The organism is Streptomyces sp. NPDC050423, assembly GCF_040655445.1.
GTDB lineage: Bacteria > Actinomycetota > Actinomycetes > Streptomycetales > Streptomycetaceae > Streptomyces.
The window spans coordinates 26,487-78,065 of sequence record NZ_JBFAJY010000041.1; the positions used below are offsets into that span (position 1 = coordinate 26,487).

The 51,579-nt window shown below is 72.1% G+C and carries 42 protein-coding genes and 2 pseudogenes; 18 read left to right on the plus strand and 26 right to left on the minus strand.

The genetic code is table 11. The annotated features are described in order from the left end of the window. Positions 1–111: 111 nt before the first annotated feature. The gene (locus AB0I52_RS26425; RefSeq protein WP_363076603.1) at positions 112–840 is read right to left on the minus strand and encodes a 3'-5' exonuclease; all 729 of its coding nucleotides are present in this window, start codon (positions 838–840) and stop codon (positions 112–114) included. Between the two features lie 83 nt (positions 841–923). Further along, positions 924–2,156 (minus strand): SAV2148 family HEPN domain-containing protein, encoded by a 1,233-nt coding sequence (locus AB0I52_RS26430; RefSeq protein ID WP_363076605.1) that lies wholly within the window; start codon positions 2,154–2,156, stop codon positions 924–926. Positions 2,157–2,512: 356 nt separating this feature from the next. On the opposite strand from AB0I52_RS26430, the gene glgX reads away from it, so the two are divergent. Beyond that, positions 2,513–4,678 (plus strand): glycogen debranching protein GlgX, encoded by a 2,166-nt coding sequence (gene glgX, locus AB0I52_RS26435; RefSeq protein ID WP_363076607.1) that lies wholly within the window; start codon positions 2,513–2,515, stop codon positions 4,676–4,678. Between the two features lie 89 nt (positions 4,679–4,767). Further along, on the plus strand, positions 4,768–7,164 hold the full coding sequence (treY, locus tag AB0I52_RS26440) for a malto-oligosyltrehalose synthase (protein WP_363076609.1): 2,397 nt from the start codon (positions 4,768–4,770) through the stop codon (positions 7,162–7,164). On the opposite strand, the gene AB0I52_RS26445 is transcribed toward treY, so the two are convergent. Continuing rightward, on the minus strand, positions 7,124–8,155 hold the full coding sequence (locus AB0I52_RS26445; protein WP_363076611.1) for a cytochrome P450: 1,032 nt from the start codon (positions 8,153–8,155) through the stop codon (positions 7,124–7,126). The two genes, treY and AB0I52_RS26445, sit on opposite strands and share 41 nt — an antisense overlap. A gap of 109 nt (positions 8,156–8,264) precedes the next feature. Next, positions 8,265–9,176: a LysR family transcriptional regulator gene (locus AB0I52_RS26450; protein ID WP_363076613.1), complete on the minus strand. Its 912-nt coding sequence runs from the start codon at positions 9,174–9,176 to the stop codon at positions 8,265–8,267. 96 nt (positions 9,177–9,272) lie between these two features. Here AB0I52_RS26450 and lpdA point away from each other — a divergent pair, with 96 nt between their 5' ends. Further along, positions 9,273–10,694, plus strand: coding sequence for a dihydrolipoyl dehydrogenase (lpdA, locus tag AB0I52_RS26455; protein WP_363076615.1), 1,422 nt, complete (start codon positions 9,273–9,275; stop codon positions 10,692–10,694). A gap of 22 nt (positions 10,695–10,716) precedes the next feature. On the opposite strand, the gene AB0I52_RS26460 is transcribed toward lpdA, so the two are convergent. Beyond that, the gene (locus tag AB0I52_RS26460) at positions 10,717–11,283 is read right to left on the minus strand and encodes a DUF1707 and FHA domain-containing protein (RefSeq protein ID WP_363076617.1); all 567 of its coding nucleotides are present in this window, start codon (positions 11,281–11,283) and stop codon (positions 10,717–10,719) included. Positions 11,284–11,490: 207 nt separating this feature from the next. On the opposite strand from AB0I52_RS26460, the gene AB0I52_RS26465 reads away from it, so the two are divergent. Further along, complete coding sequence (locus AB0I52_RS26465) at positions 11,491–12,444, plus strand: GNAT family N-acetyltransferase (protein WP_363076619.1); 954 nt, start codon at positions 11,491–11,493, stop codon at positions 12,442–12,444. 55 nt (positions 12,445–12,499) lie between these two features. Here AB0I52_RS26465 and AB0I52_RS26470 read toward each other — a convergent pair whose 3' ends face one another. Continuing rightward, positions 12,500–13,876 (minus strand): GH1 family beta-glucosidase, encoded by a 1,377-nt coding sequence (locus tag AB0I52_RS26470; RefSeq protein WP_363076621.1) that lies wholly within the window; start codon positions 13,874–13,876, stop codon positions 12,500–12,502. A 168-nt stretch (positions 13,877–14,044) separates the two neighbouring features. Here AB0I52_RS26470 and treZ point away from each other — a divergent pair, with 168 nt between their 5' ends. Then, a complete protein-coding gene (treZ, locus tag AB0I52_RS26475) occupies positions 14,045–15,805 on the plus strand; it encodes a malto-oligosyltrehalose trehalohydrolase (protein WP_363076623.1) in 1,761 nt (586 codons plus the stop codon). Between the two features lie 4 nt (positions 15,806–15,809). On the opposite strand, the gene AB0I52_RS26480 is transcribed toward treZ, so the two are convergent. Together AB0I52_RS26480 and AB0I52_RS26485 are read right to left on the minus strand one after the other, a co-directional pair. After that, positions 15,810–16,940: an aminopeptidase P family protein gene (locus tag AB0I52_RS26480; RefSeq protein ID WP_363076625.1), complete on the minus strand. Its 1,131-nt coding sequence runs from the start codon at positions 16,938–16,940 to the stop codon at positions 15,810–15,812. A gap of 68 nt (positions 16,941–17,008) precedes the next feature. Next, positions 17,009–17,683, minus strand: coding sequence for a nucleoside/nucleotide kinase family protein (locus AB0I52_RS26485; protein ID WP_363076627.1), 675 nt, complete (start codon positions 17,681–17,683; stop codon positions 17,009–17,011). A gap of 101 nt (positions 17,684–17,784) precedes the next feature. Between AB0I52_RS26485 and AB0I52_RS26490 the strand changes: the two genes are divergently transcribed. Beyond that, positions 17,785–18,171, plus strand: a complete 387-nt coding sequence (locus tag AB0I52_RS26490) for a VOC family protein (protein WP_363076629.1) — start codon at positions 17,785–17,787, stop codon at positions 18,169–18,171. 25 nt (positions 18,172–18,196) lie between these two features. On the opposite strand, the gene AB0I52_RS26495 is transcribed toward AB0I52_RS26490, so the two are convergent. After that, positions 18,197–18,856 (minus strand): response regulator transcription factor, encoded by a 660-nt coding sequence (locus AB0I52_RS26495; protein WP_363076631.1) that lies wholly within the window; start codon positions 18,854–18,856, stop codon positions 18,197–18,199. Further along, on the minus strand, positions 18,844–20,073 hold the full coding sequence (locus AB0I52_RS26500; RefSeq protein WP_363076633.1) for a sensor domain-containing protein: 1,230 nt from the start codon (positions 20,071–20,073) through the stop codon (positions 18,844–18,846). Before AB0I52_RS26500 ends, AB0I52_RS26495 begins: the two co-directional genes overlap by 13 nt. A gap of 169 nt (positions 20,074–20,242) precedes the next feature. Between AB0I52_RS26500 and AB0I52_RS26505 the strand changes: the two genes are divergently transcribed. Together AB0I52_RS26505 and AB0I52_RS26510 are read left to right on the plus strand one after the other, a co-directional pair. Continuing rightward, a complete protein-coding gene (locus AB0I52_RS26505; protein ID WP_363076635.1) occupies positions 20,243–20,953 on the plus strand; it encodes an ABC transporter ATP-binding protein in 711 nt (236 codons plus the stop codon). A gap of 74 nt (positions 20,954–21,027) precedes the next feature. Then, on the plus strand, positions 21,028–23,580 hold the full coding sequence (locus AB0I52_RS26510; protein WP_363076685.1) for an FtsX-like permease family protein: 2,553 nt from the start codon (positions 21,028–21,030) through the stop codon (positions 23,578–23,580). Between the two features lie 94 nt (positions 23,581–23,674). Here AB0I52_RS26510 and AB0I52_RS26515 read toward each other — a convergent pair whose 3' ends face one another. From AB0I52_RS26515 to AB0I52_RS26545, 7 genes are all read right to left on the minus strand, one after another. Continuing rightward, positions 23,675–24,601 carry a LysR family transcriptional regulator gene (locus tag AB0I52_RS26515; protein WP_363076637.1) on the minus strand — a complete coding sequence of 309 codons (927 nt, stop codon included), beginning with the start codon at positions 24,599–24,601 and terminating at the stop codon, positions 23,675–23,677. A gap of 56 nt (positions 24,602–24,657) precedes the next feature. Then, a complete protein-coding gene (locus tag AB0I52_RS26520; protein ID WP_363076639.1) occupies positions 24,658–25,851 on the minus strand; it encodes a glycine C-acetyltransferase in 1,194 nt (397 codons plus the stop codon). Between the two features lie 53 nt (positions 25,852–25,904). Beyond that, a complete protein-coding gene (gene tdh / locus AB0I52_RS26525) occupies positions 25,905–26,933 on the minus strand; it encodes an L-threonine 3-dehydrogenase (protein ID WP_363076641.1) in 1,029 nt (342 codons plus the stop codon). A 327-nt stretch (positions 26,934–27,260) separates the two neighbouring features. Next, the gene (locus AB0I52_RS26530) at positions 27,261–28,097 is read right to left on the minus strand and encodes an alpha/beta hydrolase (RefSeq protein WP_363076643.1); all 837 of its coding nucleotides are present in this window, start codon (positions 28,095–28,097) and stop codon (positions 27,261–27,263) included. 124 nt (positions 28,098–28,221) lie between these two features. After that, complete coding sequence (locus tag AB0I52_RS26535) at positions 28,222–30,324, minus strand: bifunctional serine/threonine-protein kinase/ABC transporter substrate-binding protein (RefSeq protein WP_363076645.1); 2,103 nt, start codon at positions 30,322–30,324, stop codon at positions 28,222–28,224. A 5-nt stretch (positions 30,325–30,329) separates the two neighbouring features. After that, positions 30,330–32,486 (minus strand): bifunctional serine/threonine-protein kinase/ABC transporter substrate-binding protein, encoded by a 2,157-nt coding sequence (locus AB0I52_RS26540; RefSeq protein ID WP_363076687.1) that lies wholly within the window; start codon positions 32,484–32,486, stop codon positions 30,330–30,332. Between the two features lie 16 nt (positions 32,487–32,502). Continuing rightward, a complete protein-coding gene (locus AB0I52_RS26545; protein ID WP_363076689.1) occupies positions 32,503–33,294 on the minus strand; it encodes a hypothetical protein in 792 nt (263 codons plus the stop codon). Between the two features lie 382 nt (positions 33,295–33,676). On the opposite strand from AB0I52_RS26545, the gene AB0I52_RS26550 reads away from it, so the two are divergent. From AB0I52_RS26550 to AB0I52_RS26560, 3 genes are read left to right on the plus strand one after another with little or no spacing between them, the layout of a single operon-like run. Next, positions 33,677–34,300: a hypothetical protein gene (locus AB0I52_RS26550; protein WP_363076647.1), complete on the plus strand. Its 624-nt coding sequence runs from the start codon at positions 33,677–33,679 to the stop codon at positions 34,298–34,300. A 36-nt stretch (positions 34,301–34,336) separates the two neighbouring features. After that, complete coding sequence (locus tag AB0I52_RS26555; protein ID WP_363076649.1) at positions 34,337–34,789, plus strand: cupredoxin domain-containing protein; 453 nt, start codon at positions 34,337–34,339, stop codon at positions 34,787–34,789. A 45-nt stretch (positions 34,790–34,834) separates the two neighbouring features. Beyond that, positions 34,835–35,308 carry a hypothetical protein gene (locus AB0I52_RS26560; RefSeq protein ID WP_363076651.1) on the plus strand — a complete coding sequence of 158 codons (474 nt, stop codon included), beginning with the start codon at positions 34,835–34,837 and terminating at the stop codon, positions 35,306–35,308. Positions 35,309–35,335: 27 nt separating this feature from the next. On the opposite strand, the gene AB0I52_RS26565 is transcribed toward AB0I52_RS26560, so the two are convergent. From AB0I52_RS26565 to AB0I52_RS26575, 3 genes are all read right to left on the minus strand, one after another. Continuing rightward, entirely contained in the window at positions 35,336–36,145 is an 810-nt protein-coding gene (locus AB0I52_RS26565; RefSeq protein WP_363076653.1) for a hypothetical protein, read from the minus strand. A gap of 43 nt (positions 36,146–36,188) precedes the next feature. Then, positions 36,189–36,629, minus strand: a complete 441-nt coding sequence (locus AB0I52_RS26570; RefSeq protein WP_363076655.1) for a hypothetical protein — start codon at positions 36,627–36,629, stop codon at positions 36,189–36,191. Positions 36,630–36,991: 362 nt separating this feature from the next. Then, on the minus strand, positions 36,992–39,208 hold the full coding sequence (locus tag AB0I52_RS26575; RefSeq protein WP_363076657.1) for a hypothetical protein: 2,217 nt from the start codon (positions 39,206–39,208) through the stop codon (positions 36,992–36,994). Positions 39,209–39,435: 227 nt separating this feature from the next. Between AB0I52_RS26575 and AB0I52_RS26580 the strand changes: the two genes are divergently transcribed. Then, positions 39,436–40,239 carry a hypothetical protein gene (locus tag AB0I52_RS26580; RefSeq protein ID WP_363076659.1) on the plus strand — a complete coding sequence of 268 codons (804 nt, stop codon included), beginning with the start codon at positions 39,436–39,438 and terminating at the stop codon, positions 40,237–40,239. A 161-nt stretch (positions 40,240–40,400) separates the two neighbouring features. Here the strand turns inward: AB0I52_RS26580 and AB0I52_RS26585 are convergent, their stop codons facing one another. Beyond that, positions 40,401–40,538 carry a hypothetical protein gene (locus tag AB0I52_RS26585; protein WP_363076661.1) on the minus strand — a complete coding sequence of 46 codons (138 nt, stop codon included), beginning with the start codon at positions 40,536–40,538 and terminating at the stop codon, positions 40,401–40,403. Between the two features lie 76 nt (positions 40,539–40,614). After that, on the minus strand, positions 40,615–41,067 hold the full coding sequence (locus tag AB0I52_RS26590; protein ID WP_363076663.1) for a MarR family transcriptional regulator: 453 nt from the start codon (positions 41,065–41,067) through the stop codon (positions 40,615–40,617). A gap of 232 nt (positions 41,068–41,299) precedes the next feature. Here AB0I52_RS26590 and AB0I52_RS26595 point away from each other — a divergent pair, with 232 nt between their 5' ends. Continuing rightward, the gene (locus AB0I52_RS26595) at positions 41,300–41,920 is read left to right on the plus strand and encodes an L-threonylcarbamoyladenylate synthase (protein WP_363076665.1); all 621 of its coding nucleotides are present in this window, start codon (positions 41,300–41,302) and stop codon (positions 41,918–41,920) included. Between the two features lie 25 nt (positions 41,921–41,945). On the opposite strand, the gene AB0I52_RS26600 is transcribed toward AB0I52_RS26595, so the two are convergent. Then, complete coding sequence (locus AB0I52_RS26600; protein ID WP_363076667.1) at positions 41,946–42,407, minus strand: ATP-binding protein; 462 nt, start codon at positions 42,405–42,407, stop codon at positions 41,946–41,948. A 154-nt stretch (positions 42,408–42,561) separates the two neighbouring features. Between AB0I52_RS26600 and AB0I52_RS26605 the strand changes: the two genes are divergently transcribed. Together AB0I52_RS26605 and AB0I52_RS26610 are read left to right on the plus strand one after the other, a co-directional pair. Beyond that, complete coding sequence (locus AB0I52_RS26605) at positions 42,562–43,425, plus strand: helix-turn-helix transcriptional regulator (protein ID WP_363076669.1); 864 nt, start codon at positions 42,562–42,564, stop codon at positions 43,423–43,425. Then, positions 43,422–43,667, plus strand: a complete 246-nt coding sequence (locus tag AB0I52_RS26610) for a DUF397 domain-containing protein (protein ID WP_363076671.1) — start codon at positions 43,422–43,424, stop codon at positions 43,665–43,667. Before AB0I52_RS26605 ends, AB0I52_RS26610 begins: the two co-directional genes overlap by 4 nt. 98 nt (positions 43,668–43,765) lie before the next feature. Here the strand turns inward: AB0I52_RS26610 and AB0I52_RS26615 are convergent, their stop codons facing one another. Then, entirely contained in the window at positions 43,766–46,777 is a 3,012-nt protein-coding gene (locus tag AB0I52_RS26615; protein WP_363076673.1) for a S8 family serine peptidase, read from the minus strand. 284 nt (positions 46,778–47,061) lie between these two features. Between AB0I52_RS26615 and AB0I52_RS26620 the strand changes: the two genes are divergently transcribed. After that, positions 47,062–48,042, plus strand: a complete 981-nt coding sequence (locus tag AB0I52_RS26620; protein WP_363076675.1) for a transcriptional regulator — start codon at positions 47,062–47,064, stop codon at positions 48,040–48,042. A gap of 105 nt (positions 48,043–48,147) precedes the next feature. Here the strand turns inward: AB0I52_RS26620 and AB0I52_RS26625 are convergent, their stop codons facing one another. After that, entirely contained in the window at positions 48,148–48,639 is a 492-nt protein-coding gene (locus AB0I52_RS26625) for a hypothetical protein (protein ID WP_363076677.1), read from the minus strand. A gap of 186 nt (positions 48,640–48,825) precedes the next feature. Between AB0I52_RS26625 and AB0I52_RS26630 the strand changes: the two are divergent. After that, positions 48,826–49,055, plus strand: a pseudogene (locus AB0I52_RS26630) (MarR family winged helix-turn-helix transcriptional regulator); the annotation flags it as partial. A 116-nt stretch (positions 49,056–49,171) separates the two neighbouring features. After that, positions 49,172–49,366: pseudogene (locus AB0I52_RS26635) on the plus strand (serine protease); the annotation flags it as partial. Between the two features lie 91 nt (positions 49,367–49,457). On the opposite strand, the gene AB0I52_RS26640 reads toward AB0I52_RS26635, so the two are convergent. After that, on the minus strand, positions 49,458–51,422 hold the full coding sequence (locus AB0I52_RS26640; protein WP_363076679.1) for a protein kinase: 1,965 nt from the start codon (positions 51,420–51,422) through the stop codon (positions 49,458–49,460). Positions 51,423–51,579: the final 157 nt, after the last annotated feature.

Genomic DNA, 51,579 nt, shown 5'->3' on the forward strand with positions numbered 1-51,579 from the left:
CCGTCACGGCGCCCTGGTTCCGTGCGGTGAGCGCGGCACGGGTTTGTTTATTTATCCAAGCCCGTCCGGCGATCGAGGACACGGCACGGCCGAAGGCCGGGCAGCGCCCCCTCAGCCCGAGACCGGCGCCGGCTCCCGGACCGGCCACCGGCCGTCGATGACCGCGTCCGCCTCGCCCTTGCGGCGCAGGAACTTCTGGAAGTCGGCGGCCCACTCCGCGTACCAGGTGATCTGGCGCTCGTGGAGCTCCGCCGCCGACAGCGCGGCCACCGACCCGTGCCGCGCGGCTATCGCGTACGCCACCCGCACCGCTGCCAGCGCGTCCGCCCCCGCGTCGTGCGCCCCGCCGTGGACCACGCCGTACTCGACGCAGACCGCCTCCAGATTCCGCTTGCCCTTGCGGTAACGGTCCACCGCCCGGTCGATCGTGTACGGGTCGATCACCGGGCCGATCCCCGCGCCGCCGAGGCGCTCGCTCAGCGACGGCAGTCCGTGGCGGTGCAACTCGGCCGTCAGCAGCGTCAGGTCGAAGGCGGCGTTGTACGCGACGACCGGCACGTCCCGGCGCCAGTAGCCCGTCAGGGTGTCGGCGATCTCGTCGGCCACCTCGCGCGCCGGCCGGCCCTCGGCCGCCGCCCGCTCGCTGCTGATGCCGTGGATCGCCGAGGCCTGCGCGGGGATCCGGATCCCCGGATCGGCCAGCCAGGTGTGCCGGTCCGCAGGTTCGCCGTCACCGCCGTCGACCGCGACGACCGCGGCCGTCACGATCCGGGCCTCCAGCGGTTCCGTACCCGTCGTCTCCAGGTCGAAGCCGACCAGCGCATGCCGGTGCCAGCTCATCCCGTACCTCCTTCGTGGTGCTTCCCCCAGGTGACGACCACCCTCGCACGGGGCACTGACAGCGCCCTTTGGAGGACGGCCTCTCAGGAGACCGGCCGTGAGTCGGTCCACACGGACTCGAACTCCTCGCGGTACGTCTCGAACAGTCCGTGCTCGCTGTCCTGCCCGGCCCGGACCACCGCCCGCCCGCCGCCCCGGAGCACCAGCACGGGCGCCTCCATGCCGCGGGCCCGGCGCAGATAGGTCTGGACGACCCCCACCGCGTCGGACCCGTCGCCGTCCACCAGGTAGGCGGTGAAGCGCGGGGTCTCGTCGAAGACGTGGATCTCAAAGGCGCCCGGGTCGCGGAGCTTGGAGCGGACCCGGCGCATGTGGAGGATGTTCATCTCCACCGTCCGGCTCAGCTCGCCCTTCTTGAGGCCCAGCTCCCGCTCCCGGCGCTTGACCGCGCTGCTGGCCGGGTTGATGAAGAGCAGCCGGACCCGGCAGCCCGACTCGGCGAGCCGGATCAGCCGGCGGCCGGAGAAGTTCTGCACCAGCAGATTGAGCCCTATGCCGATCGCGTCCAGCCGGCGCGCTCCCCCGAAGAGGTCCTCGGCGGGCAGCTGGCGCTGGAGCCGCACCCGGTCGGGGTGGACGGAGACCACGTCCGCGTACCGGTCGCCCACCAGCTCCTCGACGGCGTCGACGGGGAGCCGGTCGGCGGACGGGACCGCGGCGCCGCTGCCGAGGATCTCCAGCAGCCGTGCCGAGGCACGCTCGGCCTGGGCGAGCACCGCCTCGTTGAGCGCGCGGTTGCGGGAGACCACGTTGCGGGCGACCTCCAGCTCGTCGAGGGCCAGCTCCACATCGCGGCGGTCGTCGAAGTAGGGCTCGAAACAGGGCCAGTGCTGGACCATCAGCTCACGCAGCTGAGGCAGCGTGAGGAAGCTCAGGACGTTGTCGTCGGCCGGGTCGAGCAGATAGCCCTTGCGGCGGGAGACCTCGCGCACGGCGACGGCGCGCTGCACCCACTCCTGCCCGGCGGGCCCCGCCGCGGCCACCACCCAGTCCTCGCCGTGGACCGGTTCGTAGATGGGCCGGAGCACCGCGGCGACCACGGCGCGCAGCCGCTGCTCCACGAGATTCAGCCAGATGTAGGCGCGCCCGGCCCGCTGGGCACGTGTGCGCACCTCGCTCCAGGCGTCCGCTCCCCAGTCCAGCTCCGCACCGATCTCCATGGGCCGGGCGAGCGAGACCGCCCCGGGCGGCACATCGGTGACGTCCCCCTCGTGACCAGTGTCACCTGGGGGCAGCTCGAAACCTCCCGAGCTCACCCGCGCACCGCCTTCCACTCCCCCACCAACGATCAAGGAAGGGTACTCCGGGAGCGGGAGCCGGTGCAGCCGGATGCGCAGGCTCCTTTCTCAACTCCCCTACTGGACAGGCCTGTTCCCTGAGACAAGATCTGCCGTAGTGAGCGGATTCATAGTGATTAAACACCCCACCCCACGCCGCATACCGGGCAGCCGGCCGGCTGGGGCCGCCGGATTCCGGTTCCGGGCGACATGGAGGGGCCCGATGTTGACCGGACCGGGCGACGTCTTAGGTAAGGGGCGCTCTTTCGGGGAAGATCTGCCCCAGGGAGCCCGCATTCCCCAGGCAACCGCATCAAAGTGGAAGAGTCGAATCTATGCAGGTCTGGCCGGGACAGGCGTACCCCCTGGGTGCCACGTACGACGGCGCCGGGACCAACTTCGCGGTCTTCTCGGAGGCCGCCCACCGAATCGAGTTGTGCCTGCTGCACGACGACGGCTCCGAGACGGCGGTGGAGCTGCGGGAGACCGACGCCTTCGTCCGCCACGCCTACCTGCCCGGGGTGATGCCCGGTCAGCGGTACGGATTCAGGGTCCACGGGCCGTACGAGCCGCAGCGCGGCGCCCGCTGCAACTCCGCGAAGCTGCTCCTCGACCCGTACGCACGGGCGGTCGCCGGGCGGATCCAGTGGGGCGAGGCGGTGTACGGCTATCCGTTCGGCCGGCCCGACACGCGCAACGACCTCGACTCGGCGCCGCACACCATGACGTCCGTCGTGGTCAATCCGTACTTCGACTGGGGCGACGACCGGCGGCCCCGTACGGACTACCACCGCACGGTGATCTACGAGGCCCATGTGAAGGGCCTGACGATGCTTCACCCGGGGCTGCCGAAGGAGCTGCGCGGCACCTACGCGGGACTGGCCCATCCGGAGGTCATCGCCCACCTGACGGAGCTCGGGGTGACGGCGATCGAACTGATGCCGGTCCACCAGTTCGTCCAGGACCACCGGCTGGCGGACGCGGGGCTCGCCAACTACTGGGGCTACAACACCATCGGGTTCTTCGCCCCGCACAACGCCTACGCCTCCTGGGGCGACCGGGGCGAGCAGGTGCTCGAATTCAAGCAGGCCGTACGGGCGCTGCACCAGGCGGGCATCGAGGTGATCCTCGACGTGGTCTACAACCACACGGCCGAGGGCAACCACCTGGGTCCCACGCTCTCCTTCCGGGGCCTGGACAACGCCTCGTACTACCGCCTCGCCGAGGACCAGCGCTACTACATGGACACCACGGGGACCGGGAACTCCCTGCTGATGCGCTCCCCGCACGTGCTCCAGCTGATCATGGACTCGCTGCGGTACTGGGTGACCGAGATGCATGTGGACGGGTTCCGGTTCGATCTGGCGGCCACCCTGGCCCGTCAGTTCCACGAGGTGGACCGGCTGTCGTCGTTCTTCGACCTGGTGCAGCAGGACCCGGTGGTCAGCCAGGTGAAGCTGATCGCGGAGCCGTGGGACGTGGGCGAGGGCGGCTACCAGGTGGGGAACTTCCCGCCGTTGTGGACCGAGTGGAACGGGAAGTACCGGGACACGGTCCGGGACCTGTGGCGCGGTGAGCCCCGGACCCTCGCCGAGTTCGCCGGGCGGCTGACCGGCTCGTCCGACCTGTACCAGGACGACGGCAGGCGGCCGCTCGCCTCGATCAACTTCGCCACCTGCCACGACGGATTCACCCTGCACGACCTGGTCTCGTACAACGACAAGCACAATGACGCCAACGGCGAGGGCAACCGGGACGGCGAGAGCCACAACCGGTCCTGGAACTGCGGCGTGGAGGGCGACACGGACCGGCCCGAGGTGCTGGAGCTGCGCGAGCGGCAGATGCGGAACTTCGTCGCCACCCTCATGCTGTCGCAGGGGGTGCCGATGCTCAGTCACGGCGACGAGTTCGGCCGCACCCAGCTGGGCAACAACAACGGGTACTGCCAGGACAGCGAGCTGTCCTGGGTGCACTGGCCCGACCCGGACGGGGCGGCGGCCGACGACGGCGAGGAGGCGGACCCGCAGGACGTCGACGGGCTCGGCAGCAGCCTGCTGGAGTTCACCCGGGCCATGGTGTGGCTGCGGCGGGACCATCCGGTCTTCCGGCGCCGCCGGTTCTTCCACGGGCGGCCGGTGGAGGGCACGCACGACGAGCTCTCGGACATCGCCTGGTTCACGCCGGAGGGCCAGGAAATGACCCAGCGGGACTGGCAGGCGGCGCACGCCAAGGCCCTGACGGTCTTTCTGAACGGGCACGCCATCTCGGAGCCCGGACCGCGCGGCGAGCGGATCTCCGACGACTCCTTCCTGCTGATGTTCAACGCGAGCGCCGAGACGCTGGAGTTCGCCGTGCCGGTCAATCACGGGCGGCAGTGGCATGTGGTCGTCGACACGGCCCGCCCGGCCGGCGTGCTGACCGGGGCGGGGCCGAAGGTGGCGGCGGGCGATCGGGTGACGCTGGTGGGCCGGAGCATGGCGGTGCTCCAGCGGCCCGCGTAGGGCAGGGAGCGCCGGGTACGGGGCCGCCGGTCGGGCCCTTGTGCGCGACGGGTGACACAGAGGGCCCGGATCTGGGTACGAACGTCCCCATGACGCCTTCCGCCACGTACCGGCTTCAGCTCCAGCCGGACTTCCCGTTCTCGGCCGCCGAGGACGCCGTGCCGTACCTCGCCACGCTCGGCGTCTCCCATCTGCATCTGTCCCCGGTCCTCGAAGCCGTGCCCGGCTCCCGGCACGGCTACGACGTCGTCGACCACGGCCGGGTGCGCGCCGAGCTGGGCGGCGAGGAAGGGCTGCGGCGGCTCGCCCGCACCGCCCGGGAGCACGGGCTCGGGCTGGTCCTGGACATCGTGCCCAACCACATGGCGGCCGACCCCCGGCACAATCACGCGCTGCGGGAGGTCCTGCGCGAGGGGCCGGGCTCCCCGTACGCCAAGTGGTTCGACATCGACTGGGAGGCGGGCGACGGGCGGATCCTGCTGCCCGTGCTCGGCGGCCGGCTCGGCGAGGAGCTCGACGGGCTCCGGGTCGACGGGGAGGTGCTGCGCCACGGCGAGCAGGAGTTCCCGCTCCGGGCCGGCACCGCGGGTCTCGACCTGCCCGAGCTGCTGGACGCCCAGCACTACCGGCTCGGCTGGTGGCGGCTGGCCAGGACCGAGCTGAACTACCGGCGGTTCTTCACGATCTCGGAGCTGATCGGGGTACGGGTGGAGGACCCTGAGGTGTTCGCCGCCACCCATGCCAAGATCCTCGAACTGGTCCGGGACGGGACCGTCGAGGGGCTGCGGATCGACCACCCGGACGGACTCGCCGACCCGGCCGCCTATCTGGAGCGGCTCTCCGGGGCGAGCGGCGGTGTGTGGACCGTGGTGGAGAAGATCCTCACCGGCCCCGAGCCGCTGCCGGCCGGCTGGGCGGTGGCCGGGACGACCGGGTACGACGCGCTGCACCGGATCGACGGTCTCTTCGTCGACCCGATGGGCGCCGCGGAACTGCTCGGCCACTACCGGGAGTCCGCCTCCCCGGCCGGCGACCGGGGAGGCTACTGGCAGGCGACCGTGCGCCGGGCCGCGTACCGCGTCGTCACCCATGAGCTGGCCGCCGAGACCGCCCTGCTGACCCGGCTGGCGTCGCGCGTCTGCGCCGAGGACCCCGCGCTGCGCGACCACGCCCCGTGGGCGCTGCACACCGCGGTGCGTGAACTGCTGGTCCGGGTGCCGGTCTACCGGCCGTACGTGACGGCCGGCGGACCCTGCACGGAGTCGGCCGCGGCGGCGCTCGACGCGACGGCGGTGAGCGACGCCAAGGCGGTGTTCGCCGTGCGGGAGGAGGCGTCGGCCGTCGATGTGGTGCGGGAGCTGGCTTTGGGGCGGCTCGGCCCGGGGGGCGACCGGGCGGCGTTCTGCGACCGGTTCGCGCAGACGGCGTCCGCGCTGCGGGCCAAGTCGGTCGAGGACACCGCGTACTACCGGTACGTGCCGCTGGTCTCGGCCAACGAGGTGGGCGGTGATCCGGGGCAGCCGGCGGTGGCTCCGGAGGACTTCCACGCCTTCTGCACCCGGCTCGCGCGGGACTGGCCCGCCACCGGCACGGCGCTGACCACGCACGACACCAAGCGCAGCGCCGACGTCCGGGCAACCGTCGCGGTGCTCTCGGAGTGTCCGGGGCCATGGGCGCGGCTGGTGGCGGAACTGGCCCGGACGTCCCCGGCGGCCGCCCCCGATCCGCAGCTGGCCTGGCAGGCGTGGCAGACCGCGTTCGGCTGTGTGGGCTTCCCGGCCGCGGAGCAGGCGGCGCGGCTGGAGCCCGCGCTGCTGAAGGCGGTGCGCGAGTCGGGTCTCTTCACCAGCTGGACCGAACCCGATCCGGGGTACGAGCGGGCGATGTCGGACTTCGTCGCCGCCGGTCCGGCCGCCGGCACCGGTCCGGTGCGGGCGCTGCTGGACCGGTTCGCGGGCACGCTCGCCCCGCAGGTGCGGGCCAATGTGCTCGGCGCGGCGCTGGTGCAGCTGACGATGCCGGGGGTGCCGGACCTCTACCAGGGCACCGAGCGCGAGTATCTGGCGCTGGTCGACCCGGACAACCGGCGGCCGTTCCACAAGCCCCGCGCCGACGCGCCGGCCTCGGAGAAGGAGGAGCTCACCATGGCGGCGCTGCGGCTTCGGCGCGAGCGGCCCGGGGTGTTCGGCGAGTCGGGGACGTACGCCCCGCTGGCGGCCTCCGGCCCGGCAGCCGGGCACTGTCTGGCGTTCTGCCGCTCGGGCGAGGTCGTCACCGCGGTGACCCGGCTGTCGCTCCGGCTGGCGGAGTCGGGCGGCTGGCGCGGGACGGAGCTGACACTGCCGGACGACGGGGTGTGGCGGGATCTGCTGACGCCGGGCCGGGAGTTCTCCGGCGGCACGGCCGCGGTGGCCGAGCTGTTCGCCGGGCGGCCGGTGGCGCTGCTCAGCCGGGCCGTACCAGCAGGGAGCGCGGGCCTCGGGTGAGCAGGCCGGTGGCGGCCGGCCTGAACCCGTCCGCCCAGCGGAGCCGGGGCATGGCGTCCAGCAGGGCGCGCAGGCCCTGTTCGGCCTCCAGCCGTCCGAGCACCACGGCCGGGCAGCCCGCCGGGCCGGTGGTGATCGTGCGGCCCTGGTCGCGGCGGAAGGGGTCGAACAGGTCCGGTGCGGCGAACCGTTCCGGATCGCGTCCCGCCGCGCCGATCAGGCAGGCGACGGGGGTCCGTGCCGGGAGGGTGCCACCGCTGAGGGTGACCTCGGTGAGGGTGCGCCGCAGCACGACCTGGACCGGCGGATCGCGGCGCATCGACTCCGTCCAGGCCCGGCCGACGAGTGCCGGTTCGACGCGCAGGGCGGCCAGCAGGTCGGGGTCGTCCAGCAGGTTGGCGAGCAACGAGGCGAGTGCGGTCTCGCGCAGCCCGGTGTGCCGGGTGCAGGGCCCTTCGTCGGCGGCCGCGCCGCCACCGGTGCGCGACGGGGACCGGAACGGCCCGGTACCGGCGGGCAGCCAGTGACAGAACTCCTCCACGAGATCGGCCTGCCGGCGCCCGGCGATGCGCCGGGCCAGCACGTACGCGGTCCGCTCGACGCGTTCGGCCAGGTGCGGGGGCGCGGTGCCGGTCACCACCGTGTACCGGTCGCGGGGCAGGCAGCGGGCGCTGCCGTGGCAGAGGCCGAGCGGTGCGGGGCCGCCGCGCGGTGCCCCGTCGTGCGGGAAGCCGGTGAAACCCGGGCCGGTGAGTGCGGTGACCACGTCGTCGTACCGGCTGATCAGCCAGGCTCCCAGCGGGGCGTCGTAGCTGAGCGGGTACTCCTCGCGCAGCACCCGGTAGAGGCGGTACGGGTCGCGGGCCGCGCCGGGGGCGAGGAGGCTCGGGCCGGCGGGGCGGTCCGTCCGGCGCGTCCGCGACGGCCTGGCGGCACGGTGGTCGGGCGAGGGCGTCGGGGCGGGTATGTCTCCGGGGGCGTCGGCCTGCATCCGTACCCCCGGGCGGTCGGTGCGCCGGTGTGCGGCGCGGTCCCCCTCAGGGGACCACCGGGACGGGCCCCCCGCAGTCGGCACGCGGCCGTCCGGGTGACGGGGGCGCTCACCGCCCGCCCGGTGAGCCGGTTCTCGGGTCCGGCGGCCAGGACGCGTCCAGCAGTCCGGTGAACGCGGCGGCGGCGCCGGTCAGCTCGACGCGGGAGAACACCGCGAGCGGGCGGGCCCACGGCGGGTCGACGGCGAGCACCGCGCAGTCCTCGCCGACCGCTCCCCGTACGACATGCGCGGGGGCGGTCGCGATACCGACCCCGGCGGCCGCCATCCGTACCGCGGTCGAGGTGTGCTCGGTCCGCACCGCCGTACGCGGTACGAAGCCGGCCTCGCCGCAGACCCAGTCCAGGAACGGCCGGCCGTGCACGACGGCCTCCATCGCACAGCGCACCCAGGCCCGGTCGGCGAGCTCCTGGAGGCGGACGCGAGAGCGTCCGGCGAGGCGGTCGTCGAACGGGACGACCAGGACGATCTCCTCCTCGCCGATCGGGACGACCGGGCCGGGCCAGTCGGCGGGCGGCGGGCCGACGGCGAGGTCGGCGGTGCCGCGCTCGATCTGTTCCTCCAGCGCCTCCGTGGTGGCGTACTCGTGGAGCACGAGGCCGACACCGGGGTGCGTGCCGCGCCAGCGGGCGAAGACCTCGGGAAGGATGCCGACGGCGATCGCGTGCACGGTGGCGATGTGGAGTTCGCCGCCCTCCGCGCCGGCCGCGGCCCTCGCCGCGCGCCGGGCCTGGGCGGCGCTGCGCACGGACCGCTCGGCGTGCGGCAGGAAGGCGCGGCCCATCGGGGTCAGGCGCACGCCGCGCGGCAGCCGTTCGAGCAGGGTGCCGCCGACGGTCCGCTCCAGGGCCTTGATCTGGTGGGACAGCGCCGGCTGGGTGACATGGAGCAGCTCGGCGGCCCGGGTGAAGGAGGACTCCTCGACGACCGTGAGCAAGTACTCCATCTGACGCAGACTCATCGCGCCGCTCCCCGCCCTCAGCCATGAACGTTGTGCATCGGACCCACACAAACATTGCCTTGGACTCATGGCAAGGGCCGGGCGGAGGGTGGGGCCATGACACAGACGGAGAAGGTGACCGGGACCGATGTGCTGGTGATCGGCGGGGGGACGGGCGGCTACTCGACCGCGCTGCGGGCCGCGGCGCTCGGTCTGCGCGTGGTTCTCGTGGAGCGCGACAAGGTGGGCGGCACCTGTCTGCACCGGGGCTGCGTCCCCAGCAAGGCGATGCTGCACGCCGCCGAGCTCATCGACGGAATCGCGGAGGCCCGTGAGCGGTGGGGGGTGAAGGCGACCCTGGAGTCGGTGGACTGGCCGGCGCTCGTCGCGACCCGTGACGACATCGTGGACCGCAACCACCGCGGCGTGGCCGGCCACCTCGCCCACGCGGCGGTGGAAGTGGTGCGCGGAAGCGCGGAGTTGACGGGCCCGCGCAGCGCCCGGATCGGCGGGTACGGGGAGGTCGCCGCCCGGCGCGGCATCGTGCTCGCCACCGGGTCGCGACCGCGTGTGCTGCCGGGTCTCGTTGCCGACGGGCGGCGGGTGGTGACCAGCGACGACGCGCTGTTCGCCCCCGGCCTGCCGGAGTCGGTGCTGGTGCTGGGCGGCGGGGCGATCGGCGTCGAGTACGCCTCGTTGCACCGGTCGATGGGGGCCCGGGTCACCCTGGTGGAGGCCGCCGACCGGCTCGTACCGCTGGAGGACGCCGATGTGTCCCGGCACCTGACCCGTGGCCTGAAGAAACGCGGGATCGACGTGCGGACGGGTGCGCGGCTCCTGGAGGCGGCCGTGCTCGACGACGGGGTGCGGGCCACCGTCCGCACCCCGCGCGGTGAGAGCCGCACGGTGGAGGCGGAGCGGCTGCTCGTCGCGGTGGGCCGGGTCCCGGTGACGGACGGTCTGGGGCTCGCCGCGGCCGGGCTGGGCACCGACGACCGCGGGCATGTGGCCCCCCGGGACTGGGCCCGGCTGGAGACCGCGGTGCCGGGCATCCACGTGGTGGGCGACCTGCTGCCGCCGCCGTCCCTCGGTCTGGCCCACGCGTCGTTCGCCGAGGGCCTGTTGGTGGCGGAGACGCTGGCCGGGCTGCGTCCGGCGCCGGTGGACTACGCGGCGGTGCCCCGGGTGACGTACTCCGCCCCGCAGACCGCCTCGGTGGGGCTCTCCGAGGAGCGGGCCCGCGATGCCGGGCACGACGTCGTGGTCAACACGATGCCGCTGACCGCGGTCGCCAAGGGCATGGTGCACGGGCAGGGCGGCATGGTGAAGGTGGTCGCGGAGCGGGGCGGCCGGGTCCTGGGCGTCCACCTCGTCGGGCCGCACGTCTCGGAGATGATCGCCGAGAGCCAGCTGATCGTCGGCTGGGACGCGGAGCCGTCCGACGTCGCCCAGCACGTGCACCCCCATCCGACGCTCTCGGAGGCGGTCGGCGAGGCCTTCCTGACCCTGGCGGGCCGCGGACTGCACCAGCAGGCGTGAGGGCGAGCGGTCCGCGGCCGCGCTACGCGGGCGGCCTGAGCGCGGGTGCGGAGAGCCGGAACATCATCGTGCCGAAGCTCACCTGGTCCCCCTCACGTACCGAGACCGTCCCCGTGACGCGCTGTCCGTTGACGCAGGTGCCGTTGGTCGAGCCCAGATCGCGCAGCAGCCACCGGCCGCCGTGGACGGTGAGTTCGGCGTGCGTCCGGGACACGGTCTCGTGGCTGAGGCGCAGCCCGTTGCCCGGATCGCGGCCGATGAGCAGGGGGTGCGGGCTCGGCGCCGGCAGCAGCAGCTTGGGCAGCCGCTCGGCCCACCAGGCCCTGCGCACCCGCTCGGGGAAGCCGGAGACCCCGCCGACGACCCGCATCAGCCGCCGCGACCAGCGGCCCCCGCTGTCCAGGTCGGCGGTGAGCGCCTCCAGCTCCTCGGAGCGGTTCGCGGTCAGGGCCACCTCCATGCGCCGCATGAAGGTGTCGTGGGAGAGCTTTCCCTGCGCCGCGCCTTCTCTGAGCACGCCGAGAACACGGTCGCGCTGGGCGTCGGACAGCCGCGCGGGATACGTGTGGAACTCGAAGGAGGACGTCACGGGGTCAATTGTCGGGCCGACCGCCCCAAGGTGTCCAGAACGGCCGCGTCTTCCTCGCTCCTGACCTGCGCGGGCCGGCCGGCCCGGCGGCCCCGCGCACACTCCTCACCCGGATATTCAGGGGCACCCGGGGCGGGACGTTGCTACCGTCTGCCGCCGTGCCGTCCCGGCGACCGCCGGGCGCCCCGCGCAGTCGCTGGAGACTCTGTGTCTGATGCACCACTCGAACTGACCGTCCTTCCGCTCGCCGGCCCGGAGGAGCTCGGCCTCTTCCGCCGGCTGTCGTACGTCCTGGACCACGAACTGGCGGACGACCTCGGCTCCGGCCGCCGCCGCCCGGAGTGGATGTGGGTGGCCCTGCGCGGCGAGCGGGTGGTGGCGCGGATCGCGTGGTGGAGCCCGGACGGCGAGGTGCCGCTCATTCTCGACTTCTTCGACCTCGACGACACCCTGCCCGAGCCCGAGCGCGGCGAAGTGGGCCTGCGGCTGCTGGAGACGGCGAGCGCGGCGGTCGTGCCCGCGGGCGGCCGACGCCCCGAGTACGGGCGGTACGTGCCGCCGGACTGGCGCGAGGACCCGGTGACCCGCGATGCCGTCGAGGCCCGGATCCGGGTCATGGAGCGCGCCGGTGCCCGGATGCTCGTCGAGCGGCTGCGCCTGGAGTGGCGCGCGGGCACCCCGGTGCCCGCCGGCAGCGGCCGGCTGCGCTTCCGCCCGGTGGCCGGGCGCGAGGACCTCCTCGCGCTGATGGCGCCCGTGATGGAGGGCACCCTCGACGCCCACGGCCAACAGGACCTGGCCTCCGGGCTGTCGGCGCGCCGGGCCGCGGAGAAGCATTACGACGAGGAACTGGCCGGCTACACCACTCCGCGGGAGTGGTGGCGGATCGCGGAACTCCCGGGCGGTGAACCGGTCGGCTTCGTGATCCCGGCCCGCAACAGCTACAACCCGATCATCGCGTACATCGGTGTGCTGCCCGCGCGGCGTGGTCACGGCTACATCGACGACCTCCTCACGGAGGGCACCCGGGTGCTCGCCGGGCAGGACGGGGTGGAGCGGATCCGGGCCGCGACGGACGTGGGCAACGTGCCGATGGCGAAGTCCTTCGAGCGTCTGGGGTACGTCACCTTCGAGCGCGCCTTCGACATGGTGTGGGACTGACGGAGCCGCCGCCGGGGGCGGGCCGCCGGGTCCTGGACCGGGTCCTCGCCTCCGCCTAGCCGGCGCTCTCGTCCGGACCGGCTCCCTGCCGCTTCTGTTCCCCGATCATGTCGCGGTACCAGGCGTACGAGTCCTTGGGCGTGCGCCGCAGCGTCTCGTAGTCGATGTGGACCAGGCCGAACCGCTTGCTGACCCCCTCGGTCCACTCGATGTTGTCGGTGAGCGACCAGGTGAAGTAGCCGCGCACGTCGACGCCCGCGTCGATGGCCGACCGCAGGGACTTCAGATGGGCGTCGAGGAAGGCGATCCGGCGGCTGTCCCTGGCGGGTTCGTCGATGGCGCAGCCGTTCTCGGTGATGTAGAGCGGCGGCAGCCGGTCGCCGTAGCGGGTGTTCAGCTGGACGAGGGTCTCGCGCAGTCCGTCCGGGACGACGGGCCAGCCGAAGTCGGTCGTCTCGTATCCCTCGATCTCCCGTATCCCGAAGGGCAGTTCGTCGGGCATGTCGAAGCCGGCGAAGGTGTCGAGGGCCTCGGCCCTGGGCGCGCCGACGAGTGTGGGGTTGTAGTAGTTGACCCCGTACCAGTCGAGCGGGGTGGAGATGGTCCGCAGGTCGTCCTCGACCGGGCCGGGCATCAGTGCGGCGAAGTTCTCGTCGGGGTAGCGGCCGGTGAGGAGCGGGTCGGAGAAAAGCCGGTTGGTCAGCGTGTCGTACAGGCCGGCGGCGAAGCGGTCCTCCTCGGACTCCCCCGCGGTCCAGACCGGGGAGTGCGAGACGGCGATGCCGATGTTGCCGGCCCCCGCGGCGCGCAGTGCGCGTACGGCCAGGCCGTGGCCGAGGAGCTGGTGGTGGGCGGCGGGCAGCGCGTCGAAGAGGAGGGCGCGGCCGGGGGCGTGCTGACCGAGTGCGTAGCCGAGCATGGTCACTTCGGCGGGTTCGTTGATGGTGATCCACATGGGTACGCGGTCGGCGAGGCGCTCGGCGACGATGCCCGCGTACTCGGCGAAGCGGTAGGCGGTGTCCCGGTTGAGCCAGCCACCGGCCTCGTCCAGGGGGAGCGGGGTGTCCCAGTGGTAGAGGGTGGGGGCGGGGGTGATCCCGCGGGCGCAGAGTTCGTCGACGAGGCGGTCGTAGAAGTCGAGCCCCTGGGGGTTGACAGGCCCGCTGCCGCCGGGAACGACGCGCGGCCAGCTCACCGAGAACCGGAAGGCGTCGGCGCCGAGACCCGCCAGCAGGGCGACGTCCTCGCGGTAGTGCCGGTGGAAGCCGGTGCCGCGCCCGGTGTCGGTGCCGTCCTTGATCCGTCCGGGCTGCGCGGCGAAGGCGTCCCAGCCGGAGGGGCCCTTGCCGTCGGTGTCGGCGGCCCCCTCGGTCTGGAACGCGGAGGCGGAGGCTCCCCAGAGGAAACCGGGTGGGAACGTCGGCACAGTCATCTCGGCCTCCACAGCCGTAAGTAAGAGGGAATGCGTATGGCAGAAGCCGGCAGGGCAGTGATCAGAACCAGACCTTAATCGCCAGTAACGGGCTGGATCCAGTGTCGTCGGTCGGTGATCGCGGCTTCTGCCGACCATGGGCCGGGACGAGGAGACGAGGAGACGCGCATGCTGTTCGAGGTATGGGCACCGGATGCGGGATCGGCCGCTCTGCGGCTGGCGGGAGAGCTGCGGTCCATGGAGCGCGATCCCGTACGGGCGGGCTGGTGGACGGCCGACGCACGGGCCGCGGACGGCGACCGCTACGGGTTCGTCCTCGACGGCGGGCCGGTGCTCCCCGACCCCCGCTCGCGCCGCCAGCCGGATGGGCCGGACGGCGAGAGCGCGGTCGTCGACCACTCCGGGTACCAGTGGCGCGACGGCTGGGCGGGGCGCGCGCTGCCGGGCGCCGTCCTGTACGAGCTGCACATCGGCACGTACACCGCGCAGGGGACCTTCGACGCGGCGGCGGCGCGGCTCGGGCATCTGGCCGAACTCGGCATCACCCATGTCTCGCTGATGCCGGTCTGCCCCTTCCCCGGTGTCCACGGCTGGGGGTACGAGGGGGTGTCGCTGTGGGCCGTGCACGAGCCGTACGGCGGCCCGGAGGGGCTGAAGCGCTTTGTCGACACGGCGCACGGGCTCGGTCTCGCCGTCGTCCTGGACGTGGTCCACAACCACCTGGGCCCCTCCGGCAACCACCTCCCCGCCTTCGGCCCGTACTTCACCGAGACGCACCACACGCCGTGGGGCGCGGCGGTCAACCTGGACGCCCCCGGCTCCGACGAGGTGCGGGCGTTCCTGCTGGGCAGCGCGCTCGCCTGGCTGCGCGACTACCGCCTGGACGGACTCCGGCTCGACGCGGTCCACGCCCTGGCCGACAGCCGGGCGCTGACGTTCCTGGAGGAACTGTCGGCGGCGACCGACGCGCTCTGCGCCGAACTGGGCCGCCCGCTCTCGCTGATCGCGGAGTCCGACCTCAGCGACCCCCGTACGACGACGCCCCGGGAGTCGGGCGGCACCGGTCTGCACGCGCAGTGGAACGACGACTTCCACCACTGTCTGCACACCGCGCTCACCGGCGAGTCCCAGGGCTACTACGCGGACTTCGCCGTCGCCCCGCTGGCCGCTCTCGCCAAGACGGTGACCCGTGCCTTCTTCCACGACGGTACGTACTCCGGCTTCCGCGGCCGTACGCACGGCCGCCCCGTCGACGTCACCCGCAGCGCCGCCCACCGCTTCGTCGGCTACGCCCAGACCCATGACCAGATCGGCAACCGGGCGCTCGGGGACCGGCTCGCCGCCTCCCTCTCCCCCGGTCTGCTGGCCTGCGCGGCGGCGCTCGTGCTGACGGGGCCGTTCACGCCGATGCTGTTCATGGGCGAGGAGTGGGGCGCCCGTACGCCCTGGCAGTTCTTCACCGACCACACCGACCCGGAGCTGGCCGAAGCGGTACGCAACGGCAGACGGCGGGAGTTCGGTGCGCACGGCTGGTCCGAGGAGGACATCCCGGACCCGCAGGACCCGGCCACCCGGGACCGCTCCTGCCTGGACTGGAGCGAACCCGGGCGGGAGCCGCACGCCCGGCTGCACGCCTGGTACCGCGAGCTGATCGCGCTGCGGCGCGCCATGCCCGACCTCTGCGACCCGGATCTGGCGACGGTGAAACCGGCGTACGACGACGGGGCCCGCTGGCTGGCCTTCCGCCGGGGCGATCTGCGGATCGCGGTCAACCTGGACGAGAAGCCCGCCACGATCCCGCTCGGGGGCGGCCGGCACCGCAGCGGCGGGGGCCGGGTGCTGGCCGCCTGGCTGCCGGTCGAGGTACCCGGCGCGGACGGGGCGCTGCACCTTCCGCCGGAGTCGTGCGTGGTGCTGGCCGACGGCTGAGGCGCTACTCGACGATCGCCAGTTCGCGCGCGGTGGCGTTCAGGCGCCGGCCGCCGTCCTCGGTGACGGTCACGATGTCCTCGATCCGCACACCGAACCGGCCCGGCAGATAGACGCCGGGCTCCACGGAGAAGCACATGCCGGGGACGAGCGGCTGCTCCTCGCCCTCGATCATGTACGGGGGCTCGTGGGTGGTGACGCCGATGCCGTGGCCCGTGCGGTGGATGAACCGGTCGCCGTAACCGAACTCGGTGATGACGGCGCGGGCGGCCCGGTCGATGTCCTGACACGCGGCACCGGGCCGGACCGCGTTGCAGCCGGCCTCCTGCGCCTCGCGCACGATGTCGTGGACCCGCTGCTCCTCGGCGCTGGGTTCGCCGACGTGGACCGTACGGGAGGTGTCGGAGCCGTAGCCGTGCTTGAGGCCGCCGAAGTCGAGCACGACCATGTCGCCCCGCTCGATGGTGCGGCCGCCCGCCTCGTGGTGCGGGTTGGCGCCGTTCGGCCCGGAGCCGACCACGGTGAAGTCGACCTGGGAGTGCCCGTACTCGGTGAGCAGCCGGGCCAAATCGGCGGCGACCTCGGTCTCCGCGCGGCCGGCGAACCGGACCTTGAGGATCTCCTCGTACGTGGCGTCGGCGGCGGCGCCCGCCGCGGCGATCCGCTCCAGCTCGGCGGCGTCCTTCACGGCGCGCAGCATCGGCAGCGCCTCGGTGAGGGAGGCGTACGAGGTCCCGGGCAGGTGCTGCTGGAAGCCGAGCAGATGCATCGCCCAGGCGTTGTCGCTGATCCCGAACCGCCCCTTCGCGTCGAGCAGCGGCGCGGTGACGGCGTACGGGTCCATGCCGTCCGTCCAGTCCCGCAGGGTCAGGGCGGGCGCGCCGACGGCGTGCTCGGCGTCCGGCGCCTCCAGCGTCGGTACGACCAGGACGGGGTCCTGCCCGGCGGCGAGGACGAGAACGGTGAGCCGCTCGGTGACCGCGATGGGCCGGTACCCCGTCAGATAGACCAGATCGGGTCCGGGCGCGACCAGCACTCCCGCGAGCCCGGCGGCGGCGGCGCTCTCGGCGGCGCGCGTCATCCGGGCCCGGTAGTCGTCGGCGGTGAACGGCACGGGCTGGTTCGGGCTGGACATGCGGGACCTCCTGGCGGCACGGAACGGCTCCCTGCATCCTGCCGGTACGGACCGCCGGACGCGAGCGGTCAGGGGCGGTGGCCGTGCGGTTCCTCCAGGGCTCCGGGACCGAGCGGCTGCCCGAGCCGTACGACGAGGTCGGCCCGGTCGCGGCCGCGGGCGACGAGCCGGGCGTTCGCCTCGTCGGAGCCGGCGGCCCAGCGCTCCGCGTACGGCCGGGGCTTCCCGAACCGGACGTGCCGGTCGACGAGCCTTCGGATCCGTACGTCCTGGTCGAGTTCCAGGTACCACGCCTCGTCGAGCAGCGGGCGCACCGCCGCCCAGCCGCCGTCCCCGTGCAGCAGGTAGTTCCCCTCGGTGATGACCAGCGGGACGTCCGGACCTACCGGGACCGACCCGGCGACCGGCTGCTCCAGGGCCCGGTCGAACGCGGGGGCGTACACGACGGTCCCCGGTTCCGGTGCCCGCAGCCGCCTGAGCAAGGCGGCGTACCCGGCGGCGTCGAAGGTGTCGGGCGCGCCCTTGCGGTCCGCCAGGCCGAGCCGTTCCAGTTCGGCCTGGGCGAGGTGGAAACCGTCCATGGGCACGAGCACGGCGAGCGGCCCGAGGGCGTCGGCCAGTTGCCCGGCGAGGGTGGACTTCCCGGCGCCCGGCGGACCGGCGATTCCGAGGACGCGGCGCCGCCCGGACAGGGCGAGCCGACGGGCGCGGGCCGTCAGCCCGGTGAGGTCACTGGTGTCCATGGCGGATATTGTCCCGCTACGGGCCGCGGCCTCCGGACCGTACCCCTCTCACCCCCTGCCCTCTCACCCGTGCCCGCCCGCCCCGAGCACCGAGGATCCCCATGCCGCACATCGCTCTGGTCACCCTGGTCGTCCGCGACTACGACGAGGCCCGCGACTTCTACACCGACGCCCTCGGCTTCGAGCTGGTCGAGGACACCGACCGGGGCGACGGTTCCCGCTGGGTGGTCGTCCGGCCGCGCGGTGCGCGGGGTACGGGGCTGCTGCTGGCCCGTGCCAAGGACGAGGAGCAGGGGGCGAGCGTGGGGGCGCAGACCGGTGGCCGGGTCGGCTTCTTCCTTCACACGGAGGACTTCGCGGCCGACCACGCACGCATGCTGGCGGCCGGGGTGCGGTTCCTGGAGGAGCCACGGCACGAGGTCTACGGTTCGGTCGCCGTCTTCGAAGACCTGTACGGCAACCGCTGGGACCTGCTCCAGCCCGCCTGACCCCGCTCCGGGCGCCGACGGCTGCTCAGCGTGTCCCGTTGCCCTCCAGGTACGCCAGCACGGCGAGGACCCGGCGGTGGACCGTGCCGTCGTCCGGTTCGAGGCCGAGCTTGGCGAAGATCGAGCCGATGTGCTTGCTCACCGCCCGTTCGGTGACGACGAGTTCGCCGGCGATGGTGCCGTTCGCCTTTCCCTGGGCCATCAGCTCCAGGACTTCCCGCTCGCGGGGGGTGAGGCTCAGCAGCGGCTTCGCGGACGCCTTGCGGGTCAGCAGCTGGCTCACCACCTCCGGATCGAGCGCGGTGCCGCCGTCCGCCACCCGGTCCAGCGCCTGGAGGAACTGGTCGACCCGGCCCACCCGGTCCTTGAGCAGGTAGCCGATGCCCTGCGCGCCCTGGGCGAGCAGCTCGGCGGCGTACGTCTCCTCGACGTACTGGGAGAGGACCAGGATCGGCAGCTCGGGGAGTTGTCTCCGGGCTGCGACGGCGGCGCGCAGCCCCTCGTCGCGGAACGTGGGCGGCAGCCGTACGTCGAGCACGGCGGCGTCCGGGCGGTGCTCCAGCAGGGCGGGCAGCACCTCGGGCCCGGCCGCGACGTCGGCCACCACCTCGTGGCCCGAGCTGGTGAGCAGCAGGATCAGTCCCTCCCGCAGGAGGGCGTTGTCCTCGGCGATCACGATCCGCACGGCAGCTCCACTTCGATGTCGGTCGGCCCTCCGATGGGGCTGCTGATGCGGGTGGTGCCGTCGAGGGCGGCGATCCGCCGCCTGATCCCGACCAGCCCGCTGCCGGCGCCCTCGTCGGCGCCGCCGCGCCCATCGTCGCCGATGGACACGAGGAGTACGCCGGGGGCCCGGCCGATCCGGACGCTCGCGGCCGTGGCGCCGCTGTGCTTGCTGATGTTGGTGAGCGCCTCCGCGACCACGAAGTACGCGGCGGCCTCGATCGCCGCGGGGAGCCGCCGCCCGTCCTCGACGCCGTCGAGTTCCACCGTGACGGGGACGCCCGCCCCGGCGGCCAGCGCCCGCACGGCACCGTCCAGCCCACGGTCCGTCAGCACCGGCGGGTGGATGCCGCGCACGACGTGCCGGAGTTCGGCGAGCGCCGCCTCCGCACCGTCCTGGGCCTCGTCCAGCCGAAGGCGGGCGGCGGCCGGGTCCCGGTCCAGGAGCTGTCGGGCCAGCCCGACCCGCATCGACAGGGCGACGATCCGGGCCTGGGCGCCGTCGTGCAGATCCCGTTCGATGCGCCGGAGTTCGGCGCCGTGCGCCTCGACCGCGCCGGCCCGGCTCTCCGTCAGCTGCTCGATGCGCTCGGTGAGCTCGGCGGACGGCGAGGCGGTGAGCAGGGACCTGGTCCAGCTCGCGGAGAGCTCGGCGAGCACGGGGTGCCAGCGCAGCACCCAGCCCCGGCGCACGGGCGGGGGTGTGCCGTACTCGTCCGCGCTCCGCCGGTCCAGCAGGTGCAGCACGGGGAGTGCGGCCCCGTCCACGAGCATCCCGACCGGCCACAGCACCATCGTGAGGTAGCCCAGGCCGTTGCCGATGAGGGCCTGGGCCGGCAGCCAGACGGCCTCGCGCCGGTTCGTGGGATCGGTGAGCACCCGCCTGACCCGCTCGGACAGCTCCCCCCGGTCCAGCGGCAGGTACGCCGTCGGGCGGAACGGGACGCCGAGGTACGCCGCCGCCCTGCGCCGCTCGGACTCCGCGAACCGGTGCAGCACCTTGGCCGCCTCGGGCAGGGCGGGCAGCCCGATGATCACGACGGCGAACAGCAGGACCGCCACCACCAGGAACGCGCTGACATAGGCCAGCAGCGCCACCGGGATGCCGATGAGGAGGTAGCGGGAGGCATGCCACGAACTCCGGACGGCGGCCATCAGCGGGGTGGGAGCGGTGCTCATGACGCACCACGTTACGGGGACCCGGCCGCCACCGGAGGGGTGTGTTCCCCCCGGACCGTGGTGGACCGGGCTACACCCCCGGCCCGGGAGCCCGCACCCTGGCCCCCGCGCACCCCCGCTCATAGCGTTTACGCAGGTCAGGAAGTACGGAAGAAGCGAGGGAACCAGGGTGGAAACCATCACGGCGGTGCGCGCGGCGGCGCTGGAGCTGGAGTCGGTGAGCCGACGCCACGGGCGGCGCGGCGGCGGCCCGGAAGCGGTCGCCCTGGACACGGTGAGCTGCACGGTCCCGGCGGGGAGCTTCACCGCCGTGGTCGGCCCGTCCGGGTCGGGCAAGAGTACGTTCCTGCAGTGCGCGGCCGGCCTGGACCGCCCGTCGTCGGGGACGGTACGGATCGCCGGCACCGACCTCGGCGGGCTCTCCGAGGCGGCGCTGACCCGGCTGCGCCGGGACCGCATCGGCTTCGTCTTCCAGTCGCACGCCCTGAACCTGATGCCTTCGCTCAGCATCGAGGAGAACGTCGTACTGCCGCTGGTGCTGGCCGGGGCCGACCCCGGGGCCGCGCGGGTCCTGGACCGCGGGCGGCGGCTGCTGGACCGGGTCGGGCTGTCCGGCCGGGGCGGCGGCGGACCGTCGACCCTGTCCGGCGGCGAGCAGCAACGGGTCGCGGTGGCACGGGCGTTGGTGACCGAACCCGATGTGGTCTTCGCCGACGAGCCGACCGCTTCCCTCGACCCGGAGTCGGCGGAACTGGTGCTCGGGCTGTTGCGGGACGCGGTACGGATCGACGGCCGCACGGTCGTGATGGTCACCCACGATCCGGTGGCGGCGAGCTGGGCCGACACGGTGCTGACCATGGACGGCGGCCGGCTGCGATGAGTGACACGACGACGCGCGGAGGGAAGCGCCGCACGGATGACGGCTCGCGTGACGGCACGGACGTACGGGCCGGGATGCGGCGGGCCTCGGCGTTTCTGGCCCGGCGTTCGCTGCGGACCCACCGGCGTTCCTGGACCGCGGTGTTCGCGGCGACGGCGGCAGCGGCGGCACTGCTCGGGGCGTTCGCCCTGGTGCTCGGCTCGCTGCTGCTGGCCCGGCCGCCGGTGGAGCGGTATGCCGGGGCCGCCGCGGTGGTGGTGGCCGATCAGCGGATCACGTACACGGCTAAGCCGTGGGGCAGCGAGCCGCAGACGGTCAGCGCCCAGCTGCCGGAACGGGTGCGGCTGGACCGTTCGGTGGTGGCGCGGGCGGCGGCGGCCGAGGGTGTGGCGCGGGCGGTCGCGGACGACTCGGTCCCGGTGGTGGCCGGTCACGGCACATCGGCCGTCGGACGCTCCTGGCCGGCCGCGGCGCTCACCCCCTACGAGCTGACCGCGGGACGCGCGCCGAGGTCCGCGTCCGAGGTGGTCGTGGACTCCGCGCTGGCGGCCGCGAGCGGTGGGCCCGGTGGCCGGGTGACGCTCCAGGTCGACGGGGCGGCCCGGCAGTACACCGTCAGCGGGGTGGCCGGCACCGGTCACCGCGGCGGCGCGCCCGCCGTGTTCTTCACCGAGTCGCGGCTGACCCGACTGGCCGGGCACCCCGGCACGGTGGACGCGATCGGCGTCATGGCCGAGCGGGGTGTCCCCGGCGACGCGCTGCGGGCGTCCCTGGCCGACGCGGTCGCCGGCCACGGCGGAGGTGAGCGGGGGGTGCGGGTGCTGACCGGCGCGGAGCGGGGCGAGGCCGAGCGGCTCGACGCTCTCGGCGCACGCGGGGATCTGCTGGCGATGCTGGCGTCGATCGCCGGGACGGTCGTCATGATCGCCCTGCTCGTGATCGCCACCACGCTCTCCCAGGCCGTCCACCAGCGGTCCGGTGAACTGGCGCTGCTGCGGGCGGTCGGGGCGACTCCCCGGCAGCTCCGGTCGGCGGTCGGCCGTGAGGCGGGCCGGGTGGCGGGCGCCGCCGCGGTGCTGGGTGCGGTCGGGGCCGTGCCGCTGGGGCTGCTGATGCGGTCGCTGCTGACCACGGATCCGCTGCCGCTGCCGGTCCCGGTGTGGCTGCCGCTCGCGGCGGGCGCGGCGGGCGCGCTGGTCATCACGCTGGCGGCCCGGCCGGTGGCGCTGCTCGCGGCCCGTTCCATCACGCGGCTGCGGCCCGCCGGCGCCCTGAGCGCGGCGCGGGCGCCGGAGCCGGACGAGCCGGGGCGGCTGCGAACGGTCGCCGGGGTGCTGCTGGTGGTCGCGGGGCTCGGTTCGGCCGGTGCGGCGACCACGCAGGGCGGCCAGGCGGCGGCGCTCGCCGCGTCGGGTGCGGCGACCTCGCTGATCATCGCGGTGGCGCTGCTCGGTCCGTGGATCGCGCGGATCTCGATGCGGGTCCTCGGCGCGCCGGCCCGGCGGGCGGGCGGGGTATCCGGATTCCTGGCCGCCCGGTCCGCCACCGCGCACAACCGGCGGCTGGGTGCGGCGCTCACGCCGATCGTGCTGGTCGTCGCGTTCGTCTGCGTGCAGCTGACGGCGGGCACGACGCTGGAGCGGGCCGCCGACCGCCAGGCCGCGGCGGCCCTGCGGGCGGACCTGGTGGTGACCGGTCCCGCCGCCGGCATCCCGCCGGACGCGGCCGGGGCCGTGCGCGGGGCTCACGGGGTGTCCGCCGCGACGGGCGTGCTGCGGTCGGCCGTCGTGCTGGCCCACCGCGAGGCCGGCGATCCGAAACTGGACCGCTACCCGGTGCTGGGCGTCACGGCGGACCAGCTGTCCGGCACGCTCGACCCCCGGGTGACGGCGGGCAGGGCGGCCGATCTCACCGGCCGGGACACGGTCGCGGTCGGCAAGGACCGGGCCGACGACCTCGGCGCGGGCGTCGGCGACACGGTACGGCTGCGCCTGGGGGACGGTGCGCAGGTACGGCTCCGGGTGGTGGCGGTCTACGAACGGTCCCTGGGGCTGGGCGAGTTCATGCTGCCCCGCGAGGCGCTGGCCGCGCATGTCTCGGCGCCGCGCGACCGGCAGATCCTGGTCCGCTCGACGGGCGGCGACGCCGCTTCGGCCGTACGGCGCGCGCTCGCCCCGTACGAGGGGGTGCGGGTCCGGGCCGCGACCGCGGACGACGTACGGATCAGCCCCTCGTCCTCGGACCAGGACGACGCCCTGATCGTCATCGGCGTCGGCGTGATCGGCGGCTTCGCGCTGCTGGCGGTGGTCAGCACGCTGGCCCTGATCACGGTCGGCCGCCGCCCCGAGTTCCGCCTGTTGCGGCTGGTCGGCGCGGGACGCGGCCAACTGCTGCGGATGCGGGTCCTGGAGACGGGCCTGGTGACGGTGGCGGGCCTGACCATCGGCACCGTGGTCGCGGCGGTCCCGCTGCTGGCGTTCGCGCTGACCGCCGCGGGCTCGCTGCCGTACCTTCCGCCGGTCCAGTACGCGGTGCTGGCGCTGGCCGTGACGGCGGCCGCGGCGGCGGGCACGCTGTTCCCGGGGACTCGGGACGGCGGGGACCGGCGCGGCGCCGGGACGGGCTGAGAGGCTGCCGGGCGCGGGACCGGCCCGGCCACCGGCCGCCGTCTGCCAAGGGGCGCGATGGCCGGCCGGGCCCGGCAGCCCCGCGGCCGGCGCCTCAGCCCGTCCCCCGCCCGAGGCCCACGCCTCCCGCCGCCCCCGCCAGCGCGTCCAGCACCGGCGCGATCAGCGGATGCGCCTCCGCTCCACGGCGTACCGCCGCGAACACCCGGCGGGTCGGGGCGCTGCCGTGCACCGGGCGGACCACCACGCCCGTCAGGGCCATTCCGCGCAGCGCGGATCTCGGGACCAGGGCCACTCCGGCGTCCGCGCCGGCCAGCGCGACCACCGCGTGGAAGTCGTCGGAGGAGTGTTCGAGGCTGGGTTCGAAGCCCGCGTACTGGCAGGCCAGGACCACCACGTCATGGCACGGGTTGCCCGGGTAGGGGCCGATCCAGGTGTCCTTCGCCAGATCGGCGACCGCCACCTGCTCCTGGTCCGCCAGCCGGTGCCCCACCGGGAGCACCGCGTCGAACGGCTCCGAGTACAGCGGCACCCGCGTCAGCCGGCGGTCGTCCTCGCCCGGGGCGCCCCGGTACTCGACGGCGACGGCCACATCGACCTGGCGGTCCAGCACCATCGGGACGCTCGCGTCGCCCTCCGCGTCCTGGACCCGGACGCGGATGCCGGGTGCGGACACGCCGAGGGCGGTGATCGCGGGGGCCAGGACCAGGCCGATGCCGGTGGCGAACGCGGCGACCGTGACCGTCCCGGCGTCACCCGCGCCGTAGGCGGCGAGCTCCGCCTCCGCCCGCTCCAGCTGGGCCAGCACCGCGTTGGTGTGATTCAGCAGGATCTCCCCGGCGGCCGTGAGCCTGGCCCCGCGCGCGTTGCGCTCGACCAGCCGGTGCCCGGTCTCCTGCTCCAGCACGGCCAGCTGCTGGGAGACCGCGGAGGGGGTCAGGTACAGCGCGGCGGCCGCGGCGGTCACCGTGCGGTGATCCGCCACCGCACGCAGAATGCGCAGCCGCCGTGCATCGATCATGTGCCCTATTGTCCCAGGTCGCGGAGGGAGTCCGGGACGCCCTCCGCGACCGGGGCCTACTCCCCCAGGGCTGCCCGCGCGTCGACGAACGCGTCGACCGCGCGGTTCACGTCCGCCGTGGAGTGCGCGGCGGACAGCTGGACGCGGATACGGGCCGCGCCCTGCGGGACGACCGGGTACGAGAACCCGATCACGTACACACCGCGCTCCAGGAGAAGCTCCGCCATCCGGCCTGCCTTCGCCGCGTCCCCGATCATCACGGGGGCGATGGCGTGGTCGCCGGGCAGGACGTCGAAGCCTTCCTCGGTCATCCGGGTACGGAAGAGCGCGGTGTTGGCGTTGAGCTGCTCGCGCAGGTCACCGGCGGACTCCAGCAGGTCGATGACCTTCAGGGAGGCCGCCGCGATGACCGGGGCGAGCGAGTTGGAGAAGAGGTACGGGCGCGAGCGCTGGCGCAGCAGCGCGACGATCTCGGCGCGGGCCGCCACGTAACCGCCGGAGGCGCCGCCGAGCGCCTTGCCGAGCGTGCCCGTGATGATGTCGACGCGGTCCATCACGTCGTGCAGCTCGGGCGTGCCGCGCCCGCCGGGGCCGACGAAGCCGACGGCGTGCGAGTCGTCGACCATGACCATGGCGTCGTAGCGCTCGGCCAGGTCGCAGATCTCGCGCAGCGGTGCGACGTACCCGTCCATGGAGAAGACGCCGTCGGTGACGACGAGGCGGCGCCGGGCCCCGGACGCCTCCTTGAGCTGCTGCTCCAGGTCGGCCATGTCGCGGTTGGCGTAGCGGAACCGCTTGGCCTTGCACAGCCGGATGCCGTCGATGATCGAGGCGTGGTTGAGGGCGTCGGAGATGACCGCGTCCTCCGGGCCGAGGACGGTCTCGAAGACACCGCCGTTGGCGTCGAAGCAGGAGGAGTAGAGGATCGTGTCCTCCTGGCCCAGGAAGGAGGAGAGCCGCTGCTCCAGCTCCTTGTGGACCTCCTGGGTGCCGCAGATGAAGCGGACCGAGGCCATGCCGTAGCCCCAGCGGTCCAGCGCCTCGTGCGCGGCGGCGATCACCTCGGGGTGGTCGGCGAGGCCCAGGTAGTTGTTGGCGCAGAAGTTGAGCACCTCACCGGGGCGGCCGCCCGCGGTGACGGCGACGGTCGCGGACTGCGGGGTGCCGATCACGCGCTCGGGCTTGTGCAGCCCGGCGGCCTCGATCTCTTCGAGGGTGGTGCGCATGTCGTCGCGTACGGAGTCGAACATGAAGGTGTCTCCCAGCTGGGTACGGAAGCGGCCCGGACGGAGGCGGCAGGAGGTCAGACGGTCCAGTCGAGGATGACCTTGCCGCCGAGTCCGCTCGCCGCGTCGTCGAAGGCCGCCTCGAAGTCGCGGTAGCCGTAGCGGCCGGTGATCACGGGGGCGAGGTCGAGGCCGCCCTCCAGCAGGACGGACATGGCGTACCAGGTCTCGTACATCTCCCGGCCGTAGATGCCCTTGACCGTGATCATGGAGGTGACGATCCGGGACCAGTCGACGGCGAAGTCCTCGGACGGCAGTCCGAGCATCGCGATGCGGCCGCCGTGCGTCATGTTCGCGATCATGTCGCGCATCGCCTCGGGGCGGCCGGACATCTCCAGGCCGATGTCGAAGCCCTCGCGCAGTCCGAGCTCCCGCTGTCCGTCGGCGATGGTCTGCTCACCGACGTCGATGGCGAGGCTGACACCGACCTTGCGGGCCAGGTCGAGCCGGGCCTCGCTGACGTCGGTGATGACGACGTGACGGGCCCCGGCGTGCCGGGCGACGGCCGCGGCCATGATGCCGATCGGGCCGGCGCCGGTGATCAGTACGTCCTCACCGACCAGCGGGAACGACAGCGCGGTGTGCACGGCGTTGCCGAACGGGTCGAAGATCGCGGCGACGTCCAGGTCGACGGGGACCCGGTGCACCCACACGTTGGACGCGGGCAGCGCCACGTACTCCGCGAACGCCCCGTCGCGGCCGACGCCGAGCCCCACCGTGGAGCGGCAGAGGTGGCGGCGGCCGGCCAGACAGTTGCGGCACTTGCCGCACACCAGGTGGCCCTCGCCGCTGACCAGGTCACCGACGGCGATGTCCACGACGTCGGACCCGATCGCGGCGACCTCGCCGGCGAACTCGTGGCCCAGGACGAGCGGCGTCGTGACCGCCTGCTGCGCCCAGCCGTCGTAGTTGCGGATGTGCAGGTCAGTACCGCAGATGCCGGTGCGGAGCACCTTGATGAGCACGTCCGAAGGGCCGGTCTCCGGCTCGGGAACGTCCATCAGCCAGAGTCCCGGCTCGGCCTTCTGCTTCACGAGTGCCTTCACGGCTGCGGCTCCCTGTACCTGGTACGGCGTTGATCTCCCCGGACCGGGGGCATGCCTGAGGAAGCCTGCGGCCCGGGGAAGAATGAGGGGACGGCGTGGCGGCGCGCTTCGACCGGCCGCCGCGCACCATCCTGCGCCGTCACGGAGAAATCTGCCGCACCACGCGCCCCAGGTCCATCGAGGATTTCTTAAGCGCGGCCGCAGCTCCGCTTCACGCCCGCACCCGAGACGCTCGATCCGCGGACGCGAGTGTGCCTTGCGGGGCTCCGGAGGGACGGGACCGCGTGGCAGAACCGCCACACCGGTGGGAGTTCTTCCGCCGCGCGGTCATCCCTTCAGCAGGAACGCCCTGATGTGACCGGCGAGCTCCGCCGGCTGGTCCTCCGGGATCAGGGTGTAGCTGTCCGCGATCTCCACCAGCTCGCCCCTGGGCAGCAGCGCGGCCAGCCGGCGGCCATGTTCCGGTGGCATGACTCTGTCCTCCGCCGCCCAGACAACGAGCGCCGGCCGGTCGAAGGTGTGCAAGGCCTCGGCCCACCGCAGCAGTTCGGCCTTCGGCGGCACTCCGAGGACGTACTTCCGCAGGTCCCGGCGGATCTCCTTGGAAGTCCACAGCGGCCGGAACCAGCCGTCCATCACCTCGTCCGGCACCGGCCTCTTCGTCATCCGGCCCCAGGTCATCGGCAGCCGCCGCATCGGCTTCAGCCTGAGCAGGGTGAAGGCCGTGTGCAGGCCGCCCGGCATCCTGGCGGAGGCGTGGAGATTGTTGCCGGGCAGGCCGGGCGGGAAGTTGTCGAAGGCCTCGCAGGAGGTGATGACGAGCTTCCCGATCCGCTGGTCCCGGCCGTCCGCGACCAGCGCCTGCGCCCCGCCCCAGTCGCTCATCACCAGGGTCACGTCGGTGAGGTCCAGCGCTTCGAGGAACTCGGTGACCAGCCGGGCGACGCCGAGGACCGACAGATCCGCGTCGGGGCGCATCGGACGGCGGTGGCCACCGAGCGGCAGGGTCGGGACGACGCACCGGTGGCCGGTGCGCAGATCCGCGACCACGTGGCGCCACAGGGAGCCGTCCATGGCCACGCCGTGCAGCAGGACCAGGACCGGCCCGTCACCGCCGGTGTCCTCGTACTCCACGACGCCTGCGGAAAGCTCCAACTCGGCCATCTGGCACACCTCTCACTGGACGGCTGCGCACAGCGGGCCACCGGCCCGGTGGATCACGCTACCGACTCGGTCGGGCGGCGGCGTGGGAAGAGCGGATGTACGCCCACGGGGTCGGCGGGCCATGTCACACAGATCCGTAGGGGCCCAGGAAGCGGGCGCCGCCCTTGTCGACCCGGTAGAGGTAGATCCCCGGCCCGTACCGCACCTGGTGGGTGTCGTAGAAGGACAGCCGCCGGGTGATGCCCCGGTAGTCGGTGCGCAGGATCCGCTGGGCCACACCACCGCGTGCGGCGTCGGTCGCGCTGGTGGCGCGGCCCGCCTGCGCGATGAGGCCCACCGCGTCGTAGGCCTCCGCGGACCAGGTAGCGGGCGGCGAACCGAACTTCTCGCGGTACGCGGCGGTGAAGCCCTTCGCGGCGGGCAGCGCCGCCGGGTCGGTGTACGCCTCCGCGAACACCCAGCCCTCGGCGGCCTTGCCCGCCTCCCGGAGGAAGGCGGGACTGAGGACGGGGCCGATGGACAGTCCCGTCCCGCTGAATCCGGCGGCGGCCAGGTCGGTGGCACAGCGGGCGCCCCGGGCGGCCGACGACCCCGCGTAGACGACCGCCCCGGCCTTGGCGGCGACCGCCGCGCCGGCGGCCGGGGCGAAGGTGTGGGCGGTTGCCCCGACGATGTGCGTCGTGAACGTGGTCCCGTTCAGGGCCTTCGGCAGCCGGTCCCTGATGACCCAACTGCTCTGCGGGTCCGCCCGGTCCTCGATGACGACGACCTGCTCGACCGGCCGGACGCGGGACAGGTAGTGGGTCAGCCCGATGGCCAGCGACGCGTCGAACGGCCGCAGCACGCACAGGGACCTGACGGTGGACCACTCGGCGGTGGTGGACCGGGCCGCGACCACCACCTGGGCGAGGCCCGCCTTCTCGTACCGGCTGACGATGGCTTCGGCCGCGACGTCCGCGGTGGGGCCGATGACGGCGAGCACCCGCGGGTCGGCGGTGATCCGGTCGGCGACCTGTCGGGCGCGGGTGGCGTCACCTGCGTCGTCCTCGGTGCGCAGGGTCAGCGTGAAGGCCTTGTCCGTACGGGAGTTGTGGTCGGCGACCGCGAGCCTGGCGCCTCGCTGGTGGGCGAGGCCGACAGCCTTTCCCGGTCCTGTCAGGTCCGCGTGCAGGGCGATCCGGTACGCGGGAAGCGCACGGGGAGCGGCTCCCGTGCCGCCGCCCCGGACGGCGGTCACCCAGGCGGCGGCTCCCCCGCCGGTGAGGAGGACGGCGCCGGCGGCGCCCGCGGTGAGGACGCGGCGCCGGGACGGGCGCGGCGGTCCGGGGTCCTGGACGACCGTGGGCGGTTCGGGGTCGGGGAGGGCGAGTGCGGCGGCGGAGCGCTCGGCGACCACGGTGGCCAGCCCCGGCACCTCCCAGCCGGTGCGGCCGGCCGCCAGCCGCGCCGCGAGCTCCCGCGCCGTCGGCCGGGCGGCCGGGTCCTTGGCCAGGCAGCTGGTGACGAGGGACAGCAGTCCGGGCGGGAGTGCGCCCAGGTCCGGCTCGCCATGCACGGTGCGGAAGAGCACCCCGGCCGCCGCGCCGTGGCCGAACGGCCGCTGTCCGGTCGCCGCGTACACGAGGACGCAGCCGAGCGAGAACACGTCGCAGGCCGGTCCGACCGGTCCGGTCGAGGCCTGCTCGGGGGCCAGGTAGCCGGGCGTGCCGATCACCGCACCGGTCGCGGTGAGCGCGGTGACGCCCTCGTGGTGGGCGATGCCGAAATCGATGAGCCGGGGGCCGTCGAGCGCGAGGAGGACGTTGCCGGGCTTGACGTCGCGGTGCAGGAGCCCCGCCCCGTGCACCGCGGCGAGCGCCCCGGCGAGGCGGGCACCGAGACACCGGACCGTGGCCTCGGGCAGGGGGCCGCGCGCCTCGACGGCCTCGCCCAGCGAGGGGCCGGGCACGAACGCGGTGGCCAGCCAGGGCTCACGGGCCTCCGTGTCGGCTCCCGTCACCGGGACCGCCCACGGACCGGTGATCCGGGTCGCGGCCTCGGCCTCGCGCCGGAACCGGGCCCGGAATCCGGGGTCGGCGGCGTGCTCGGCGCGGATCACCTTCACGGCGGCGAGCGCCCCGCCCGCCGAACGGGCCAGGTAGACCACCCCCATCCCACCGGCGCCGAGCCGGGCCAGGGTGCGGTACTCGCCGATGGTGCGCGGGTCCTGTGAGCCGAGCGGCCGCACGACGGTCAGGTCTCGGTCTTCGGCGCGGCGCCGAGGTAGGCGTAGCTCCCGTTCCGTACGCCGTACAGATAGGCGTCCCGGCTCTTGAGCCGGTGGCCCTCGTCGAAGGCATACGTCCGGGCGATTCCCTTGTACGAGGACGCGGCGATCCTCGCCACGAGCGCGGTGCGCGTCGGGCGTCTCGGCCGGCCGGACGGGCCCTTGGCGAGGGCGGTCACGGCGGCCATCACCAGCCCGGCCACGTCGTACGCCTCGGCGGCCCAGTGCGCGGGCGCGGCGTCATACGCGGTGCGGTGGGCCGCGACGAACTCCTTGGCGGCGGACGCCGCCGGATCGATGTAGGGCGCGGTGAACTCCCAGCGTTCGGCGGCGTCCCCTGCGTCCCTGAGGAAGCTCGCGTCCATGGCCGTGTGCATGGCCATCCGGGGTCCTTCGAAGGGGGTGGCCGCGAGGGCGCGTGCGGTACGGGCGGCCCCAGCCGCGTCGCCCGCGTAGAAGAAGGCGTCACTGGCGTGCCCGAGCATGTCCTTGACGACGGGGGCCAGGTCCTGTGTGCCGGCCGGGATCACGCGCGGATAGGTGGTCGCGGTGGTGAGCCGGCCGGTCATCAGGTTGGTCAGGTAGCCGACCTGGTAGGCGGACTGGCCGCCTGCCCGGTCGAGCAGCACTCCGAGCCGTTCGACGTCGGGCCGGAGCACCAGCCGGTTGATGATCGGCTGGGCCAGTACGGCTTCGGAGGGGGCCGCCTGGAAGAAGGACTTCCTGGACCGGGCGGCGTAGGTGATCTGGAGCGAGGACACGGTGATGACGGGCAGCATCGCCTCGTCGTACGCGGTCAGGACGGCCTCCGTGGCGGGGTCGCCGGTCGGGCCGACGACGGCGAGCACGTCACGATCGCGGGCGAACCGGTCGGCGACCTTCACCGCGCGGGTGGTATCGCCTCCGTCGTCGAGTGCCTTGACGGTGAGTGTGAAGGGCCTGTCCTTGCGGGAGTTGAACCGCGCGACGGCCAGCCGGACCCCGCGCTCCTGCGCCTGTCCGGCAGCCTTCCGCGGTCCCGACAGATCCGCCTGCACACCGATGGTCCAGGACCGCTCGCCGGACTTCGCCGCGGCGTTGTCCGTGTCGTGGGTCAGCCATTCCCGGACGGCGAAACCGCCGCCCGCCGCCACCACCGCTCCGGCGCCGGCGAGCAGGAGGACCTTGCGTCGCCCGGGTCCGGTGCCGGGCGGTACGGTCCCTTCCCCGGCGACCGTGGGGTCGATGTCGGGCAGGTCGAGCACGGCGGCCGACCGGTCGGCGATCAGGGCCACCACGTTCTCGGGCAGCCAGTCGACGAAGCCGTTCGGGGCGTCCTCGGCGATCCGCGCGTCGAGTCCGGCGGCGGTGGGCCGCGCGTCGGGCTCCTTGGCCAGCAGGGCGCCGAGCAGCGGGCGGAGCTCCTCCTCGTCGTCGATCCCGTCGAGGTCGGGTTCGTCGTGGACGGTCCGGTAGAGCAGTGCCTCGACGGCGCCGCTGCCGAACGGCGGCCGCCCGGTCGCGGCGTACGCCAGGAGGCAGCCGAGGGAGAAGACATCGCTCGCGGGACCGGCCGCCGTGCCGCCCCCCGTGGCCTGTTCGGGCGAGAGGAAGCCAGGTGTCCCCACGACGAGGCCGGTGGCGGTGAGCGCCGTGGCGTCGGCGGCCCGCGCGATGCCGAAGTCGATCAGGCGCGGCCCGTCGGCCGTGAGCAGGACGTTGCCCGGTTTGACGTCACGGTGCACGAGTCCGGCGGCGTGCACGGCGGTCAGCGCGCGGGCGAGCAGCCGGCCGAGCACCCGGACGCTGCGCGCGGGCAGCGGGCCGCACCGGGCGACGGCCTCGGACAGTGCGGGCCCGGGGACGAACGCCGTGGCCAGCCAGGGGTGTCCGCCCTCCGTCTCGGCGCCGGTGACCGGAACCGCCCATGGGCTGTCCACCCGGCGGGCGGCCTCGACCTCGCGGCGGAACCGGGCCCGGAAGTCGCCGTCCTCGGCGTACTCCGGCAGGATCACCTTGATCGCGGCGAGTGCCCCGGCGTCCGTGCGGCCGAGATAGACGACGCCCATCCCGCCGGCGCCGAGCCGCCCGAGCAGACGGTGTCCGCCGATCCGGGCGGGGTCGGTGGGACGCAGCTGTTCCATCATGCTCTCCGCTCCCTCAGCTCTGCTTCTCGACAGCGGACTTGAGCCGCAGCAGCATGGTGGACTGAGCCTGGTTCGTGAAGGTGTCGATCTCTTTCTCGCTCCAGCCCTCGGCCCCCTTGCCGGTCGTGGCCACGGTGAACTGGAGGTTCTGCGACTGATACCAGGAGTACGGGTACGGACCGCCGCCGAGCTCGGCGTTCTGGTACTTCCCGGTCTCGAACAGGGAGTCCTCGGAGTTGTTCTGGTTGCTCTCCCCCTGCGCCAGCGAGGAGGCGATCATCGACCCGATCAGCTCACCCTTCCGCAGCTGCTGCGTGGGGCAGCGCATCGTCTCCTCCACCGATTCGGCCATCTCCCAGCGGGCGTCCGCGCGGGCGCGGTGCACGGTGACGACGGCGGACAGCCGCATGGGCCCCTTGCCGTCGGCCGCGGGCACCTCGAAGGACCGGCTGAGGGTGGCGAGCACACTGGCCATCGGCTTCTTCTGCTGCCAGACGCAGTCGGTGCCGAGGACGGGCCAGGTCGCCGGGTCGCTCTCGTACGGGCTGCGCTTGACCACACCCGGCCCGAAGGTGGCGGGGTCCGCGATGACCCGGCCGATGAGGTCGAGCGCCTCCTTGCGGGACGCGGGCAGCATGGCCGGGTCCGCGTCGATGGCCGAGGTGTCCCCCGGCTCCGACTCGGGGTCCGCACTGGAGCTGCCGCTCGCGACGGCACTTCTCCCCTCCCCGCCCGGACTCCCGCCACTGCTGGAGCACGCCACCAGCACCAGTGGAGCCAGCACCAGCATTCCGTACCTGCGCATCGGCCCGCCGCACACCACGATCAGCCACCCCGTCTCCCCGAAGACCACCTCGATCCTATGATCGCGGGCCCGTGCGGAGCAGTGGCATACGAAACTGTTGCACCATCAAGACGCGCTCGCAGCACCGCACTTACCATCGCGGACGGCTGCGGATCACCGTCCGGAACGGCTGCGGTCCACCGTCCCGGACGGCTGCGGCGCGCGGCGCGCACGACCCGCCGATCGGGTGAGGCCCGCGGAACCCGCCGCCACCCCCTCGTACCTGAACAGCCCCGTCCGGATGGCCGGTCCCGGGGGCCTGCTGTCCACTGGGGCCGACGGCCCGCTCGTGCGGCCGCGCGCCGCCCGTGCGGGCGGCCGGATGAACACATGAGGAGCCCCGATGACACGCCACACCAGGACGGCCGCTGCGCTGGCCTCCGCACTGCTGATGGCCGCCGCGGCGGCCGGATGCTCCGACAGCGGATCCGGCAGCAGCTCCAGCGGTACGGATACGGGCAGCCAGAACAGCGGCCGCCAGGTCGACGTAGCCGCCGCTTCCACGTCCCCCAGCCCGTCGAAGTCCCCCGCCCCGACGGTCTCCCTCAGGAAGGGCACGTACGGCAAGATCCTGGTGAACGCGAAGAAGATGACGCTCTACGTGTTCGACAAGGACACCAAGAACAAGTCCGCGTGCACCGGCGCCTGCGCCAAGGCATGGCCACCGCTGCTCGACACGAAGACGCCGACCGCGGGCAGCGGGGTCAACGCGAAGCTGCTGAAGACCACGACCCGCAGCGACGGCAAGAAGCAGGTGACCTACAACGGCCACCCGCTGTACCTCTTCGCCGTGGACCAGAAGGCGGGCGACATCAAGGGGCAGGGCGTCGACGCCTTCGGCGCCAAGTGGTACGTCATCAACGCCAAGGGCAAGCAGGTCACCACCAAGCCGACAGCGAAGCCGACGGCCACGCCGACAGCCAAGCCGACAGCCAAGCCGACGAGCAGCACCGGCAACGGTTACTGATCCCGGCCGGTCCGGCCCACGCACCCCGGAGACGCCATGCCGTTCTCGTTCCGTAGCGGCCGGACGCGGTTCGCCGTGGCCACCGCCGCCTTCTCCGTCTGCCTGACGGCCCTCACGGGCTGCTCGGACAGTGGCGGCGGGGGCGGCGGGGGCGGCGGCAGCTCATCGGCCCCCGCCACACCGCCCTCGCCCCCGTCCGCGTCCGCGTCGCCCGCTTCCTCCGCTCCGCCCGCCGGCCAGGTGAAGGTGAGCATCAAGGACTTCAAGTTCCGGCCCGCCGCCCTGACCGTCGCGGCCGGCGCGAAGATCACCGTGACCAACAACGACACGACCACGCACACGATGACGGCGACGAAGGGCAAGGCCTTCGACACCGGTGACATCGCGCCGGGCAAATCGGCCACGTTCACCGCACCGTCGAAGGCGGGCGGCTACCCGTACGACTGCACGATCCACCCCTTCATGACGGGGACCCTCACCGTCAAGTGAGCCCCGGGGCGCCGCCCCCGGCCCACCGGTGCGAATGGAGCCGTAATGTCCTCAGAAGTCCCCACCACGCCTGCCGCCCCCACCCCCGCGCACGGGGCCGGTGCCGGCCGCTTCCTGCGCGGTGCGGCCCGGGTGCTCGCCGCGGCCGGTCTCGCCGTGGACGCCTATCTGCACGCGCACCTGGCCGGGCAGTACGACGCCGTCACGGCCGACATCAGCCAGGGCACGCTGTTCCGGATCGAGGCGGGCATGGCAGCGCTGGCCGCGCTGCTCGTCCTGGTCTGGCGACGGTGGCCGTCCGACCTGTTCGCCTGGGCGGTCGCGACCGGCGGAGTCGCGCTCCTGCTGATCTACCGGTACGCGGACATCGGCGCCTGGGGTCCGTTCCCGAACATGTACGAGCCGGTCTGGTTCGGCGAGAAACGGGCCGCCGTCGTGGCCCAGGCGGTCGCGATGGTCGCCACGGTGTATCTGCTGCTCTTCCGGCCGCCCCGGACCCGCGACGGCCATCTGCACTGACCGGCCGTCGGTCAGTACCCACGGATCTCAGACATCCGAGGAGACCGTGACGAGGATCGGGCCCGAGAGCCCCGTCACTGCCCGGATCGAGTCCACGAACACCTCCGTCGTCCACGCGGCCACGTCCGTCGACCACTCGCGCACGTCGCAGCGGAAGGCGAGCGCCCGGCGCAGGCCCTCGGCCTGCACCACTCCGGCGAGGGGAAGCGCCAGCCCCGCGGTCATCGCGCCGGCGGGCTTGAGGAGCTCAACCGCCATGTGCCGGTACGTGCGCTCAAGCGCCGCGTCGCGGATCTCGGCGGCCCGCGCGCCGAGGTTCGCCGATGGCAGGGCCGAGACGGTGACCGTCAGCGAGTCCGCACCGGACGGGTCGGCGAGGGCGAACCAGTCCGCCACCTCGGCGAGCTCGATGCGGGCGTCCCCGGCGCGATGCAGCGGCACGAGGGCGTGGGCGCCGGTGAGGCGGACGGTGCCGACGCGGCGCAGCGCGTCCGAGAGGACCGTGATGACGGGCAGTACCGGGAGGCGGCGGGCGCGCTGCCTCTTCCCCGGAGCGTTGATGGGCCGGGGAAGCGACGACTGCAGCCAGGCCAGCTGACGGATCTGCCCGTCCTGCGTCCAGTCGCCGTCGGCGTCGTTGTGGTCCCAGAGGTTGTCGGCGGGCTTGTCCGTGAGGGCGGTGGAGCTCCAGGCGTAGGCGGACGCCCGCTTCACGGCGAGGCTGAAGACGTCCTCTTCGAGGTCGAACTCGGCGCTCACCCGGTCGATCCAGGGATGCCGGTCCAGTACCCCGTGAAGTCCCACGATGAGGGTGGCGCCCGGACCGGTATCACTCATGGTCGTACTCCTGGATCGAGCGGGTGGAATGGGAACCAGGGAATCAGACGCCGCACTTGACCGTGACCGGCTTCGTGTACACCTTCTCCGGCGAGTCGGGCACGCCGATGAGATCGACGTCGATCTTGGTACGCCACTGGCGCTTGTTGTGGTTCGCACACTTCTTGCGCGCGACGACCCGACGGGCACTGCCGCCGTTGCCGGACTTGAGATTCTTGGCGTTCCTGGCGACCGAGTGCCACTTCTTGCCGGACTTCATCTGCAGCCAGATGGTGACCTTGGCCTTGGTGCCGGGGCCACTGATGTGCGTCCACCAGGCGTGGGCGGACGCCGTGCGCGGCGGGGTGCTCGAAATGTGCACGCGATCGCCGTTGGTGACGAAGACGCCGGGGCCTTTGGCGGCGGCCGGCGCGGCGGTCGCGGGGGCGACGGAGCCGCCGAGTAACGCGATGGTCAGAGTCGCCGACGTCAAGAAGGTGCGCATACGCATGGTGTGGTGTCCTCCGTTGGTCGTGATGCCGTGTGCGCGGGGCGTGGCCGACGGCGGACGGAACTGACGCATCCATGCCGTACCGGCGGCCGTTCACGCGCAGGCGTGCGACGTAACGTCAGCCCCGGGAGCATCCCCGTGATCCCCGTCCCCGTGGGCGGCCGGCAGGATGTGGTGCCGTCCGCGCGTACACCACGCTATGGGGGAATCGCACCGCGACGCAATCATATAATTGATGGCGATTCGGCTATTTCTGGCAGGAGTTGCAGGCCGATTGGGGGCGACCCGGATCCGGGGCTTGGCCTCCAACGCCTTCCCAGCGTTCCGGTTCACTCTGCGGCGCCCGGCCGCCCGAGTCAGCGTCTGCCGGCCCGGCGGCGGCCGCGCACCACGCCCCGCAGCACCAGCAGCGCAACCACCAGGGCCGCGCCGAGCAGCGCCCAGCGCCGCACAGGCGTGCCGGTGCCGCCCTCGGCGGCGGTGTCTGTGCCGGTCCGCCCGGTCTTCCCGTGTTTCCCGGACGCGCCGGGATCTCCGTCCGATCCGTTGGCGGACGTCGCCGCCGGCTCGCCTCCGCCCAGCCACACCCGCTTGGCCCCGGTGTCGGTGACTGGCGACGTCAGCGACCGGCTGACGTTCGCCGTCAGGGCCGGCATCGTCGCGACTTCGTCGGGCGTGGGCGAGGTGAACGCGACCCTGGTGAAGTCCACCCCGCCGTAGATGTAGGTGCGGGTGTAGATCGTGTTGCCCTGGCGGGTTCGGTGCGTGACCTTGAACTCGCCCTTGGTGTACGAGTTCACGTACGCGTGGAAGGTGTCGATCGGCCTCCAGTCCTGCTGCGTCCGGTAAGGGCCGACGTCCCCCTGGTCGATGAGCGAGCCGTACGTGGTGTCCTGCTTCTCGCTGAGCTGCCGGTACCACTCGGCGGCCACCCGGCTGAGGTACACCCGGCGCAGATTCGCGTACTCCGGCGCGGAGTTCACCGCGGCGACGACTTTCGGCAGGATTTGCGAGCGGAACAGCGACTCGTTGTGCGCCCGCACCGACGCCGATTGCTGCGGGCAGGACGTCGCGCCCGAACCGCCGTGCTGCTTCAGGTACTCCGTCTCCATCTGCACGTTCAGCGGCGACTTGAGGATGTACAGCTCGTCGCCCTTGGCGTAGACGGTCGCGGTGCCTGGCACGATCCAGGTGCGGAAGGCCATGCAGTCCCCGGACATGCTCTTCCAGAAGCGCGCTCCGAGCGCGCTGTCGGGGTGGATCAGCTTGCCGGTGGTCTTCTTCAGTTGCAGGTCGGCCTGGAGGAGGACGCGTCCGGCGTCGGTCGTCCCGAGCTTGGCGTCGACGATCCGGTCCGGCTCGTTGGGGTTGAGGTTGACCCAGAAGGACGAGGGGTCCAGCTCCAGCCAGGTGAAGAAGGCGTCCGACGACTCCTGCGCCTGCGAAAGGCCGGTCAGCGCGCTCCGGTTGCCCTTTGCGGCCAGGGGAGCCTGGAAGGCGTAGCGCAGACCGCTCTTTCCGGGGTCGGCGAGGTAGTGCAATTCCAGTTGGGAGAAGTCGATTCCGCCGGGCGCCTGCGCGGGCGACCGCATCTCCTTCTGCAAGCCGCCCGGAGCCGTGGCCTGTTTTCCCTCTTCCTCCGCGTCGGGGCAGGGGGCCCGGCGGGTGAAGCCGGCGAACCGGGCGGTCCCGGAGCCCGAACTTCCCTGCAGAGCACTGCGGTCGAGGGACTTGTCAGCCTCGGGGCAGCCGCTGGGCGGCGGGGCGAACACTGAGCCGGCGGCCGCCTTCATCGCTTCGGTGCCGGCGGTGAATTCCCCGGAGTCGAAGCCGGACGACGGCTCGATCACCCGGACGTGGGGGTTGTCCTTGTAGTGGTTGGCCAGTTTCTGGGCCTGGGCCCGGTTCGCGGCGGTGTAGACGACGTTCTCCGTCTGGTTCTTTTTGCCGCCGGGGAGCTTACTGCGGACCTCGTTGTCGATCAGGCTGACGTTCTTGTTGGAGTCGCCGGTGCCGGTGGAGTCGACGGAATCGATGCTCAGGAGCCGCCCGTTGCTCCAGGTGAGCTTGAGCATGTCGGCCGTGGACCCGGTGAAGTTCCGGTCCGCGAAGGTCTTGTCGACCTCCCTGTCCTGGTCATCCTGGAAGACGTACTCATACCCCGTCTTCGTCTTGTCGTCGTACGCCAGCCCGCTCTTGGCGAGGCTTCGGTTCAGGAAGGCCAGGGCCTGTTCCGCGCGGGTCGAGTCACCGTGATCCACGTAGACGTGCGGGATGCCCCAAGCGTCGATGTAGCACTTGCGGCCCCTGATCGTCTGGACGGTGAGCGGAGCGCCGAACTCGGTGGTGACGGGCTGAGTCGGCGGTGGTTGCGACGGCCCGGCGGGGGCGGCCCGCGCGAGCCCCGCGGACTGCGGGGCCGGGGAGGCCGGTGCAGTGCCTGCGCCCGCACCGACCAGCAGCATGCCCAATGCGGCCGCCGCCGTGAACAGGGCCTTGGCCCGCGGACGTCGCCGACCTGAGCCCGTTCGCATCGTCGTCGCTGCTGTCCTGTCGCCTTCCGCACCACGCATGACCGATCGCTCCCCCGAGTCCGTGCGTACGCCGCCCGTTCAGGCTAGGCGCGGTTGACGAGGGCAAGGCAAGTCAGATTCAGGACGCCTTGGCGGCGGCGCCCCGGCCAGGCAGGGCGCGGTGGTGGCTCGGCGTATGGGCATCTGATGAGCAATTCAGTCCGCCGACAGTCGGTATCCGCCGGTCGGAAAGGCCTGAGCAGTGGTCTGATGCCTCCATGGCCGGAATGAGCATCACCGTGTGTCTGCCTGCGCGAGCGGCTGACCAAGTGGAAACAGCGGTTGCAAGGGCGATGGCGCCCTTCGAGATCGACCACATGCGCGGCGACGACCTGGACATCTGGGACTCCTGGCGCATCACTGGTGGCACGGTGCACGGCGGCGGGTTCAACGTCCTGGCCGGGCATGAACGGGACGCCAGACTGATTCACGAGCTTCCGAGCCGGTGGCTGGCAGAGCACGAGCCGGTTCCCAACGACTTCGGCTGGTGCGCAGGCGGACCTCGCGGACTCCTCGACTTGTCCGCGTCGCGCGAGGAAGCAATGGAACTGGCTGACTTGGCGTGGCAGAGGTGGCATGAACTGGCACTCGAACTGCCAACGCCCCGGCCTCGGCAGTTCTACGACGCCCGCCATAGTGCCGAGCCGCAGTACTACTCATCCGAGCAGGCATCGGCCGACTATGACGCTCAGCCTCTCGTGCGGGCCTTCGAGGACTTTCTGGGGATGCTTCCCACCGAGCGCTACTCAGTCTGGTTCCTTCGGTCGGTGGACCCGGTCGTCACCGTCGGATCCGCCCGCAGGGAAGAGTTCATCGCACTGACGGCGCGTTCGGCTCTGCGTAAACGCAATGCCCTCACCTTGGAAGGCTGGTGGTACGAAGGTGGCACCCCAGGGATCCACGGCCTCTGCCACAGTCCCGTCAACTGCCGGCACAAGCCGGATCTGCCTGCGGGCTACGACCACATCGACAGCTATCTGGCGGCCCTGCCCAGCGACGTTCTCCTGGTCAACGTGCACTGCCACGTCTGAAGCAGGGCTGCGAACCCATACCGGCACCTGATGGTCTGCGGGGGGAGTGTCGGTTGAACGTCGCCGTCTGGGCGTCAGTGGCACAGCGGTGACCTGGCCGTTGACGCTGACGGGTGGTGCTCACTCGTTGCCCCACGAACTGCCGTGATCCCGCAGGAAGTTCACCCCGGCGGCCAGCGATCAGGCACCGGGCCGGCCGCCGCCACTCCGTCCAGGACCCGGTCCCGCAGCTGGGCCGAAAGCGGGTCGGCCTCGATGACCAGCCAGACCAGGACGTCCTGCGGCCCTTCCGACTCCATCACGTCCACCGCGACATCGAGCGCCTCGACGGGCGCGCCCGGCCCCGCGACGACGCCCCCATGCGTCCGGGGCGGCCTAAGGGGTGTCCCGCGGCCAGGGCCGCCCGTCGAGGCGTTCGATGTCGCGGTTGAGCCGGGCGAGGTTGTCCGCGAGCTGGCTCGCCTCCTCGGGGGTCCAGTCGGCCAGCAGCGCGCCGAGGCCCTCCAGGTTCTCCGACCGGTCCCGGTCCAGGCGCCGCACGCCCTCCTCCGTGATGATGAACTTCCGGGCGATGCCGCCCTCCGGGTCGGGAATGCGCTCGACGACACCGGCCCTCAGCATGGCGGCGGTCTGCCGGTTCAGCGTGGAGGCGTCCAGACCGAAGGCGTCCCGGAGGTCACCGATGGACATCGGGCCCTCGACCTGGATGCGGCTGAGGAGAATGTAGGCGCTCCGGTCGAGCCGGCCGTCTCCCCTGGAGGCGAGCAGGTTCATATGGCGGCCGAGAAGCATGGTCTCGAACTCGATCCGGTCCACGGGCATGTCCACGCGAGGCTTCCTTCGACTGCGGGTGCGGGGCCTGCCTCCCTGCCGGGAAGGCCACCTCTCTGTACAGATATACCACGGAATGTATGCATGCTGCACTGTGTGTGTATAACCCACTACGAATGCATGGTACACATCACCTGCTCTCGCCACCTGACCAGGTCGTCCCGTCCCTCCCGGGAGCGGGACGACCTACTTCCGGGCCGGGCCACCGCTGCGGCCTTAGACTCGCCGAATGGCGAAGTATTTCGATGTACACCCCGAAAACCCCCAGCCGCGCACCATCACCGGCGTGGCCGAAAGCATCCGCTCGGGCGCGCTCGTCGCGTACCCGACGGACTCCTGCTACGCGCTGGGGTGTCAGCTCGGCAGCCGTGACGGCATCTCCCGCATCCGCTCGATCCGCAACCTCGACGACCGCCACCACTTCACGCTCATGTGCCAGAACTTCGCCCAGCTCGGGCAGTTCGTGCACATCGACAACGACGTGTTCCGCACGATCAAGGCGGCGACACCCGGTCAGTACACCTTCATCCTTCCGGCGACGAAGGAGGTGCCGCGCCAGTTGCTGCACCCGAAGAAGAAGACCGTCGGTGTCCGCATCCCCGACCACGCCGTCGTCCAGGCCCTCCTGGAGGAACTCGGCGAGCCGCTGCTCTCCAGCACCCTGCTCCTGCCCGACGAGGAGGAGCCGATGACTCAGGGCTGGGAGATCAAGGAACGCCTCGACCACGAGGTGGACATCGTGGTCGACTCCGGCGACTGCGGCACGGAGCCGACCACCGTCATCGACTTCTCCAGCGGCGAGCTGGAGATCGTACGCCGGGGAGCAGGCGACACCTCCCGCTTCGAGTAACGACCTGGCGGGGCGACGGCCCGGCTCAGTACAACAGGTCCAGTTCCACGCCGACCGTCTTCCCCGGTACGCGCTCCAGCACCACCCACCGGTCCGCCAGCGCCTCGACGAGCACCAGTCCGTACCCGCCGCCGGACCCCGGCGGCGGTTTCACGACCTGCCCAGGGCCCGGCGGCCGACGCTCGCCCCGGGTGTCGCTGACCTCGATCCGCAGCCTGCCGGGCGTCTCCGGGGCTGCGGCGGCCAGGCCCAGCAGCAGTTCGAAGTCCCTTCCCGGTACGCGGCCGTGCGTCGCCGCGTTGGCCGCCAGCTCGGCCACCAGCAGCGCGGCCGTGTCGGACACATCCGAGCGGTACGGGATGCCCCAGACGTGCAGCTGATGAACAGCCAGCCTGCGGGCGAGCCGCGCCCCTCGGGGTGTGGAGCTGAACCGCTGCACGAACAGCCTCTCGGTGCGCGGCCGGTGGGGGGTGACGGATGCTTCCATGCGGGTCAGCGTGCTCGGCCGGGGCCCGTGCGACCAGCCACAGAACCCGTACGGTCGGTCAGCGTACGGGTACGGAGAGTAGACAGTGTGCGTGACGATGCGTGACCATGGGCGAGTTGCGGACCGGGGACGAGCGCACGGAAGGTGGCCGCACATGGCCGAGGGCACGGGCGGTACGGGTGGTACGGGTGGACTGGCGGGGGCCTGCGGTGAGCCCGAGTCGTCGGACAGTCTCAAGGCGTTCGGGGAGGTGCTCAAGGTCCTGCGCAAACGGGCCGGCCTCACCCAGGAGGAGTTCGCCCCGATGGTGAGCTACTCACTGCCGATGGTCGCCTCGATCGAGCAGGGCCGCCGATTCCCGCCGCCGACGTTCGTGGAGCGGGCCGAGGTGGTACTCGACGCGTTGGGGGTGCTGCGGGCGGCGGCAAAGCACCTGTCGCGGCGGCCGGGCCTGGCGAGCTGGTTCCGCCAGTGGGCGCGGCTGGAACAGGACGCGATCGCCCTGAACACGTACGAATGCCGGTTGGTGCCCGGTCTGTTGCAGACGGAGGCATACGCGCGGACGCTGTTCGTCGAGCAGCTTCCGCCGCTGGGCGACGATCAGATCGAGGCGCACCTTGCCGCCCGTCTGGAGCGGCAGGAACTGCTACGAAAGCGGCCCAACAGCGCCTACAGCTTCATCCTGGAGGAACATCTGCTGCTGCGCAGGACGGGCGGCGACGCCGTGGCCGCCGGACTGATCGAGCACCTGCTGGAACTGTCCTCGCTCCGGAACATCGAGATTCAGATCATGCCGGTGATGCGCGAGAGCCACGCGGGGCTGGATGGACCCATGCAACTTCTGGAGACGTCTGAGAACCGGTGGTTCGGCTACTGCGAAGGGCAGGAGAGCGGCCAGTTCATCTCGGAGTCCAAAGTCGTCAGCATGCTCCAAATGCGATATGCCAGGATGCGTTCGCAGGCTCTCTCACTGAAGGATTCCGTGAGCCTGTTGCGGCGGATGCGAGGAGCACCATGAACACCACAGAACTGGCCTGGTTCAAGAGCAGCTACAGCGGCGGCTCCGGCGACAGCTGTGTCGAAGTCGCCCTGTCCTGGCACAAGTCGAGCTACAGCGGCGGCTCCGGGGACGACTGCGTAGAGGTCGCCACCTGCCCCACCACCGTCCACATCCGGGACTCCAAGGTCGAAGAGGGCCCCCAACTCGCCCTCTCCCCCGCCTCCTGGACGCACTTCGTCACGTACGCGGTCCAGGGCTGAGCGCGCGGACCGGGTGCCCGGCTCCCTGAGGAGCCGGGCACCCGTGTTCTACGGGAACCACGGTGGCGGCGCCGGGGCACCGCTTCCGGGTATCCGGGTCAGTTGAGGGTCAGGAAGGTGCCCGCACCGTTGGAGTACTCGATCCAGGTGGTGGACCGGGTGACCGCCGGGGCGCCGGACCAGGCGGCCGTCAGGTCGGTCGGGGTGCCGGGGGTGACGCGGGCGTGGTCGGGTGTGACGGTGACCTTGCCCGTGGGCGGGCTGTGCTCGGTGATGTTGTTCACCTGGTAGGTGTACGGAGTGACGCTCTCGCCGGTGCCGGTCTCGTCGAGGGCGATCACGGCCACGAAGATGGCCTGGGCCGTCGGCTGCGACAGATTGACGGTCGCTGTTCCCTCACTGTCGACGTCGCCGAACTGGAGGCTCTGCAGGACTCCGTCGACCATCGGTCCCCAGACGAGGCCGCCGATGTTGCCCGCGTCCAGGTCGAAGTGGACCGAGATCTGGGAGGCCTTGGTGCCGGCCGGGATGATCGCCTCGTGGTCGATCTCCGCGGTTCCGGTCAGGGTTCCCTTGGTGAGGGGCGAGGAGACCGGGCCGTAGGCGGTGGCCGTGAGGGTGCTGGTCGCCGGGGTGACGGAGTAGGTGGCCGATCCCTTGGCGCCGGTGCCCTTGATCTCGGCGGGCGCGCGGACGCTCTGCGGGGTGACGGCGATCGGGCTGCGGACGGTGATCCGGCCGGAGGTCCAGGTGAGGGATCCGGTGGCGAGGGCTCCCGCACGTGCGGTGGTCACGTCGAGCTTGACGGTGAAGGTGCGCTTCTGCCCGGGGTGGCTGAAGTGCAGGACGGACGGGGAGACGGTGGCCTTGACGCCGGGGAGGTCGACCTTGGCCCGGTAGGTGCCGGCCGACGTGGCGGTGACGGTACGGGTGACGGTCTGGGTGCCGAAGAGGTCACCGATCGCGAGCGAGGGGTAGTTGAGGTCGCTGGGGTCGATGGCCTTGGTTCCGGTCCCGGTGTCGACACCGACGCCTTCGAGGTAGGCCAGCCAGTCCGGTTCGCTGGAGTCGTAGACGAGTCCGGGCCGGAGCATGGCTCGGGCCTCGACCTCACCGGCGCCCTGGGCGAAGACGTCGTCGCTGTTCTTGCCGTCGGCCTTCTTCGTGGGGGAAGCGGTGGTCATCATGGCCGACTTGATACTCATCGGCGACCAGGTGGGGTGCTCGGCGAGGTAGAGCGCGGCGAGACCGGCGATGTGCGGGGCGGCCATGGAGGTGCCGGAGTAGTAGTCGAAGTCACGGCCCGCGTTACCGGGCGGAGCCACGGCGGCGAGGATGGTGGCGCCGGGCGCGGTGATGTCGGGCTTGAGGAGGTCACCCTTGCCGTCGAGGGAGGGGCCGCGCGAGGAGAAGCCGGTGACCTGCGGGTACGCGGCGCTCTTGCCGCCGTTGGCGAGGGTGGCGGTCGCGTTGTCCGCGGCGGCGTAGGCGCGTACGGCGGCGGCGTCGGGGCCGGTCAGGTGGACGGTCGGTATGGAGTGCAGGTCGCCGTCCGTGCTCTCGTTACCGAGGTTGACCAGGACCATGCCGATGCCGCCGGCCCTCTTGACCTCGGCGGACTTGTCGATGCGGGCGCTGGTGCCCCGGTTGCAGACGACCATCTTCCCTGCGGTGCGTGCGGGATCGAGGGTGCCCTTGATACAGAGGGCGGCGTCGGCCGCGTCGGCGCCGGCGGTCTTGACGGCGGCACCGAGGACGAGGGGAACGGCGCTGACGGTGTTCTGCACGCTGGTGCTGACACCCACGTAGCTCTTGCCGTTGCCGAGGGTCACCGTGCCGGTGTGGGAGGCGATGGTTCCGGCGGCGACGGTGGTGGTCCAGGGGGCGGTGTTGTCGAGGCTGGAGGCCTCGGGACCGGCGTTGCCCCCGGCGGTGGAGACGAACACGCCCGCGGCGGAGGCGTTGCGGAACGCCGTCTGGATCGGGTCGTCGTACTCGCTCTCCCACATGCCGCCGACGGAGTAGTTGATGACGTCCACGCCGTCGGCGACGGCCTGGTCGATGGCGGCGACGAGATCGCTGGTCAGACCGCCGTCCTGGGTGCCGTCCTTGCTCTGCCAGAGGGCTTTGTAGACGGCGATGGTGGCGGCGGGGGCGACACCGGAGACGGTGCCGAGGTCCCTGCCGTCGGCGGTGGCGCGGACACCGGCGTTACCGGCCGCGGTGGACGCGGTGTGGGTGCCGTGGCCTTCGCTGTCGCGGGGGGAGATGTAGCCGCCGCGGTTGGATTCGGGGACGGCTCGGAGCCAGCCCTCTCCGAAATATCGGGCGCTGATGATCTTCTGGTTGCAGGCGGCGGCGGTGAAGCTCTCGCCGGTCTGGCAGGTGCCCTTGAAGGTGGTGCCGTCGGCCTTGTTCATGACGGTGGTGGTGCCGTCGAGGTAGGGCCGGTAGCGGTCGTTCTTGGCGGGCTTCCTGCCGGGTTTGCCGGCGGGCTTCCCGGTCGTGAGTGCGGGGGCCTCGAAGGAGGCGCTCTCGGGCCAGACGCCGGTGTCGATGTCGCCGATGACGATGCCCTTGCCGGCCTCGGCGGTGCCACCGAGGGAGGCCCACAGACCCTTTCGGCCGGAGAGGCCGAGGAAGTCGGTGGAGTTCTTGTCGTCGGTGGCGTGGTGGAACTTGTCGGGGGCGATGCTGGTGACGCCCTTGGTCGCGGCCAGCCGGACGAGCTGGCGGGCGTTGAGCCGGGCGCTGAAGGTGTTGGTGGTGACGGCGTAGTGCTGGTGGACCGTCGCGCCCACCTTCTTGGCGACCTGGGTCTGCTCGTCGACCAGATGGGTGCGGTAGCGCTTGGCGTTGGCGGTGGTGACGTCGAGTTTCCTGCTCTGGGTGGGCCTGGTGGCGGGAATGTCGTCGACGGTGCCGTCGTAGGTGGCGAGTGGCTGGTCGGCCAGGGTGATCAGGTAGGTGCCGGCGGCGAGGGGGGATTCCTGGCCGGTGGCGACTGCGGGGGTGGCGAGAGGCAGGCTGAGGGCGGCGATGCTGGTGGTGAGCAGGGCACCGATGGCTGCGCGTCCGGTGCGGGACGCTCTTCGCGGCTGAGATGGCACGGGGTTCCTCACGGGATTCGGGCATGCCGGGTAGACGAGCGGGAGTGCTCGCCTGTGGCATGGGCGGAGGGCCGGGGGACGCGAACCGCCTCCCACGTGCACTGATTGACAGACGGTTCGGCAGAAGTGAACGCTGTGCGATCACTCGCTGTCCAGATAATCTGTTGGCGTCTTTGGCGTGGTGACCAAACACGCCACCTGTGCGGGGACGGCCGACCGGTGACTCGATCTGCCCCTACCGGTCCGCGACGGACGCCCCACAGGTAGGGCAGAGGAGGCTTGTTGTGCTGGAAGCAGTGGGTGTGAGCGCGTTCGACGAGGGCGTGTACCGGGCCGTGTTGTCGGGATCGCAGAGTGCGGTGCGTGATCTCGCGGAGAGCGCGGGGGCCGGGGTGGCCCGTACGGGGCAGGCGCTGAAGCGTCTCGCCACTCTGGGGCTGGTGCGGCGGGTGGGGCGGGGCCAGTGGGAGGCGGTGAGTCCGCGCTCCGCGTTGTCGGCGTTGCTGCACCGGCGGCGGTCGGAGGCGGAGACGGTGTTCGCGGGGGTGGAGACGGAGTTCGCCGATCTGCACCGCCTGCACCGGGCCGGGCAATTGCGGTCGGACCCGGGCGCCCTGGTGGAGGTGCTGACGGGACGTGAGCTGATGGCGCAGAAGGTCGAGGAGCTGAGCCGGTCCGTCACCACGCACCTGTGGACGCTGGACAAGCCGCCGTACCTGGAGGCGGTGGGGCAGCCGCACTTCCACGAACAGGAGACGGCGACGACCCGGGACTGGCTGGAGCGCGGGGTGGACGTCCGGGGGGTGTACTGCCTGGAGTCGATCGAACCGCCGGGACGGCTGGAGGCGATCTTGGATCTGGCGGCGCTCGGGGAGCAGTCGCGGCTGTTGCCGCAGCTCCCTTTCAAGGCGCGGATCGTGGATCGCCGGGTCGCGGTGGTGCCGTTGACGGGGGGCAGCAAGGAATCCATCGTGCTGGTGCATCCGTCGGGCCTGCTGGACGGGCTGGTGGAGCTGTTCGAGGCGTACTGGGAGCGGGCCGAGCCGCTGCTCTCCGAGGAGCTGGGCGCGGCGGAGGGCCCCAGCGAGGAGGAACTGGTGCTGGTCCGGCTGTTGCACGCCGGCTACAAGGACCAGGCCATAGCCCGGCAGTTGGAGGTGAGCGTGCGTACGGCGACGCGCCGGGTGGCGGCGTTGATGCGCAGGCTGGACGCGGGAACGCGGTTCCAGGCCGGGGTGAAGGCACGGGAGCGCGGCTGGGTGTGAGCGGGCTCGCCCGGCGTCGCGTCGCGTGCGATGTGACCCCGCACGCGGGCGCCGCCGCCGACGAGGGTCCGTCGGCGGCGGCGCGAGGTCGGCGCGGTACGTGTGTCAGTGGAAGGTCAGCGAGGCGGAGCCGGGTTCGGCGGAGATCGAGCCCGGACACAGGAAGCTGCCGGAGCTCTTCGAGGCGGTGAACGCCTGGTTCGCGTAGGTGCGGGTGGAGCCGTCGCGCGTCCAGCCGACGCTCGTCGCCTTGTAGCTGCAGTTGACGATGGACTGCTTCACCGTGATGTCGATGAGGTCGGACATCGCCGTGCCCGCCGCGTCGTCGAAGGTGACCGTCGGGTCGTTGTTGAGGGTGGCGCTCGCACCGCCGCTACAGCTCAGGCTGCCGTTGACGGTGGAGTGGTCGATGGTCAGGCCGGCGGGCGGGTCCGCGCTGGCGGTCGCGTCGGTCCAGGTGCAGGTGCTGCCTGCGGCCGTGATGACGCCGTCGACCCGCTGCGAGGCCGCGGGGCCCGCGCTTGCCGCGGCGGTCGCGCCTGCGGTGACCGCGAAGGCCAGGGCGGTGACGCACAAGAGTTTCGGTGTGAGCCTCATGTCACTCCTTCTTGCCACGCACTTGTGGGGGTGTTGAGTGCAGACCCGTCCGCGTCCGTGGTGAGGGGGATGACACGGCTCCGGGCACGCCATGGAAAGTCCCACAGAAACCCACAACTTGCCATGCACGCGCCAAAGACTGGCCGGATGGCACCCTCACCGACGAGGGACCGACGGCCCGCGGAGATGGTGAGCGACTGCATCTCCCACGGCTACCCGATCCGCGCGGCCTCGCAGCAGGACGGCCGCCACACCACGCTCCACCTCACCGAAGAAGGCAAACCGCCCTCCTCAACCGCTTCCGCCACCAGCAGCGGCAGGCATTCGAATACATCACCCGCGACTGGCCCGAAGCCGAGCGACTCGAATTCGCACGCCTCCTCCTCAAGTACGCGGATTCCACCGCCCCGTTGCCCTGGCCGGAACCACGGATACGGCCGCCGCGGCCCCCACCGGGGGCGGCCGGGCGGCCTCCGGCGTCGCGACGCCGGGCGCGCATCCGGACAAGGGAAAGGCGACCCCCGCAGGGACTCGGGCCATCTCCTCCGCCGGCACGGTCGCGCTCAGCAACTGTTCGGGCTCCCCGGTCCGCATGCCGAACTCGCAGCCGGCGGCCCCCGCACTGGTCATGACGAACGGCCGCTGCCTCGAAACGGGCTTTCCCCCTGCGGGCCAGGCCATCACCGGCCAGTCCTCGACCCGCAGCTTCACGCTGCTCAACGCCTCGGCCGTCAGCGCCGGCAGACAGAGGCGCGACAGCCTGGGCCGGCCCCGCGAGGAAGGTCTCCTTTCGGCGCCGGACAACGCACCGAGTTCCGTTACAGCAGCCCTTTGCACTCCTTCAATTCCGGCTCCTCCACGTTGTACCCCTTGGGCATGATGTCCCTCAGGTGCTTGTCGTAGAGCTTCATCCACTTCGATGGTCCACCATCATCGGACTTTTTCATGATCTCCTCCAGGGCTTGGCACACTTCCCTCTTCAGAGTCTTCTCGCCGGGGCGCATAGCCACGCCGCACCCCTCGACCCCGCCGTCGAAAGTTTCGGCCATCTTCGTGTTGGCGATCTTACGGGCGTATCCAGCCACGATGACGTCGTCCGTCACCATCGCGTACACGTTGTTTCCCTTGGTGGTGACTTCTTCCGCGCATTTCTCATACCCGGCAGGATAGCTCTTCTCGGGAGTGATGCCCTGACGCTTGATCCATCCCTCGTACGCCGAGCCCGCCGCCGTGCAGACCTCGGCATTTCTGTCATTCTTCAGGCTCTGCAGGCTGTCAATCTTCTTGAAGTTTTTCTCTTTGACCAGCAAGGCGCCAAGGGGATCGAAGTACGTACCGGCGAAATCCACTCCGTCCTTCTTCTCTCGTTCCGCACCCACACTGTAGGTCGCCATCACGAGGTTCACCCTTTTCTTGGTGACCATGGATGCCCGATTGCCGGACGTTACGGGGGCAAAGGCGATATCCCTGTCGCTGTATCCCAGCCTCCGGCCAATTTCCCGGGCCAGGTCGACCTCGAAACCCACATACACGCCCTTCACCTTATTGCTCAGTCCTGGCTGGTCCTCCTTGACACCGAACCGCAGCGGACTCCCTTTGTGCGCGTTCTTGTATTTATGTTCTGTCGTGTTCTTGTCCGCCGCGTCGTTCTTACCCGGCGCATCGTCGGGCCGTCCCCACACGAACCACGCCGTTCCGGCGAGCAGCGCCGTACAGAGAACAGCGACCGGGACCTTCCAGCGGCCCTGCGCCCGCCGGCCGGGCACATCCGGACCAGGCGCCCCGGAACGCACCACCGGAGCCGCCGTCCCGGGACCGGCCGCGGGCTCCCCGGGAGCGAGCGCCACTGGCCGGGAGGCCGATTCCTGCCGGGCCGGCTCCGTGGGAGTCCTGGCGGCCGGGGTGTCGAGCGCGCCGAAGTCCCGGGTGACGTCCTGGAGCATGCGCTCGGCCTCGGCTGCGGCCGGTCGTTGAGCGGGGTCCTTCTGCAGCAGCGCCTCGATCAACGCGGTGAGGGGCCCGGCGTATCTCATGGCCGGTACCGGGGAATCGCGTACCGCGATCCAGATTTCGTAGCTGCTCAGCCCGTTGAAGGGGCGCCGGCCCTCCACCATCTCGTACAGCGTGACCCCCAGCGCCCACAGGTCGGACGCCGCCGAGGCGGGGTGCGGCTGATCGGGGGTCCGGGTGAGCAGCTCGGGTGCGAGGTACTGGGCGGTGCCGATGACCTCGTGCGTCCGGGTCACCTGCACGGCGCCCTCGAAGGTGGCGATCCCGAAGTCCATCAGGAGCGCCCGCCCGTCGGAGCGGAACAGGATGTTGTGGGGCTTCATGTCGCGGTGCAGCACCCCGGCCTCGTGCGCGGCGGTCAGTCCGCGCAGCACCTGGAGCCCTATGCGTGCCGCGTGCGGCACGGAGAGCTGCTGCTGCTCGCGCAACAAGTCGGCCAGGGAGCGGGGGTTGAGCAGTTCCATGACGATCCAGACCTGATGGCCGTCCTCGATCACGTCGTGCACGGCGACCACGTTCTGGTGCCCGATCCTGGCGATGGCCCGCGCCTCACGGCGTGCCCGGCTCACCCATTCCGACTGGGCGTGGGAGGAGACGGCTCCGGGATGGAGTAGCCCCTTCACCGCCACCTTCCGGTCCAGGCTCGAATCGAAGGCTTCCCAGACCACCCCCATCCCGCCCCGGCCGAGCTGACGCCGCAATTGGTACCGGCCTGCGATCACCGCGCCCGCGCCGTATCCCCCGCCATGACCGGTCGTTCCCTCGCTGTGCATCCGACCCCCTGTGTGCGTCTTTGTAAGGAGAGACGATAGAGGGAACAACAGGGGGCAATACGGCGAAGTCGGGTGGCCCGGGGGATTTCGCCCCCGGGCTCCCACAGATCCGTACGTGACCGTCTCCGGTCATACGGCTCTTGTCGTCCTGGTCACC

Excerpts from the sequence above, each read along its gene's own strand:
- AB0I52_RS26425 (WP_363076603.1), bottom strand. The coding sequence starts at position 840 with ATGAGCTGGCACCGGCATGCGCTGGTCGGCTTCGACCTGGAGACGACG.
- glgX (WP_363076607.1), top strand. The coding sequence starts at position 2,513 with ATGCAGGTCTGGCCGGGACAGGCGTACCCCCTGGGTGCCACGTACGAC.
- treY (WP_363076609.1), top strand. The coding sequence starts at position 4,768 with ATGACGCCTTCCGCCACGTACCGGCTTCAGCTCCAGCCGGACTTCCCG.
- AB0I52_RS26445 (WP_363076611.1), bottom strand. The coding sequence starts at position 8,155 with ATGCAGGCCGACGCCCCCGGAGACATACCCGCCCCGACGCCCTCGCCC.
- AB0I52_RS26450 (WP_363076613.1), bottom strand. The coding sequence starts at position 9,176 with ATGAGTCTGCGTCAGATGGAGTACTTGCTCACGGTCGTCGAGGAGTCC.
- lpdA (WP_363076615.1), top strand. The coding sequence starts at position 9,273 with ATGACACAGACGGAGAAGGTGACCGGGACCGATGTGCTGGTGATCGGC.
- AB0I52_RS26470 (WP_363076621.1), bottom strand. The coding sequence starts at position 13,876 with ATGACTGTGCCGACGTTCCCACCCGGTTTCCTCTGGGGAGCCTCCGCC.
- treZ (WP_363076623.1), top strand. The coding sequence starts at position 14,045 with ATGCTGTTCGAGGTATGGGCACCGGATGCGGGATCGGCCGCTCTGCGG.
- AB0I52_RS26480 (WP_363076625.1), bottom strand. The coding sequence starts at position 16,940 with ATGTCCAGCCCGAACCAGCCCGTGCCGTTCACCGCCGACGACTACCGG.
- AB0I52_RS26485 (WP_363076627.1), bottom strand. The coding sequence starts at position 17,683 with ATGGACACCAGTGACCTCACCGGGCTGACGGCCCGCGCCCGTCGGCTC.
- AB0I52_RS26490 (WP_363076629.1), top strand. The coding sequence starts at position 17,785 with ATGCCGCACATCGCTCTGGTCACCCTGGTCGTCCGCGACTACGACGAG.
- AB0I52_RS26500 (WP_363076633.1), bottom strand. The coding sequence starts at position 20,073 with ATGAGCACCGCTCCCACCCCGCTGATGGCCGCCGTCCGGAGTTCGTGG.
- AB0I52_RS26510 (WP_363076685.1), top strand. The coding sequence starts at position 21,028 with ATGCGGCGGGCCTCGGCGTTTCTGGCCCGGCGTTCGCTGCGGACCCAC.
- AB0I52_RS26515 (WP_363076637.1), bottom strand. The coding sequence starts at position 24,601 with ATGATCGATGCACGGCGGCTGCGCATTCTGCGTGCGGTGGCGGATCAC.
- AB0I52_RS26520 (WP_363076639.1), bottom strand. The coding sequence starts at position 25,851 with ATGTTCGACTCCGTACGCGACGACATGCGCACCACCCTCGAAGAGATC.
- AB0I52_RS26530 (WP_363076643.1), bottom strand. The coding sequence starts at position 28,097 with ATGGCCGAGTTGGAGCTTTCCGCAGGCGTCGTGGAGTACGAGGACACC.
- AB0I52_RS26540 (WP_363076687.1), bottom strand. The coding sequence starts at position 32,486 with ATGGAACAGCTGCGTCCCACCGACCCCGCCCGGATCGGCGGACACCGT.
- AB0I52_RS26545 (WP_363076689.1), bottom strand. The coding sequence starts at position 33,294 with ATGCGCAGGTACGGAATGCTGGTGCTGGCTCCACTGGTGCTGGTGGCG.
- AB0I52_RS26550 (WP_363076647.1), top strand. The coding sequence starts at position 33,677 with ATGACACGCCACACCAGGACGGCCGCTGCGCTGGCCTCCGCACTGCTG.
- AB0I52_RS26555 (WP_363076649.1), top strand. The coding sequence starts at position 34,337 with ATGCCGTTCTCGTTCCGTAGCGGCCGGACGCGGTTCGCCGTGGCCACC.
- AB0I52_RS26560 (WP_363076651.1), top strand. The coding sequence starts at position 34,835 with ATGTCCTCAGAAGTCCCCACCACGCCTGCCGCCCCCACCCCCGCGCAC.
- AB0I52_RS26565 (WP_363076653.1), bottom strand. The coding sequence starts at position 36,145 with ATGAGTGATACCGGTCCGGGCGCCACCCTCATCGTGGGACTTCACGGG.
- AB0I52_RS26570 (WP_363076655.1), bottom strand. The coding sequence starts at position 36,629 with ATGCGCACCTTCTTGACGTCGGCGACTCTGACCATCGCGTTACTCGGC.
- AB0I52_RS26575 (WP_363076657.1), bottom strand. The coding sequence starts at position 39,208 with ATGCGTGGTGCGGAAGGCGACAGGACAGCAGCGACGACGATGCGAACG.
- AB0I52_RS26580 (WP_363076659.1), top strand. The coding sequence starts at position 39,436 with ATGAGCATCACCGTGTGTCTGCCTGCGCGAGCGGCTGACCAAGTGGAA.
- AB0I52_RS26585 (WP_363076661.1), bottom strand. The coding sequence starts at position 40,538 with ATGGAGTCGGAAGGGCCGCAGGACGTCCTGGTCTGGCTGGTCATCGAG.
- AB0I52_RS26595 (WP_363076665.1), top strand. The coding sequence starts at position 41,300 with ATGGCGAAGTATTTCGATGTACACCCCGAAAACCCCCAGCCGCGCACC.
- AB0I52_RS26600 (WP_363076667.1), bottom strand. The coding sequence starts at position 42,407 with ATGGAAGCATCCGTCACCCCCCACCGGCCGCGCACCGAGAGGCTGTTC.
- AB0I52_RS26605 (WP_363076669.1), top strand. The coding sequence starts at position 42,562 with ATGGCCGAGGGCACGGGCGGTACGGGTGGTACGGGTGGACTGGCGGGG.
- AB0I52_RS26610 (WP_363076671.1), top strand. The coding sequence starts at position 43,422 with ATGAACACCACAGAACTGGCCTGGTTCAAGAGCAGCTACAGCGGCGGC.
- AB0I52_RS26625 (WP_363076677.1), bottom strand. The coding sequence starts at position 48,639 with ATGAGGCTCACACCGAAACTCTTGTGCGTCACCGCCCTGGCCTTCGCG.
- AB0I52_RS26640 (WP_363076679.1), bottom strand. The coding sequence starts at position 51,422 with ATGCACAGCGAGGGAACGACCGGTCATGGCGGGGGATACGGCGCGGGC.